The following is a 43,701-nucleotide window of genomic DNA, read 5'->3' as shown; positions in this document are numbered from 1 at the left end:
CATTAAACCTTGGTTCCCGGAAAAAATTATACCTACACAAGTTTTTCAGTTAAAGTAGTGCTTTAGTTCATAAATATTGCATTTTTAAGCTTGTTTATTGCAATTCTTTGAAAGAATTCATTGTTTATCTCCTCACATGTAGGTATAATTATTTATACCTACATGTGAGGAGGAAGGTGCCTATGAGTTCTATTATAAGACAAAAGGTCGGTGACAAGATTTACCTTTACGAGTCGGTTTCTTTTCGGAATGCCGATGGCAAACCAAGAAATAAACGCATCCCTATTGGTAAGATCGATCCCGTAACCGGAAATCCGATTTATAAGCCTGAGTATCTAGCCGATATGGCTAAAAAAGGAACTCCTATTGAGATACCTACAACGACCATGATGTTTTCCATTGATGATATCCAGCATTCATCCATAAAAGATTATGGAGCCTTTTATCTGTTCCAGAGCATTGCGAAAAGCACCGGACTGCTCAGGGTGTTAGAAGATGCGTTGCCAAATTACTGGCAGGAGATCTTCAACCTTGCGTGTTACCTGATATCCTCTGGAGATCCGTTTCTTTATTGCGAGGATTGGCTTAACAGTACAGAGTGCCTTCCTGTAGGCAGCATGTCTTCACAGCGAATTAGCGAATTGCTGATTGCTATAACCCCGGATACCAGGGAGAACTTTTACCAGACATGGTGCACGTACCGCAGTGAACAGGAATACCTTGCCCTTGACATCACGTCCATCTCCTCCTACTCTAACCTGATTGAAGACGTTGAATGGGGATACAACCGGGACAAGGAAGCTCTTCCTCAGATCAACCTCTGCATGCTTATGGGTGAGAAGTCAGGGCTTCCCATCTATCAGACCGCATACAGTGGCAGTCTTAAGGATGTCAGCACACTGAAAACCACGTTGGCTAAAATGGATGCCCTATCGAAAGGGAAACCCACGCTGATTGTCATGGACAAGGGGTTCTTTAGTACCAAAAATGTAAACGCCATGTTGAACGATACGGCAAAACTACGCTTCATCATCTCCGTTCCTTTTACATCCAGCTTTGCAAAAAAGCAAGTGGAAGGTGAGCGCAAAGATATCGACAGCCTTCAAAACACCATTGTTTCAGGGGGCGACTCCATGCGCGGGGTCACCAAACTCAGGTCCTGGAACAAGGATCACAAGATTCACACGCATGTTTACTATAATGCCATAAAGGCCATGAAACTCCGCGAGAACCTCTTTGCGCATGTAACCCTTCTAAAAGAACGGGCAGAGGCTAATCCTGCAGCCACCCTGAATGAAGAGGAATACTGCAAATACCTCCTCATCCGCAGCTCGGAGAAATCCCCTTCCGGTTACACCATCAGCATTAAAGAGAATGTAATCAATAAGGAATTGGAAACAGCAGGCTGGTTGGTCATCATAACGAATGATGTGGCTGATGCCAAAGAATCAATCAGAATTTACCGGGAAAAGGATGTTGTTGAAAAGGGCTTCCTCCGTTTAAAAAACAGTCTAGACCTTGGGAGATTAAGAGTGCATAGAGAAGACATCATGCAGAACAAGCTATTTGTCGGTTTCATCTCATTAATACTTGCAGCACATATCCATAAGGTCATGCTGGAAAAAGAACTATACAAAAGGATGACTATGAAGAAGTTGCTGATTTCTCTGTCGAAACTTCGCTTACAAATAATAAATGGGACTCGAATTCTATTTCCACTAACCAAAGATCAAAAGGCGATCTATAAGGCGTTTAATGTGGATGAGTCTGTGTAGGTATAATTTTTCAAGGGATTTTAGGATGAAAGTTATGAAACTGGACATGGACTTACTAAGACTAGACATGCATGGTATGAATCAAGGCATGAATATTATGCGCTCAAGTCAAGATGAGATGAATATTATGCTTAAAGAGTCAGAAGAAAGTCGTCAACGTATCAAGTCTATGGATGAGAAGAGCTCCGTTTCTGCAATTGAGCGGGATAATCTGAAGCTGGAGTCGGCTAAAATAGTTGGAGCCCTACTGCGAGGCGCTCATGAAATATTAAACGGAATAGCCAAAGAAGAGGCTCGTAATTCCTAAAATTATTAGTGCTAAGGATAATGATCAAATCTTCGAAAGTCCCATAAACTGTGCACAGGCACGGCTATGGGACTTTTTATTTGGGCAAAGTTTGCCGAATTATGATATAATAAGGTGTTGTACAGCTTTTGCTAAGGAGAAGAGAAATAATCATGAACATCTTAACTGCAGAGAATCTGACGAAAAGTTATGGTGAAAAAGTACTTTTTGCTGATATTTCCTTTGGAATTGATGATGGAGAAAAAATTGGTATCATCGGAGTTAATGGAACGGGTAAGTCTACCTTGCTAAAAATTTTAGCGGGTGTAGAATGGCCGGATCAAGGCAAAGTTACAACGGGGAATAAAGTGCGTTTAGAATATCTACCCCAAAATCCTGATTTTGAAGATTCGGCGACGGTCTTGCAACAGGTTTTTAGGGGGAATTCCCCTGTTATGAAATTGTTGAGAGAGTATGAAATAGCTTTAGAAAAGCTGAATGATAAACCGGACCAGCAGAGCCTTCAACAAGTGTTGATTGCACTGGGTCAACAGATGGATGAACTGGACGCCTGGCAACTGGAAAATGAGGCTAAAACCATCCTTAATAAACTGGGAATTTCGAAATTCGACACTTTAATTGGGACTCTTTCAGGTGGGCAGAAAAAACGAGTGGCTTTAGCGAGTGCGCTGATTAATCCTACGGATATCCTGATTCTGGATGAGCCAACGAACCACATTGACAATGATACGGTGGATTGGCTGGAACAGTATTTGAATAAACGCAAGGGTGCGTTGGTGATGATTACCCACGATCGGTATTTTCTCGATCGCGTTATTGGCAGGGTCTTAGAATTAGACCAAGGTAAACTTTACCCTTACCCCGGTAATTATAGCCGTTTCCTAGAATTAAAAGCTGAGCGGGAAGAGCAGGTTGAGGCGACTGAGAGAAAACGCCTTAATCTCTTTCGCAATGAACTAGCCTGGATGCGGAGGGGAGCTAAGGCTCGTACGACGAAGCAAAAAGCGAGGATCGAGCGGTTTGAAAAGATACAGGCTGATAAGCCGACGGAGTATACTGATCGGATCGAAATGCTAGCAGGGGCGTCCCGCTTAGGGAAGAAAATTCTAGAGTGTCAAGAGGTTGAAAAAGGGTTTCCAGACCGCGGGGTTGTGATCAAGGATTTCAGCTACATCCTTTTGAGAGATGATCGAATTGGGATTATTGGACCCAATGGGAGTGGAAAATCAACCTTGTTAAACTTGATCGCTGGTCGCTTAAAGCCAGATTCAGGGAGCCTTGAATTAGGTGCTACGGTTAAGATGGGATATTTTACGCAAGAAAACACGTTATTAAATCCAGACAGTCGTGTGATTGATGAGGTCAAAGCGATCGCTGAAGTGATTCCCACGGCAGATGGTGGCTTTTTAACGGCCTCACAAATGTTAGAGCGTTTCTTATTTCCCCCAGCTGTACAGTGGACTCAGATTGGCAAGCTTTCTGGTGGGGAAAAACGAAGGCTTTATCTTTTGCGGATCTTGATGGGGGCTCCGAATGTCTTGTTATTGGATGAACCAACCAATGATTTGGACATTCAAACATTGACGATTTTAGAATCATATTTGGATGATTTTCCCGGGGCGGTGATCGCTGTCTCTCATGATCGATATTTTCTGGATCGGGTTACGGATAAGATTTTTGCCTTCGAAGGTGCGGGAAGCATTCGGTCGTATGTAGGAAATTATTCGGACTATCGTGAGCAGGTGTATGCTGCTGAGCAAGAGGCTTTGCAGAACGAACAACAAGCAGCCTTCTTAGCGACTTTGGCTAAAAAGTCTCCTCGTCAAAACGTTGGACCGGAAACACAAGAGTCTGAGCGAAGAAAAGAACGTGCGCTGAAGATGACCTATAAAGAACAGCAAGATTTCGCCCAAATTGACGATCAGATTGCGCAAGTGGAAGAGGAACTTCAAAAAAATAGTCAACAGATGAATGAGATGGGCAGTGATTTTGGAAAACTAACTGAGTTAGTAACCATTCAACAATCACTAGAACAAAAATTAGATAGTTTGCTGGAACGTTGGACGTATTTGAATGAGCTGGCAGAAAAGATAGCCCAAAACTCGAGGCGCGATGTACGAGGTTCGAAGTTCGAAAGCACGTAAGATGGAGCGCGAGGTTCGATGCACGAACGCAGATGGACGAGGCACGGGCTCGATTCACGGAGGACCGAGCGAGATTCACGAAGCACTAAGCAACAAATATGAAATACGATATACAAAGTAAGATATACGATGCATGATGCATGATGCATGAAGTACGGTGCGGTATGCTCAGCACGGATCACTGAGGACGACGGTACAGAGATACGACGAATGATACATGAAGTTACGAAATGCGTTGCGCTGCGTGCGGTGCACGAAAATAGGATTTCGAGTACGATTATATTGGAGGAGGTTCATATGGATAATAAAACGTTAGAGCAGATGAAAAAATTAGTGGCGGAGAAAAACCTGAAGAGTTCTCAACAAGGCGGTCCACATAAAGCTACTCAAAAAATCGGGGAAAAGAGAAAAGGTATTAAGCGTCGCAAAGTCGGCGGTATGTTTGATAAATAAATAGTTTTATTTTACTATAAGGCCATGAGGAATTAAGAGAAAATAAGGGGAGAAGTTAAGTCGTGAGCGTATTAAATGTAGAAAATGTTAGCCATGGATTTGGTGGTCGTAAAATTTTTGAAGATGTTAGCTTTCGCTTGTTAAAAGGGGAGCACGTTGGCTTGATTGGGGCGAATGGAGAAGGGAAATCGACCTTCTTAGATATCATTACGGGTAAGCTGATGCCTGACAAAGGAAAGGTTGAGTGGTCAAATCGCGTGACGGTTGGCTATTTAGACCAGCACACGGTATTGACTAAGGGAAAAACGATCCGAGACGTGCTTAAAGAAGCATTTCAAGGGATGTTCGATCTGGAAGCAGAAATCCTAGAGATGTATGATCGAATGGGTAACGTCTCAGAAACCGAAATGAACAAACTCTTGGAAGATGTCGGAGAGATTCAAAGTATTTTAGACCACAATGGTTTTTATATGATTGATACTAAGATTGAAGAAATCGCCAATGGCTTGGGACTTGGAGAAATAGGTCTGGACAAAGATGTTACGGATTTAAGCGGAGGTCAACGGACGAAGGTTTTGCTTACAAAATTGTTGCTCCAAAATCCTAGCATTTTAATTTTGGACGAGCCGACCAACTTTTTGGATGTGGAGCATATTGAGTGGTTAAAGCGTTATCTCAACCAGTATGAAAATGCCTTTATCCTTGTTTCTCACGATGTTCCTTTTATAAATGCAGTTATCAATGTGATTTATCACGTTGATAATTCGGAATTAACCCGTTACACTGGAAACTATGAACAATTTATGGCGCTCTTTGAAACTCGCAAGGTTCAGGAGATTAAGGCCTATGACAAGCAACAAAAAGAAGTGGATCGCCTCGAAGATTTTATTGCGCGCAATAAAGCGCGGATTTCAACGACCGGTCGCGCTAAGAGTCGGCAAAAGCAGTTGGAAAAAATGGAACTGATCGAAAAGCCGAGAGAGAAGATCCAACCGAAATTTAAATTTAGGGAAGCAAGATCTCCCGGAAAAATGATTTTTGAGGCGAAAAACATTGTCCTCGGGTATGATGAACCGTTAACACGACCCTTAGATTTAACCTTAGAACGAGGGCAAAAGGTGGCAATCCGTGGAGTTAACGGGTTAGGTAAATCGACATTGCTTAAGACTTTACTGGGGTATATTCCAGCGGTTTCTGGTGAAGTTGAACTGGGTGATTATCTTTACCCTGGATATTTCGAACAAGAATCGAGTCGTAGAAATGGGAAGACGGCCCTCGACGAAGTGTGGGGAGAGTATCCGGGAATGACTAATTCCGAAGTGCGGGGCGCTTTAGCAAGGTGTGGTTTGACAAGTGAACACATCTCTACCAAAATGATGGTGTTGAGCGGTGGAGAAAATGCTAAAGTCCGGCTCTGTAAGTTGATGCTGAAGGATGTCAACTGGCTGGTTCTCGACGAGCCGACCAATCATTTAGATGTGGATACTAAAGCAGAACTGAAGAGAGCCATCACGGAGTATAGAGGGACTGTGCTGGTTGTTTCTCACGAACCGGAATTCTACGAAGATTGGGTGACGGATGTGTGGAATCTGGAGGAGTGGACGACTAAAATCGTGTAAGGAGAATCACGGTTATGACGGACTTGAAACGGGTGGCTGCACTGGAAAAACCCCGACTGGGGATTATGGGCGGAACGTTTGATCCGATTCATTACGGGCATTTGGTCGCTGCGGAAATGGCACGCGCCGAGTTTAAGCTAAGCAAAGTGTTATTTATTCCGACTGGGATACCACCTCATAAAAATCGAAGGGATATTTCGGCCGGAGAGTTGCGTCTTGAGATGGTCGAATGTGCAATTAATGATAATTCGGATTTCGCTAGTTCTGCCCTTGAAATCGAAAGGGAAGGTCCGTCTTATACGGTCGAGACGTTACGTATGTTGCGCAAAACTTGGCCAGATTATGAATTGTATTTTATCACGGGAACGGATGCCCTAAGGGAGATCTTTTCCTGGCGAGAAGCTGAGGAAATCTTCACGCTGATCCAATTTATTGGTGCGGCGCGACCCGGATTTGATGCGAGTGATTTTCTGCTTAAAGTGCAAGAAGAACATCCTGAAATTCTGGGTAAAATCCATTATCTGGAAGTCCCTGCTTTGGCGATTTCTTCTACGGATATTCGGAGGAGGGTTAAGCGAGGAGAACCGATCCGCTACCTTTTGCCTGAGGGGGTTCGTCAACTGATCCAACAGCGAGGGCTTTATACTGAAGAATAAAATGTTTCGCATACTCTGTTTAGATTTGACCATACTAAAAACGATCAAGTAAATCAATTCAAGCAAGAGGTGACAGTTATCATGACAACAACACTTTATGTCGGAAATCTTCCGTGGAATACTACTGCAGAAGAACTCGGAGAATTCTTTAGCGAGTATGGAGAGGTAGAAAGTAGTCGGATTATTACCGATCGCGAAACCGGTCGTTCCCGTGGATTTGGTTTTATCGAAGTGGGAGAGCCGGATGCAGCGCGTATGGCGGAAGAGCTCAATGGCAAAGATTTTGGTGGCAGGCCACTAACGGTGAATGAAGCAAAACCAAAACAAATGTAATACTATCGTTCCAATTAGGAGACCTCCGACTAAGGGGTCTCCTTTCTTGTAGGTCAGCGCCTTCAACGGAATTTCAAGCTGGGGTATTCTACTGCATTGAATAAATGCATATGTAATCCGACCTTTGCACAGTTATTGATTAATTGATATAATATTTAGAAATAATATTAGAGGAAGAGATAAAGGGGAGCGGGAGATACTTGATTTTAGATGTTGAAAAATTATTAGATTTGGCGACTCGTGTTCTTTCAGCGGAACGCTTTGAGCATACATTGAGTGTTGCGGTTTGGGCGGAGGAATTAGCCCGGCACCATGGGTTGGATCCTGTTAAGGCCCGTTGTGCGGGGTTAGCCCATGATTTAGCCAAAGAAATCCCTTTGAAAAACCAAATAAGGTTTGCTCGCAGGTGGAAGTTGCTTAATTATCCTGAAGATGAACAATATCCATATGTTTTACATGGTCCTGTTGCAGCTTATTGGCTGGAGCATTATTATGGGTTAAAGGATGTTGAAGTCATTGCGGCAGTTGCCAATCATACGTTAGGGAGACCAGGGATGTGCCAATTAGAGATGCTTATTTATAGCGCAGACCTGACGGAAGCTAGCCGCGATTTTCCAAAAGTGGACAATTTGCGCCAATCCTTGTATGATGATTTAGGAAAGGGTACGTTAGCCTGTGTTGAACACACTTTGATATACTTAAGGGAAAGCAAACGCCCTATTCATCCCTTAACTCAATTAACCTATGATGATTTACAAAGGAGGCAAACTACTATTGGAACTGGATCTTAAAATGCTTGAAAAAGTGGTTAGTATCGTTGAAGATAAAAAGGGTGGAGATATCTCTCTTTTGAATCTCCAGAAAATCTCAATGGTTACGGATTATTGCATGATTGTGACGGGGAATACAACGACTCAGGTGAAAGCAATCACGAATCATCTCGAACAGAAGTTGCCAGAGCTGGGCATTCCGGTTATTCATCTCGAAGGATTGCCGACTGCCAAATGGGTTTTGATGGATTGTGGCGGTGATCTGGTGATTCATGTGATGACCCCAGATCAACGTGAATTTTATCAACTTGAACGCCTCTGGAAAGATGCGGAAGCCATCTCTTATGAAACTAGTCAGAATGTATAACTTTTCTGGATAATCAAACACGTCATTGCTACGATAGGGAGTAGTATTGGAGAACCCTCATCAAGAGAGGCGACGGGAGGTGCAAGTCGCTGTAGGGAACTTCAAGAACTCGCCCTGGAGCTGTGTTCAGGTTACAATGAACACCGGTGCGAGCCGTTAAGATCGCTTAAGCACTTATGAAATTGGGTGGTACCACGGGAGCAAGCCTCTCGTCCCTTTTGGGACGAGAGATTTTTGTATTTTCATCTTATGTTATAATCTGTTACTTATTTCTAAGGGGGCCGGATTTATGCAAGAGAAGTATTCGTTTTCGGAGATCGAATCTAAATGGCAGAAACACTGGTTAGAGGACAAAGCCTATCAAACAGAGGAGAACTCCTCAAAGCCCAAGTACTATGCCTTGGCTATGTTTCCTTATCCTTCGGGAGATTTACACATGGGGCATGTGCGCAATTATTCAATCTCTGACGTGATTGCTCGTTATAAGCGGATGAACGGATATAATGTCCTTCACCCCATCGGATGGGATGCTTTTGGTTTGCCCGCGGAAAATGCTGCGATTAAGCATCAAACTCCTCCGGCAGATTGGACCTGGAAAAATATCTCCAACATGAGGCGTCAGCTTCAAGAGATGGGGATTTCCTATGATTGGGATCGGGAAATGGCGACTTGTCACCCGGGGTATTATAAGTGGACTCAGTGGATATTTATAGAGTTTTACAAACATGGCTTGGTATACAAGAAGAAGGCGGCGGTGAATTGGTGTCCTTCATGTGCCACAGTACTTGCTAATGAACAAGTGGTGGATGGTGGGTGTGAACGGTGTGATACCTTGGTCACGAAGAAGAACTTGGAACAGTGGTTTTTTAAGATTACGGATTATGCGGATATTTTACTTGAGGATCTGGACAAGTTACCGGGCTGGCCTGAAAAGGTAAAAACCATGCAACGCAACTGGATCGGCCGTTCTGAGGGGGTGGAAGTCCAATTTCCTTTGGAGGAACGTCCGGAGAAGATTTCGGTGTACACTACTCGGGTTGATACCCTTTATGGGGTGAGCTATGTTGTCTTGGCTCCTGAGCATCCCCTTGTTTTGGAGTTAGTAGGTGGGACAGTTTATGAGGCAGATGTGCTGGCTTTTATCGAGAAAATGAACGGTCTCAATGAAATAGCACGTACTTCTACGGATGCAGAAAAAGAAGGGCTGTTTATCGGGGCGTATTGTCTCAATCCGCTGAGCGGTAAGAAAGTGCCGATCTGGATAGCGAACTATGTTCTGCTTGAATACGGTACTGGGGCAGTTATGGGTGTTCCAGCCCATGATGAACGGGATTTTGAATTTGCGACAAAGTATGATCTGGAAATTAAAACAGTTATTATTCCGACTGAGAGTCTGGCAGAAGCAAAAGATCTGCCTCTTGAAGCTGCTTACACAGGGGACGGTGTCATGGTTAACTCCGACTCCTTCGATGGTCTGAGCAGTGATGAGGGTTGGGATCGAATTGCTGATGAAGCGGAGCGCTTGGGTCTGGGTCAACGGAAGGTTAATTTCCGCTTGCGAGATTGGCTCATTTCTCGTCAACGCTATTGGGGTGCACCGATTCCGATGGTTTATTGTAAAACTTGTGGAACAGTGCCAGTTCCGGAAGATCAGTTGCCTGTGTTGCTCCCGTCGATTTCTGTCTTTAAAGCTGGAGAGAATCCACTAGCTTCCTCTAACGCATTTATTGAAACAAACTGTCCGCAGTGTGGAGGGCCTGCTCGGCGTGAGACGGACACGATGGATACCTTTGCTTGTTCGTCTTGGTATTTTCTGCGCTATACTGATCCCCGCAATACTGAGGCTGCTTTTGATAAAACGGCGGTGGATCAGTGGATGAATGTCGATCAGTACGTTGGGGGCGTGGAACATGCGATTCTACACCTTTTGTACGCGCGCTTCTTTACCAAGGCTTTGAAGGATTTTGGCTACTTGAACGCGGATGAACCCTTCCAGAACTTGCTGACGCAAGGGATGGTTTGTATGGATGGATCTAAAATGTCAAAATCCAAGGGAAATATCGTGAGCCCTGAGGCGATCATCGGCAAATATGGGGCGGATACGGCCCGCTTGTTTATTCTGTTTGCTGCTCCTCCTGAGAGAGATCTAGAGTGGAGTGATCAAGGGGTTGAAGGGTGTTATCGTTTCTTCAACCGCATCTGGCGCTTAGTAGCCCAATATGAGCCTCTGATTAAGAAAAGCCAGGGGGAGGGTTCCTCTAAACAAGCGGGCGAATGGGCAAATCTGGACGAAGTTGGCAAAAAGATGCGTCGTCACACCCACTTGGCTACCCAGAGGGTAACGATTGATCTTGGAACACGCTTTAATTTTAACACGGCGATCAGTACCATTATGGAATGGGTAAACGCTTTGTACCTTTATAAAGAACAACCAACGGCAGATGCTGAGGTCGGTCGAGAGGCAGTTGAGAGAATTTTGATACTCCTGGCTCCTTTTGCACCCCATATTACGGAAGAGCTTTGGCAGGAAATTGGACATTCTGAGAGTATTCATAAACAACCTTGGCCAGACGTTGATGAGGCCGCTCTTGTACAAGATGAAGTGACGGTTATTCTGCAGGTCAATGGTAAGGTCCGTGACCGAGTCCAAGTGCCTACTGAAATATCAACAGCTGAATTGGAAAAAATTGTGCTGGCTCTGCCGAGTGTGAGTGAATGGACTCGAGGAAAGACGATTGTTAAGATTGTTACGGTTCCGGGTAAGTTAGTTAATATTGTGGTCAAGTAGGGGGACTTGTATGACACAGCGCTCGGTGCTTACGACGCAGAGCAAACTAACCGTTTAAGCTCCCAGCTATGGGGAGCGGGGTTCATCCTTCGGCGATAGTATATATGAAAGAACCCGCCTACGGCGATAATCTCCACTGGAGACTATCGTACCAAATTCGCCATCCTTGGCTCAGTTGGTGGCAGTGCACATCCCTGTGCACTGCCCCGTGTATGGGGTCGGTCGCTTAAACGGAAGTTTGCTTTTCTGCTTACGTAAAGACGTCGCGCTCGTGTCACACTGCGTCCCTGGCTTGGGTCGGGGAACGTGAGACGGGAGACAGAGGAACTGTGGATTTTGGGGGGAGACGGCACATTTCATGTGCACCGTCTTGTTTTGGGGTATAGTGGGACAAGGAGAGAAGGGCCAGTTGTTAACTTCGAACGAAAGTCAACAACTGGCTCTTCTTTCACTAGTTAAATAGTTAGGTTACCACCTGAATTGCAGGGTGGTTTTTTTGCTTACTTTTTTTATAAGTATTCTCTGATCGTTGTTAATTCGAAATGTTCGATACTTATAAGGAGAATAAAAAAATGGAATTAAGTTGGATTTGGCAAGCAATTCTTATATTTTATGTTGGAACATTTATCTTAAGGGTAGGTGGAAGAAAATCCATATCACAAATGACGATAGCTCAAACTATTGTCATAATTGGGTTAGGATCATTGTTGATCCAACCTGTATCTGGAAAGGGTCTGTTTACCACTTTTGGCGTGGCTTTTTTATTAACAATATTAATGATAATTACTGAATATCTACAAATTAAGGTAGATATTTTGGAAACTTTTTTTTCAGGTAAAGCAGTAGTAGTTATCGAAAATGGTAAACCGGATATAAACAATCTAAAAAAATTAGGTTATCGATTGATAAACTGGAAACTCGGTTGAGACAGGTTGGAATATCTTCTATAGAAGATGTTCAATATGGAACAATTGAAGTAAGTGGTCAGCTGGGGTATAGTTTAAAAGATAATAAAAAGCCTTTAACAAAGGAAGATTTTTATGGTTTTAATGGCTGAAATATCACAAATTAAACAGACCATTGGATGTAACCAGAAAACTCAAGTAAATCAAAATCAGCAAGGCAATAATATTTTTGAGGAATTTAAAAGTAAAAAATTTGAGGGTAATAAAAATGAACCTTAAGAATACCGATTCACAGGAACTGTTAAAAGGGACTCAGAGAATGGTAAAAGGATCGGTGCAGACGGTTGCCTAAGATTAATAAGCAAATTTCTTGCCATGTTCGTTTAGAGCATGGCGTTTTTATTTTTAGAGAAGGGTTTTAGCAGGTCGAGAATGGTTAGTTCATTCTGGAATATAGTTTAAGAGAGTGGGGTTAGTAAGGTCGTCATACAGAAGATAATTAAAAAGATGTGGAATATTATGTTAAAAGGCGACATTAAAGGGGTGTTATATTTTTGCAAAAAGTATATGTGCTCGATTCTAGCGTATTACTGCATGACCCTAATGCAATATTTCTATTCCAAGATAATGAGGTAATCATTCCTTATGTGGTTTTGGAGGAGATTGAAAGTAAGAAACGTCTTTTAGAGAATGTTGGGCGGGCTGCACGAGAGGCCATTCGTAATCTTGATCGCATACGGGATAAGGGTAAGCTTTCCCAAGGGGTTTTCTTGCCCAACGGAGGAACGATTCGGATTGAGTTAAATCACTACTCCCATGAAATTTTGCCTGTAAATTCGAATCTAGCGTTGGCAGATAATCGAATTTTAGCGGTTTCCTTAAGCCTGACGCGTGAAGAACAACGCCCCGTTATCCTAGTTACTAAAGATATTGCCATGCGAGTCAAAGCAGATGCTTTAGGAATCGTAACGGATGATTATTTCAATGATAAAGTAGTTTTGCCTCCGATTATGGAGGAAGTTGTTTTGCTGGAGATCAATGATAGCGAGGTTGCGGCACTTTATCAAAATAAGTATATACCCTTGCAATCACCTCTTGCTCCGAACCGTTGTGTGAAAGCTGTTTTAAGTGATGACAGCGTCTTACCACTCGTTTCTTCTCCGAATGGGGAAAGATTAGTTTATCGTATGGGAAAAAGTCTTGCCCCTTGGGATATAAGACCCAGGAATTTGGAACAATCTTGGACTTTGGAAATGCTCAACGATCCAGAAATCAAGTTAGTCAATTTAATGGGGCCGGCAGGGACGGGGAAGACGTTACTTGCTTTGGCGAGTGGCCTGGAACAAACGGTTCATTCCGAAGTTTACGTTAGAATGCTTTGTGCTCGGCCGATCGTTCCTTTTGGTAAGGATATTGGATTTCTGCCTGGGGAGAAGGACCAGAAGATTCGACCCTATATGCAACCAATTTATGATAACCTTGAGTTTTTGCTTCGGTCGCGGCGGGAGAAAGAGCGAGAGAGAGGTAGCGAAGCAGTGGTTGACAGTGCAATTGACCTCTTGATTAAGAAGAGGCAGCTGGAAATTGAAGTGTTGACCTATATTCGTGGCCGGAGTATTCCTCATCAATTTATCATTATTGATGAAGCTCAGAATCTTTCAGCACATGAAGTAAAGACCATTATTACCCGTGCAGGTGAAGGGACAAAAATTGTGCTTTGCGGGGACCCAGATCAAATTGATCATCCTTATCTGGATAAAGAGAGTAATGGATTAGCTCATCTCGCCTCAAGGTTAAATGGGCAATCCTTCTATGGTCAAGTTCGCCTAGTTAGAGGGGAACGAAGTGAGTTGGCTTCGCGGGCGGCGGAACTTCTATAGGGGGACTTGCGTGACACAGCGCTCGGTGCTTACGACGCAGAGCAAACTAACCGTTTAAGCTCCCTGCTATGGGGAGCGGGGTTCATCCTTCGGCGATAGTATTATATGAAAGAACCCGCCTACGGCGATAATCTCCACTGGAGACTATCGTGCCAAAATCGCCATCCTTGGCTCAGTTGGCGGCAGTGCATATCCGCTGGCCAAGGATGGCCGAGTGTCCCTGTAGCCATGGACGGCGAGAAGGGACCTTGTGCACTGCCCCGTGTCTGGGGTCGGTCGCTTAAACGGAAGTTTGCTAATCTGCGTACGTAAAGACGTCGCGCTCGTGTCACACTGCGTCCCGGGCTTGGGTCGGGGAACGAAGAACGAAGGAACGAACGAAGAACGAAGGAACGAACGAAGAACGAAGGAACAGAAGGTTTGGGTGACGGCACATTTCATGTGCACCGTCTGGCATAAGTAGAGCAAGATGAATGCGAGTCAGTGCAAGTCAGGGACGGTTCTTGACTTGTATTTGAAGTGGAAATAATACTTTGGGAGCCAGCACACATTAAATTTTATATCGTCTTGCGTATGCGGATGGGACGAGGAAAGAGACACGGGGGGGAAACGCAAGAACCGTTCCCATTTTCCCTCGGGGGTAGGAGAAGAGCCGGGAACGGATCTTTTTGTTTACTCTTTTGTTCGACAGGATTAACTTGTCTTCGCGGCAGGAAAAAGAAGGAATAAAGCGAAATCAAAATGAATGACGCTACTGAAGGAACGGGGGAATGGGAATGGAAATGGCAATTGAAACATTATAAATATTTATAAAACTCTGTTGATATTTAAGATGTTATTGTGTATGATTATCAACAAGAGGTGTTTTGAAGTGAATTATTATTCAATTGGTGAATTTGCTAAACTCATAGGCAAAACAGAGCAAACATTAAGAAACTGGGATAAAAATAGCACTCTTAAACCTCACCATATTGCTCCCAGTGGCTACCGTTATTATTCTCAGGAGCAACTTAATCATTTCTTAGGCATTAAAAACACCTTGCAGATGAACAGGAAAGTTATCGGTTATTGTAGGGTTTCCTCCCACAAGCAGAAAGATGATCTCAATAGGCAAGAAGACAATGTAAAGACTTACATGCTTGCCAAGGGGTATCAGTTTGAGATAGTTACTGATATTGGGAGTGGGATTAACTACAATAAAAAAGGACTAAATCAACTCATTGATTTAATAACCAATTCAGAGGTTGAGAGAATAGTCGTTCTGTATAAAGATAGGTTGCTAAGGTTGGGGTTTGAACTGATTGAAAACCTATGCAATAAATACGGAACGACTATTGAAATCATTGATTCGACCGATAAAACGGAAGAACAGGAATTGGTAGAGGATTTAGTCCAAATTATTACCGTTAGTTGTAGATTGCAAGGTAAACGTGCTAATAAAGCTAAGAAAATGATAAAGGAGTTACTTGAAGATGATACTCGGAAAGAAAGTTAGATTGAAACCTACAGAGGAACAGGAGCAACAGTTATGGAAGTCTGCTGGAACTGCACGGTGGGCATATAATTGGGCATTAGACAGGCAGGAGAAGAATTATGCTAGTGGTGGAAACTTCATTTCAGACAATGACCTGAGAAAAGAACTAACACAGCTAAAGCAAACAGAAGAGTTCTCTTGGCTTAATGAGGTTTCCAATAACATCCCAAAGCAGGCCATTAAGGATGCCTGTGAAGCCTACAAGAAGTTCTTTAAGCATTTAGCTGAAAAGCCGACATTCAAGAGCAGAAGGAAGTCTAAGCCCTCATTCTACAACGACAACTTAAAGTTGAAAGTTAAAGAAAGTATTGTTCTAATTGAGAAAATCGGATGGATCAAGACTTCGGAACAATTGCCATTAGATCAAAAGTATACAAATCCTCGTATATCATTTGACGGAAAGTATTGGTATGTGGCAGTTGGAATCGAGCAAGAGCAAGTAACTGAACAGTTGACGAGTGAAGTGATAGGCATTGATGTCGGGGTCAAAGAACTTGCAGTCTGTTCTAACGGCATGGAATTTAAAAACATTAATAAATCCCAAAGGGTCAAAAAGCTGGAGAAACGGCTTCGGAGGTTGCAACGTAAAGTTTCTCGTAAATATGAAATGAATAAGGAGGGAAGCCGTTTCGTCAAAACCTGCAACATTATAGAAGTCGCAAAGCAAATCCGGGTGCAACATCGAAAACTTAAGGGGATTAGAAGCAATCATACCCATCAAGCCACTAATGCAATCGTGAAAACCAAACCTTGCAAAGTGGTTATGGAAACCCTGAATATCAAGGGCATGATGAAAAATCGACATCTATCTAAAGCTATAGCCCAACAAAAACTGTACGACTTTAAGCTAAAGCTCCAGTATAAATGTGAGAAGCACAGCATTGAATTCGTTGAGGTAGACAAATGGTTCCCTTCGAGTAAGTTGTGTTCCAGTTGTGGAGCTATTAAGAAAGACTTGAAGTTGTCAGACAGAGTGTATAGATGTGAGTGTGGCTTAGTATTAGATAGAGATCTTAATGCTTCTATAAACCTTTCGAGATATCCTCAATTAGTAGTTTAGTCACTAAAACGACACTACTAATGTGTACGATTCGTTGCATCGGAATTTACGTCTGTGGAGTGTTATATCAAACGAAAGTAGCCTTCGGGCAAAATCGGACACGATGAATCAGGAAGCAAACAGAGCTTTTTATATACTTTTATAAAGTTTTGGCAACGGAACTGTCATGGAGCGTAAGCTTCGCTATGCATGGTGGGTTGTGCTCGTTGTCCTTGTTATTTTGGCGATATGGAAGTTGTTTTTGCCGAATAATTCCGGTGCTGATCTTCATAAAACGGTTTCGAGTCGAGAGATTATTGTCTATGTTGCGGGAGCAGTGGAAAAACCAGGGCTTGTCCATTTACCGGCGGACGCTCGTTTAGATGACGCTCTTAAACAAGTTCGTCTCTTGCCGGAGGCTAATTTAGAAAGCATGAATCCTGCTGAAAAGCTTAAGGATGGACAAAAGGTGTCTGTTCCGTATAAGAGTCTTCCTGCTCCTCAGGGGTCTGCGGAGGGTGGAACCGTGAATTCGGGAAGTAATACTTCTGTGCCTGCACCTGCAACTGCACAGATCAATAGTTCAACTCCGGTAGCTAGTCAAGCTTCGGCAGGGATTACAGCATCGACTGACGGAAAAATAAATATCAATACTGCTGGAGCGGCTGAACTGGACAAGCTGACTGGTATTGGGCCGGCGTTTGCGGAACGGATTATTCAATATCGGACGGAGCATGGACCGTTTGCCCGGGCGGAAGATTTGAAGAATGTCTCGGGGATTGGGGTCAAAACCTATGAGAAAATGGCTTCGCAAGTGACGGTTGGGCCATGAAAGACCCTTGGATTGGTCGAACGGTTGCCATCTTAGTGGGAGGGATTTGCGGATCTTATATCCCAGAACAGAGTCGATTTTTAGTTTTTGGGATTCTGGTACTTCTTGGGGTACGCCTTGTGTTGTGGCGGCCCCGTGATTTTTTTGGTCGAGTGTTTCGTCCGGAGATCCTTTTGCTCGGAGCTAGTCTCTTGCTCGGTTTTGGGTACGGGGCCTTAGCAGAGCGTACTCTGCCTGAACCTCTCATTTTGGACCGGGTGGAGATTGTAGGGTTGATTAAGGATTGGAATGTAAACCAGGACATGGCTGTTGGGATACTGTGCGTTGAGGAAGGAGAATTAAGAGGTCAGGCTTATCGGTTGACGGTTTATCCTAATAATGCGGGGGATATTCCGGGAGAGTGGAAGCGGATTCAGCCCGGGGATTACGTGAGTTTCCACGCGCATTTAGAACGCCCGAAGCCGCTGGGAACACCAGGTGGGTTTGACCGGCGTCTTTACTATGGGGTTCGGGGGTTACGTGGAAGCATAAGTGCTCAAGGGGATGTGGTGCTTCTTGCTGTGGGCGAGCCGAGCTTAACTTGGAAGATTCGCCAGCAGGTTCGAAATCGTCTTCAGGCCTTCGATCCAGAGGAAACGGGAGTATTAGAAGGGATTCTTTTCGGAGATTCTAGTCGGATTCCCGATGCAGTTCAAGAGCGCTACAAAGTGACTGGTGTGCTCCACGTTTTTGCTGCTTCAGGTGCCAATGTGGCTTTTGTGCTGGGGTTTTCCTGGATGCTGCTAAGTTTTTTGCCGAAGGGATTTCGAATTAGCGGAACGATCATGGTACTTTTACTTTATGCTGCGCTCTGTGGAGGGAATGCTCCGATTGTTAGAGCGACAATTATGGGAATTGCATTTCTGCTGGGGCTTTTAGGGCGGGGAAAAGTGGCCACGCTGCGTTGGCTGTTTTTTGCTGCGGTGGGTCTTTTTATCCATAATCCTTTGATCCTTCAAGATATTGGTTTTCAGCTTTCTTTTGGGGCAACCTGGGGTATTATCGTATTAACTCCGCGGATTCTTAAGGCGGAATTTTTCGAAAAGGTTCCTAAACTACTTAGTTTTGCAATTGCCGGGACTCTTGCAGCTCAGGTGGCGACGCTGCCGCTTATGATTGCTGCCTTTCATCGGCTATCGTTGATCGGTTTTTTAGCGAATGTCTTTATCCTTTTCGTTTTAGGCAGTGTGCTGGAAGTGGGCCTTATTGGGGTTATTCTCTCTTTTTATGGTAAGTTATCTGTTCCATTCTTTCAAGTGAGTTTATGGCTTTTAGACGGGGCGAATAGAATCTTAAAGGTGTTGGCAGACTTACCATATGCAGATGTTTGGGTTCTAAACCCGGGGGTACTCTTTTGGCTAATTTGGTATGGTAGACTTGGAACCCTCTTGTGGGGGAGACAAAAGACGCTCTTTTTGCTGAAGGTAAGGTTACTTTTTCTCAGAAGATTGTTTAAAACAATTGCTTCTAAGATTCTAGAACGATGTCCTTTGGAAATTCGTCAAGCAGTGCGACGGAGGCCAGCGCAACGGGCTATTCACCCTGTGTTTAAAGATAGGGTAATCGTCCGAAGTGGTGCAGTGCTACTCATCGTTCTTTTTCTGTGGAGTCCTTGGAATTCACAAAACGATCTGGAAGTCGTGATGATCGATGTGGGACAAGGGGATGCTATCTTAATTCGGACGCCTAAGAAACAAGCCATCTTGATCGATGCTGGACCACGTAATGATCGATTTGATGCGGGAGAACGTATCGTCCTTCCGTATTTATTGATGAAAAGAATCGGGCATTTGGATGCTATGTTAATTACCCATGAACATCAGGATCACATCGGGGGAGTTCGAGCAGTGCTAGCCAATATTCCGACCGATTGGGTAGGGGTTCCTAATGTAGGGGAACGATTGGAAAATGAGGAATGGCAAGAGGGGCTTCCCGTTGAGTTAACCTCTCAGGCTTCGGAACTACGACTGCTACAAGCGGGAGATCGGATTGATCTTGATTCGGGGGCTTGGCTGGATGTATTGGGCCCTCATCAGGTACTTGAAGGGACGCATTCGGATTCAAATAATAGTTCGTTAGTACTTAAACTCAATTACTTAGGACAAAGTATCATGCTAACGGCGGATATGGAACAAGAAGAAATGGAGAACATATTCGAGACAGGCGTGAACTTAGAGACGGATATTTTTAAGGTTCCGCATCATGGGAGTCGATTTTCACTGTACAGAGCTTGGCTGGATAGTATTCATCCCCAAGCTGTATGGATCTCGGTGGGGAAAAATTCGTTTGGTCACCCCTCACGGGAAGTTTTAGAGTATTGGGGGGAACGACACATCCCAGTGTATAGAACGGATGACCATGGAACCCTTCGGCTTTTGTTAGGAAACTACGGAATAGAAATTATTCCTGGTCGCTAATTTGAACGCTCAGATTTAATACATAGAATATTTCCCTTAATTGCCTCTTTGATGTATAAAAAGGAAATACTGGGTAACAATAACAAGGAACATCTCTTTTCTCCTCCTCTTTCTTTTGATCCTCCACAACTTGTGGAGGACTTTTTTTACTAATTCGCCCATAGGAAGTGACCTAAGGGATTCTATGGTTGGGAAAATATCTGGACTTCAGCCATCTATAGTTATAGAACAAAGAAACTTAGGACTTAACCGAGATCAACAGTTGCCTCTGTAACAAGGACAGGGGATTATTTGCGGCTACTATTTGCAACTATTGGTAAACGGTTATACCCAAATTGTAGTATACCTGTTCCAGAAAACAATGTTTGTGAGGGTTGTGGAACTATTTTTTTTGAACGAACGCCTGCGCAATTTAATTACAATCATCCCGAGTATATGTGTCCGGTGTGTAAGGGGCTAGGGGAAGAGTTACAGATTGATGTCGACTTGATTATTGAATTGACTTCAAAAGGTGCAACAGTAATTGTCATTCAACACAATCCATTACTCATAAAACAGGCAGATTATATCATCGAGATGGGACCTGAGGGCGGAGATCTTGGTGGATATTTGTTAAGAGAAGGATGGTTGGATAAAGAGAGAGTTATATTCTAAAACGACTGTCCCCATTACACGCATTACACGCATTACACGCACACGCTGGCTTTTCTCGATGGTCTCTTATAAAATGGGGGGAGGGGGGATCAGATTTGCGTGAAATTGAACGAATTAAGGAAAGTGTAGCAAAGGGAAAGATTGCGCCCGTTTATTTGTGGCATGGGGAAGATCGATTTTTGATTCAGGAGGGGTTGAAGGTTCTTAAGTCGTTCTATTTCTTGACGGATCCTTCTGGAAGCGGGATTGAAGTAGTTAATGCGACTGAGATAACTCCGGAGGAGATTGTTGAACGAGCCAATACGATGTCCTTCTTTGCAAATCGCCTGGTCGTTGTAGAAGAGGTGTCATATTTTAAAGATGGACAGACTGCCGATTTGGAGCCGTTTTTGAAATATTTTGCCAGCCCTAACCTTTCGACGTGTCTTTTATTTATTGCAGAGAGTGTACATAGAGGGAGAAAATTTTATAAGGCGTTAGAACGAGCTGGAGAAATCTTGGAGTTTTGCCCTCCGAAACGAATGCCGGAATGGCTTGCTTGGGTTCAATCAGAATTAAAAGTTCGGGGAAAATCGATGGATGCTCGGGTGGCCTCCTTTTTTATAGAATGGGCGGGACATCAAACGGGTGTTTTAAGCCAGGAATTAGATAAACTTGTGGTTTACATTGGGGATCGTCAAACGATTACGGTGGAGGATATTAAAGGGATTACGACTCGTACTCTTGAAGCATCCATCTTTGATCTTTTGGATGCGGTAGCCATTCGGTCTTCTGCAAAGGCCTTAGAAACTTTAGATGAAGTGTTACGTAAAGAACATCCTTTGAAGGTCTTAACGATCATGGTTCGGCAAGTTCGGCTTCTTCTGGGTTGTAATGCCCTGCGCGAGCGTGGTGGGAATGTGGCTGAAGCCCCTTCGGTGTTAGGGATTTCACCGTTTGAAGCACAAAAGGTTTGGCAGCAATCCGCTAAGTTATCCACCCTAAAATTAGTTAAGGCTTTGAAGGAATGTTTAAATACTGATTTGGCTATGAAATCAGGAGGGGGAGATCCAGGGCAATTGTTGGAAATGATGATTGTTAGGTTTTGCGGAGATTAGGGGGAGGAAGTGGGAGGAAGTGTCTTAGCCCGCTCGCACATCCTACGCCGGTTAGTCATCCTTTTGGGATCACGGCTTCGGCGATACTCTCCACTGGAGACTATCGTGATCCATTTGCTATTCGCTTGTCACTCAGGCTAAACCGCAAAACTTCTGGGCTTTCTGCATGTGAACAGTTGCGGTTCTTAACGCCTGATCGACTGCGCTCATTGACGCAATTCCACTAATCGTGCTCGCTAAGCTAAGACACTTCCTCTAGGCTTGGGTCGAACGGGAGAGGGACGGGGTGTGTGTGGCGCTGTTTGCGTTCTTGAGCAAATGCGCTTGGTGCAAGTTCGGGGACGGTTCTTGACTTGCATTTTGCAAATGCAAAAATGCGCTTGGGGAGATCTCAACATCTAAAAAAGCTATAAAAAAAGAAAGCGATCGATCGCTTTCTTTTTTTATAGCTTTTATGTTTAGCTAACTTGGGCAAAGTGCTTGCTAAATCTTTTGTTAAGACGAGATTTCTTGCGAGCAGCAAGATTTTTATGAATCAAACCCTTGGAGGAGGCTTTATCCAAAGCACGAGTTGCCTTTTTCAAAGCAAGTGCTGCAGTCTCGGAATCTGTGCTGATTGATTCTTCGAAACGACGAAGGGTTGTTCGTAAAGAAGATTTCGCTGCAGCATTCTTAATCGTGCGAACTTTTGCCAACTCAACTCTTTTGATCGCGGATTTAATGTTTGGCACTAATAGTCACCCCCTTTGGTTATTTATTCCTTGTATTGTTACACAAACTACATTTTAACATCTAGGCGCAGATTTATCAAGGAATAATAGGAAATAAATGATATTAATAAATTGCCTGATATTGTATAAACTAAACCTTGTATCTATTAAAACACTTTCTCAATAAAGCTAAATAAATGATTGGAGGGTCAAAAATGTTAGGAGCGATCGTGAGGTTTATTGTTTCGGCAGTGGTTCTGTTATTAGTAAGTTGGATTGTTCCCGGACTTCGTGTGAATGGGTTCATGGGAGCGTTGGTCGCTGCAGCGGTGATAGCGATAGTCGGTTACGGAATTGAAAAAGTGTTTGGAGACAAAATTACTCGCTGGGGACGGGGCTCGATTGGGTTTCTTACTGCTGCAGTGGTAATTTACTTTAGTCAGTTTCTTATTCCTGGGTACATGACAGTCTCGATTATCGGTGCTTTATTAGCTTCTCTCGTCATTGGGATCGTGGATAGCTTTGTTCCAACGACCCTTCGTTAGGGTGCTTTAGCATTTTCCTTTCCCATTCTTTTTCAATGAAAATGCAATTGTTATGTTCTACAGTGGACTTGTCCCTCATACTTCTTCAATAAGAGGAAGGGGGACAAGTCCTTTGTTACGGGAAGATTTTTATCATCGGCAAAAAAAACAATTTAATATTTGGACGATTAAAGCTTGGATGCGTGGGTTTCTATTGGGGCTTGCGAGTTTCTTGGTTATTTTAGGTTTAGTTTATGCTCTGCGCAGCGGGAGTTCTCTTCAATTTGTTCATTTTCTGACTCAACAATCATTTCCTTTTGAAGCAATTTTATTGGAAGGAGCTCCAGGTTATTCTCAACCAGAACGCGCTCGTGTAGACTTGGCTAGGCATCAGGGAGTAGCGGTTAGTCTGTTCTTATTAACCGGTGTCAATATCTCGGATCCGCGAACCTTTTTTTTGGGCTATTTTTCCCATCCGCCACAAGGTCCAGTATGGTTGGGGTGGGCATACAACCCTAATGACCCGGAGTTTGAAGGACCCATTCTTGAGCCAATTGCTACTCAAGTACCCACAGGGAATGAGGATACTGATCCCCAAGATACTTTGATTCCTGGGGCAAAAGAAGTGAAAGTGGGAATTTATAATACACATAATAGTGAGAGCTATGCAGGGGATGGGGGTCTGGAACGACTGCAGGGGGAAAACGGAGATGTAGTGACAGTGGGTGAAACTTTGAAGAAAGCGCTTGAACGGAATGGAGTCGGAGCCGTCCATTCGACACAAATACATGATGCAGTCGATTTTATGAAAGCGTATAGCAAATCGGTGGTTACAGCAACCCAAATGACGAAAGATTATCCTTCGCTGGAGTTTTTAATAGACATTCATCGGGATGGGCTTCCTCGTGGGTTCTCTAAGTCAACGGTTATTGTAAAGGGGCAAAAGACCAGCCGGGTTATGGTGGTCATTGGCAAAATGAATCCGCACTGGCAGAAGAATGAAGCGTTAGCCAAAGAACTCATGGCTTTGGGAGAAAAGAAGTATCCTGGACTCTTTGCTCCCAATATTAGTTATGCTACGGATGCACGGTATAACCAGCATCTTTCTGACGGAGGGTTGTTATTGGAGTTTGGGAGTCAGTTAAATACGTTGGAGGAGGCAAATGGAGCGGCTGAGGCTGTGGCAGAGATTTTGGCTGAGTGGTTAAGGGAGGAAGTTTCTTAGCCCATTCGCACATCCTACGCCTGTAGGTCTTCCTTCTGGGATCACGGCTTCGGCGATACTCTCCACAGGAGACTATCGTGTTCCATCGCTATTCCCTTGTCGCTAAGGCTAAAACTCAAAACCTCTGGGCTTTCTGCATGTGCGTCGCTCCTTGCCATCCTTGGCACCGCGACATCAGTCCATCCATGGACAAGTCCCGTTGAGTTTCTTCACGCCTTATCGCCTGCGCTCATTGACGCGATTCCTCTCACATGCTCATTAAGCTAAGAAACTTCCTCTGGCCTGTGAGGTCGCCGGGTGGGGGACGACGAGAGCTCTTTGAAGACTGTTTGCGTCTTTGACGCAAAGGCACGGTATGCAAGTGCAGGGACGGTTCTTGTCTTGCATTTTGGCAGAGTGGTTAAGGGAGGAAGTCTTAGCCCTAATTCATTTAGGTTTCTCTTTTTTAGCATGGCGAAAAATGCTATAATTCGGGTGGTAGATAAGGCGATGGGGAGAAGAGGTTTACTCGATATGTCATCAACCAACCGAACGCTTGTTAAAGCAGCAGGATTTTTAATGGCTGCTCAATTGATTTCTAGGATTTTAGGTTTTTTAAGAGAAACCTTGATGGCGGGTTTTTATGGACAGAGCGGAGTAACGGATGCTTATAATACGGCGTTTGTTCTTCCTGATTTGTTATATTGGTTGTTAGTGGGCGGAGTTTTGAGTGCCGCCTTTATTCCTGTCTTTTCTGAATATATTGCCAAAGGTAATGAGGATGAGGGTTGGCGGGTTGCCAGCTCTGTTGTGAATTTGATCTTGCTTACCCTTGGGGTGTTTGTTTTAGTGGGGCTTTTTTTTACCCCCCACTTTATTCGTCTGGTGGTTCCAGGATTTGAGCCTGAAAACATGGTTCTAGCCACCCACTTGACTCGAATTCTCTTGCTGCAGCCTTTATTTATGGCCTTAAGCGGATTGACGATGGGGATTTTAAATTCTTATAAGATTTTTTGGCCCTCTGCAGTGGGAACCGTGCTTTACAATGCGAGTGTTATCTTTTTTGGGACGATTCTGGCAAATCCGGCAAAGCCTGACAGCATTTCTGGCTTTGCCTTTGGGGTTGTTTTTGGGGCGATCGCTAATTTTGCTGTTCAAATTCCGGCTTTGCGGAAAGTGGGAATCCGTTATTATCCGATCATTGACTGGCGGCATCCGGGTGTCCGCCTAATCGGGGCCTTGGCTGTACCTATTATTCTCAGTTATTCTCTGAACCAAATTCAGGTGGTGGTCAATAATAACTTTGGGTCGATGATGTTTCCGGGCAGTATTACGGCAGTCTGGTATTCCTATCGTCTTTTCCAGTTGCCGGTAGGGATCTTTGCTTTAGCTATTGCGGTCGCGACTTTTCCGACGCTGACGGAACAAGCGGCTTTAAAAAAGTGGGATGATTTTCGGCAGACATTATCAAATGGCATTCGTATGGTAATTTTTATAACCCTTCCGATTTCGGTGGGCATGATCGTTTTGCGTTTTCCCTTGATTCGGGTTTTGTTTGAGCATGGTCAGTTTACAGCGAATGATACTTTAATGATGGCGATTCCTTTATTTTATTTTTCGATTGGAATAACTTCACAAGCGGTGATTCAGATTCTGCCGCGGGCTTTTTATGCTCTTCAGGATACTTGGACACCCGTAATCTTAGGAATTATTGCAATGGCTGTTAATATTTTAGCCATGTATTTATTGATTGGTCCGCTGGCTCATGGGGGCTTAGCCTTTGCCACAACGATTGCTGCGTTTGTGAATATGCTTCTCTTGTTTTACCTTCTGCGCAAGAAGATAGGTCAAATGGATGGTTGGGCTATGTTCGGGACTAGTCTGAAATCCTTAGTAGCTTCGCTTCTGATGGCGGTTGTGATCTGGGTATGGATGCAGTGGCTAACTTCGGTGATTGGTATTGGTACGATAGCATCTCTAACGGTATTAGTAACTGGATCGGCCATCGGGGCCATTGTCTTTGCAGTGCTGGCGAAGTTTTTGAGGATGCAAGAGTTTGAGCAGGCGATGGGTTTGGTACGACGAAAACTGGGAGCATGATAATCAGTAAACTAGCCAAGAACTGATGTATGACTTATGTATAATGTATTAATCAGTATTATAACAGATGGGCCTTCTATTTGCGTTGACAAAGGGCAATTTATCAGGTACTATGTTGAATATCACCTAGTGATTAAACATTCGGCAATGGAGCCGCTAAGATGTCTGAGAGACAATCTGGCGGCTTTTTCTATTGACTAAACGGAGAGGGAGGCATGCTTTGAAAGTTCCTTTAACAGAAAAAGTGAGACCTTCCTTAGAGCGGTCAGCAATACTTCTTGCGTTGACAGAGACGAGAGAGGAAGAGGAAAAGCTTAAGAAATCCTTTGTTGAATCGTTTAACCTTCGTTGTGGTGTGACGGAAATTGGTGGAACGGTAGCGAATCTTCAACATACCGGAAAGCTCACGAATTCAGTAATGGCAACCGCGTTTAACACAGGTGTTATTCCAAAAGAAGACCGGAAGATTCATGCACTGATCCATGCAACATTAGAAGCTAGTAACAGTATTTTTATTCATACCAACAGCAATGCCAGTTTTGCTTTAAAAGTTGGTTTAGTGACGGATTCTGAATGGCTGGCGGTAGCAATTTATGGTCGTTCTTCCCTTCATCCCCTCTTAGAGCACGCTCGTGTAGGATTGGGAGTTATGCATCTTTGATTAGAGTAAGCTTAATAGTGGCAAATGATTGTGGGATTTAGTACAAAGTGTTTAGAGTAAGAGAGTACTAAAGTGTCAAAGTGATATAGAAAACTTTTAGAAGCGTACAATTTCATAACCGGGCACCAAATCGATTAGTGATTTGGAGCGGAAAAGTGTGTTTTAGAGAGCCCTTAATTATTAAAATTAAGGGCTCTCTTTGTCTTTTTCTTTATCTTAATTAAGGGAGGTGATGCGGTGGCATTTTGTTCTATCAGCGGAAGGTATAACTTTCTGGAAGGTCCCTTCTCGCCATCACGGTGCCTTGCCAATCCACACTGCAGGAGTATGCGTAATGGGTTGCAGTGTGGCGATAAGCTCGTCCGCTTATCGTCTTGGCGGCGCACTAACCTCGAACGTCCTGTTCGAGTCTTGGCTACAGGGACACTCGGCCAATCCACACTGCAGGAGTATGCTTAATGAGTTGCAGTGTGGCGATAAGCTCGTCCGCTTATCGTCATGGCCAGCGCTACTAACCTCGAATGTCCTGTTGAGTCATGGCTACAGGAACACTCGGCCATATGGCCATCGTAAATTAACCCAAATTTAAGGAGGATGAACTTTATGAAAATGATTAGAGCAATTGTAAGGCCCGATAAAACGGAGATTGTTGCAGAAGCCTTAGCACAGGCTGGGATGCCATCTCTAACAAAAATGCACGTCTTTGGTCGTGGTAGGACAAAGGGTATTCGAATCGGTGACGTAGTTTATGATGAGTTTCCTAAAACCCTTCTTCTCCTGGTCATTGAAGATGAAAAGCTGGATCAAGCTATCTCTGTAATTCTCGAAAGTGCTAAAACAGGAACCATGGGCGATGGCAAGGTCTTTGTGACCGAAGTCGATGAAGCGTATACCGTGAGTAAAGGGACAAAGGGGTTGTAGAAATGAAGGAAATAATGACGGTGATTCGACGCCATCAAGTACCAGTTACTAAAAAAGCGTTTGAAGACGCTGGGTTTCCTGCTCTGACGATCCAAAGTGTGGAGGGTCGTGGGAAACAAGGTGGAATCGGTGGATGGGCTGCTGAGGTTGATCCGGAATTGAATTCTATGTTGAGTAAAGAACTGGCGGATGATACCAATTTTAACTGGATTCCAAAAAGGATGTTAACAATTGTTGTGCAGGATGATCAAGTCGAAGAAGTAGTCGATGTGATTATTAAAGCGAATCAGACAGGGCACATAGGTGACGGTAAAATCTTTGTCCTTCCCTTAAAAGAAGTTGTTCGCGTTCGCACGGGAGAAACCGGAAAAGAAGCTGTTATTTAGAGAGTAAAACAAAGGAGATGGATTAAAATGAGACAAATTGCAATATACGGCAAAGGTGGTATCGGAAAATCTACCACAACTCAAAACACGGTTGTCGCCCTAGCAGAAATGGGGAGGAAAGTTACGATTGTGGGCTGTGACCCTAAAGCAGATTCCACGCGCTTGATCCTGAATAGTAAAGCTCAAACAACCGTAATGGACTTAGCCCGTGAAAGAGGGACTGTCGAAGATTTAGAATTGGAAGATGTTTTGGTGGAAGGGTATTTGGGCGTTCGCTGTGCTGAATCCGGGGGCCCGGAACCAGGGGTTGGATGTGCTGGTAGAGGGGTAATCACAGCAATTAACTTTCTGGAAGAAAACGGGGCGTATACAGCGGATACGGATTATGTGTTCTACGATGTTTTAGGGGACGTAGTTTGCGGCGGATTTGCCATGCCGATCCGCGAGAATAAAGCCAAGGAAATCTACATTGTTGCCTCGGGAGAAATGATGGCCATGTATGCAGCCAATAACATTTCGAGAGGAATCTTAAAATACGCGACAACTGGGACCGTACGTCTGGGTGGTTTGATTTGTAACAGTCGTCAAACAGACAAAGAACTTGAATTAATGGAAGCCTTGGCTAAAAAAATTAATACTCAGCTGATTCACTTCATCCCCCGGGATAACGAGGTACAACGCGCTGAATTACGTAAACAGACCGTTATCCAATATAACCCCACTCACTCTCAGGCTGATGAGTATAGAGCCTTGGCCAAAAAAATCGAGGACAATAAAATGATGACCATCCCGACTCCGATCGCCATGGAGGAGTTAGAAGAATTACTGATGGAATATGGAATCATGGAAATGTAATTTTAATCTAGGCAGAAATAAGGGGGGACAGAATTATGAGCATAAAGGAGACAATTGATTTTAGGAAAAAAGTCGTGGAAGACGTTCTGGAAGTATATCCTGAAAAGGCCAAAAAGAATCGCAGACAACATATTGCGGTCAAAGATAGTGAGTGTAGCAGTTGCGCAGTCAAATCCAATGCGAAGACAGTTCCTGGTATCATGACCGCACGGGGGTGTGCATACGCAGGGGCTAAAGGGGTTGTTTGGGGTCCGGTCAAGGATGTCGTGCATATTTCCCATGGACCCGTCGGGTGTGGTTATTACTCTTGGGGTAACCGCCGGAACTTGGCAGATGGCGAAATCGGAGTTGATAACTTTGTACCCTTTCTCTTCACCTCAGACTTCCAGGAAAGCGATATTATCTACGGCGGGGACAAAAAGCTGGAGAAAATAATCAGTGAGGTTGTTGGGCTTTTCCCGAATGCCAAAGGGGTTTCTGTTCTTTCAGAATGTCCTGTCGGATTGATTGGAGACGACATTGAAAGTGTTGCTCGCCGCACGAGCTTGGAACACGGTCTGCCGGTCATCCCGGTTCGTTGTGAAGGGTTTAGGGGAATAAGCCAGTCCCTGGGCCATCACATTGCCAATGATGCTATTCGTGATCATCTTTTAGGAAAAGGTCCAGCTAGAGAAATTGGACCGTACGATATTGGAATTATCGGTGATTATAATATTGGCGGAGATGCTTGGGCCAGCAAAAAGATTCTGGAAGAAATGGGTTTAAAAGTTGTCAATATTTGGACGGGCGACTCCACGATGGAAATGCTTCAGAATGGACATCTTGTCAAGCTTAATTTAATCCACTGTTTCAGAAGTATGAATTATATTGCTAAACACATGGAAGACACTTATGGAACCCCTTGGATGGAATTCAATTTCTTCGGACCGACTAAAATTAAGGAATCAATTCTTAAAATTGCGGCTCAGTTTGATGAAAGTATTATGGAAAAAGCATTAAAAGTGATTGAGAAATATGAACCACAGATGCAAAAAGTGATCGAGACCTACCGCCCACGCCTGGATGGAAAAACTGTCATGCTTTATGTAGGTGGCCTGCGTCCAAGACACATTGTAGGAGCTTATGAAGATTTGGGCATGGAGGTTATCGGAACGGGTTATGAATTTGCTCATAAAGAGGATTACGAGAAAACCCTTCCGGCTTTAAAAGAGGGAACGTTGATTTATGACGATGTGACAGCTCTTGAGCTTGAAGAGTTCGTTATGAAGCTAAAGCCTGATTTAGTTGGATCGGGGATCAAAGAAAAGTATGTCTTTGAGAAAATGGGTCTCCCCTTCCGTCAAATGCATTCCTGGGACTATTCAGGTCCTTACCATGGCTACGAAGGATTCCCTATTTTTGCTCGGGATATGGATATGGCCATTAACAGCCCTACCTGGAAATCTATCAAAGCCCCTTGGATATAGGAAACTTACCCCAGATGGACTACCTCAAGTTTAGCTGAACTTATCCAGGGGCTTAGTGCCACTTATCTTCACTTTAAATTAGTGGCACTTAGCCATCGGACAAAATAAATTGGGCAGAAAGGATGTCACACATGGAAACTAAAACTAAGGCAACAACTGCTTGGCTAAATACTGTAGAATACCGAGAAAAGAATTTTGCCCGTGAAAAGTTAGTCATCAATCCGGCCAAAGCATGCCAACCCCTTGGCGCCTTGCTTTGTGCCTTAGGGGTTGAAGGATGCTTACCATTTACTCATGGTTCGCAAGGGTGCACTGCCTATTTTCGCAGCACTTTATCCCGCCATTACAGGGAACCTATAGCAGCAGTCTCGGATTCTATGACTGAGGATTCTGCGGTATTTGGCGGACAGTCAAACTTAATTGAAGGTTTGAAGAATGCTTACGCGGTTTATAACCCAAAAGTGATCGCGATATTCACGAGCTGTATGGCTGAAGTCATTGGGGATGATATCAATGCTTATTTAGGTAATGCCAGAGAACAAGGGGCAATACCTCAAGATTTTCCGGTTGCACAGGCTAACACTCCGAGCTTTAAGGGGTCTCATATTACAGGGTACGACACTATGCTCAAAGGCCTCATAGATTGCTTAGCAACGCCTAGACAAGAGGACAAAATCAACGACAGACTCTACGTTGTCCCTGGTTTTGACACTTATCCCGCCAATCTTCGTCAATATAAGCGACTTCTTAAAGTGATGGATGCGCCTTATACGCTTTTACCCGACTATAGTGATGTAGTGGATGCTCCTAATTTAGGCACCTACCAATTATATCAAAAAGCAACATCCATTTCAGAAATGAACGATGCTTTAAACGCTGCAAGTTATTTATTCCTACAGACTTACTCAACTCCGACAACCAGTAAATATCTAGCCAGTAAGGCAGTTCCCATCGAAACGCTTTCTATGCCTATCGGGATCTCGGGCACGGACAAATTCATAGAATCCGTTGCCAAGTTCACCGGAAAGGATGTTCCAGAGGAAATAACCATTGAACGGGGACGTGCTATCGATGCCATGACGGATTCCCATCAGTATATTCATGGTAAGAAATTTGCCCTGTTTGGTGACCCAGATATCCTAATGGGAGTCGTCTCGTTTCTACTCGAAATGGGAGGAGAACCAGTCCATATAGTTTGCACAAATTCCACCCCATTATTTAAAAAAGCCATGGAAAGTTTACTATCGTCAAGCCCTTACGGACAAAGAGCCACACTCTATGCCGGCAAAGACCTCTGGCATCTCCGTTCCCTTCTGGTTACAGAACCGGTAGATATGTTAATCGGGGACTCCCATGGTAAGTGGGCTGTACGTGACGCTAATATTCCACTTGTCAGAATAGGTTTCCCCATCACGGATCGGGTGAATCTCCATCGTTATCCAATCATTGGGTATTCCGGAGTCATTAATATAATTACCATGATCGTCAATACGTTTCTGGAGGATGTCGACAGGAACTCCCCAGAGGCATACTTTGAAATGATGCGTTAACGAACGGAGGGGTGCTTCATGTTCACCAATCTTACAAAATTAGATCTTAAAGATAAACAATGCATGTCCGATGCCGGCTCGCCAAAATTATGCATGAAGGCCCTGCCCGGTGAAGGCGCAGAACGAAGTTGCGCTTATGACGGCGCAAGAGTTGTACTCATGCCCATTACGGATGTCGCTCACCTTGTTCATGGTCCGATTGCCTGTGCTGGCAACTCTTGGGATAACCGAGGAGCTCGCTCCTCCGGTTCCCAACTGTACCGACGGGGACTGACCACAGACATCATGGAAAATGATGTAATCTACGGCGGAGAGACTAAGCTCAAAGAGTCGATCTTGGAAATCGCGGTGAGACATGAACCAAAAGCAATCTTTGTCTACGCAACCTGTGTTTCCTCGTTAATAGGAGATGACGTCGACAAGATTTGCCAAGAAGCCCAAGCTGAACTGACTATTCCGGTGATTGCCGTTAATTGCCCAGGCTTTTTAGGGGACAAAAATATTGGAAATCGTATTGCGGGAGAAGTTTTATTTGATCGGGTTATCGGCACAGGGGAGAATTCTGACGAGAAAATACCCCTTTCCATTAACCTAATCGGAGAGTATAACATCGCTGGAGATCTTTGGGGAGTGTTACCGGATTTGAAAAACTTAGGGATCACACTTCATACGGCCATTACCGGGGATGCCAACTTCGATGACTTACGTTCAGCTCACAGAGCCAGCCTTAATGTGCTGATTTGTTCTAAAAGTCTAACTAATCTAGTCAGGAAAATGGAAATTCGCTATGGTATACCTTTTATGGAAGGGTCGTTTTATGGGATTCATGACACTTCTGAAACGCTGATTAAGATTGCAAAAGCGCTAGGTGATCCTGATTTGGTGGAGAGAACTTTAGTCTATGTTCGTAAGAAGGAAGACGAAACACGTAAGACCATTGCGGGGTACAAAAAGTTACTGGAGAATAAGCAAGCCATCTTGTTTACGGGCGGGGTTAAAACCTGGTCGATGGTGTCTACCTTGGCTGAATTAGGGATCAACATCTTAGCTGGAGGAACTCAAAACTCCACACCTGAAGATTTCCAGCGCATGAAAGAATTAATGGATCCCTCAGCTCAGATTATCGAAGATACAAGCTCAGCAGGCTTTTTAAAGATTATTGCGGAGAAGAAACCGGATCTGATCGTTGCCGGAGGAAAAACAAAATATCTGGCGCATAAAACAAGAACCCCTTTTCTGGATATCAACCACGGTCGAAAACTACCTTATGCTGGTTATGAGGGGATGGTTACCTTCGCAGAGACCTTAACGCGTACGGTACTGAGTCCTGTTTGGGGGCTTTTAAGACAGGAATTTCCCCCGAAGGAGGATGAACAAGATGACTAATACTAGTTCCACTAATACGACTAATGTGGATAAGACGAGACATTATCAGGGGAATCCCCAGAAAAACAGTCCTGCCCTCGGGGCGACTCTGGCCTACCTCGGCGTCAATGGACTATTAGCCTTACTCCATGGTTCTCAGGGGTGTTCTTCGTTCATCCGGTTACAGCTTTCAAGGCACTACAAGGAACCGATTCCCCTAAACTCGACAGCCTTATTAGAAGACTCGGTGATTTTTGGCGGCTGGGAACATCTTAAGAAAGGAATTGCTGTGGCAGCTGATAAATATAAACCTCAAATTATCGGAGTGATGAGTACTGGGTTAACCGAAACCTTTGGAGACGACATGGTTAGTGCACTATCTAGCCTGCGCTCAGAAAGACCGGATTTACTCGATCTGCCTGTTGTACTGGCCAGTACGCCGGACTATATCGGTTCTATGCAAGAAGGCTATCAGCGGACGGTAGAGGCGCTGATTACGACGTTGGCTGGACATTCAGCTAAGACGAAGGAGCAATCCGCCTCTAGCTCAGGCTTTAACCTTAACGAGGATCCAGCGCTGTCTATCGCGTTGCTGCCTGGTTGTCATCTAACCCCGGGCGATGTCGATGAGCTAAAAGAGATCGTGATGGAATTCGGATTTAGGCCTATTACCATTCCTGATCTATCAATTTCTTTGGATGGGCATGCAGAACTGGAAGCGGCTCCGGTGGTTCAGGGTGGAACGTTGCTTGAAGATTTTCAACGTTTAGCAATGTCTAAGGCCTGTTTGTCGTTTGGGCTGAGTATGGAGAAAGCGGGAGAAACAGTAAGAAAATCTTACGAAATTCCTCATTATAACTTTCCTTCCATAACTGGCCTCACCGCAACAGATACCTTTGTTTTAACGTTAGCTAAGATATCGGGTAAGCCGATACCAGCGAAGCTGCTCCGGCAAAGAAGCAGATTGCTGGATACACTAGCCGACTTTAATGATCAACTTGGCGGTCTTAAGATAGCTATAGCCTTGGAGATGGATCTACTGTATAGTCTAGCCTCTTGCTTAGTGGAGGTGGGTGCTGAGCTTTCTGTAGCCTTGTCGGCATCCCAAGCGAACATCCACACACTATCCCTACCAATTCCGATCGAAGTGGGTGACCTGGAAACCCTTGAGGATCGAGCGGCCCAGAGTACGTTAATTATTGCCAATTCGAACGGTCGTCAAGCTGCAGGGCTGCTTAAACTACCTCATTTAAGAGCGGGGTTGCCAGTTTTTGACCGGGTTGGTTATCCACAAAAACGCTGGATTGGCTATGAAGGCACTCAACAATTTCTCTTTGACACCTTAAATTCAGTGGGTTAGGGAGAAGACGAGGTCGACAAGGTTGAAAGGTCCAGATAACGAGTCTAAATAAATGAAAGAGATAGCAAAGAAAGTCTTAGAATAAAGGAGATATCAAAGGATAGGTCTTAGTTTAAGGGAGGGTACAGGTATGCTTATAGCCTTTGCCAGTAGTGATGGTAAAACAATTGACTCGCATTTTGCTTCCGCCCCTTCGTTTGAGATGTATAAATTTACAAAGGAACCTCCAGGGGTTATCCATACATCTCTATCCTCTGAAGACTTGGCGGAATCCGATGATAAAGTTGATGTACTCATTAAAATGCTCAAAGAATGTGCCATTGTCTATTGCACACAGATTGGCGGTCCCGCGGCAGCGCGTTTAGTTCAAAGTGGTATTCATCCTTTGAAAGTGCTCGAAGGGACATTGATTGTCGATGAACTTGATAGACTCAATAAATTGCTGCTTTCTAAAAAATTGCCTCCTTGGTTAAAAAAGAAAGTGGGAGACATGGGGGATATCGAAGCTCAGAAGGAGGATTTAGAGTGAGTGAAGTACTAATTTACAAAACCTTTGGTGGATTACCTTGGACTCCACAGTATGTGGAAGAGATCGATAACTCCCTGTGCCTGGGATGTGGGCGGTGTGTGAAATTATGCGTGCAGAAATGCTTAGGCCTAGAGAGTTTCGAGGATGATGAAGGGACAGAACGGCACATCGCCAAAATTGCTAATAAAGACCAATGCATTGGCTGCCAGGCCTGCGGCAGTATCTGTGTACGTCACTGCTATACGTTCAAGGAAAAGTCAGCATAATTATTGCGAGGCAGGTCGTTCGAGGCACGAGGTTCGAGTGTATGTGCGCTTCCGGGTCTTGAAAGGTTCGTAAAAGGTCGACTAGTCTCTTTGGGCTAAATTAGCGGCATAAATGTATACTCACAGCGAAGAGAGTATGAAACTCTCGCTTACTAAGTAGGAGCCTTGGAAGTGGATAGGAAAATAAAATTGAACGACTGGAGGGATTAAGATGCATAAAGAATGTACGCGAGGAAATATAAATAGCCCACACCTAAATCATGGACATCCTTGTTTCTCAACAAAGGGGCATGGCAAAACCGGGCGGATCCACTTGGCCGTAGCTCCGGGATGTAATATATCTTGTAATTATTGTGTGCGCAAATTTGATTGTGCAAATGAATCCCGTCCAGGTGTAACCAGTAGGGTACAAACCTCAGAAGAGGCGCTTCAAACAGTCAGGAAGGCAAAAGCATCCGATATCGGATCAAAACTTACTGTTGTAGGAATTGCGGGTCCTGGAGAACCTTTAGCGAATAATGCAACGTTCGAAACCCTAAGAGGGGTAAAGAGAGATTTTCCAGAGATGATCCTTTGTATAAGCACTAATGGGCTTCTCTTGCCAGAAAAGCTCGATGAATTGGCGAAGATTGGCGTGTCCCATATTACGGTAACAATTAATACCTTAGATGAGAAAATTGGTGCCAAAATTTACAGTTATGTTCGCTGGGAAGGCAAAACTCTGATTGGACCTGATGCTGCAAAGATTTTAATTAATAATCAACTAGCGGGACTTGAATTGGCTTCTAAGGCAGGAATGACTGTGAAAGTTAATACCGTGCTTATTCCTGGTGTCAACGACCAGCTTTTATACAGCTTGGGTGTGGAAATCAAGAAAAGAGGTGCACACCTTCACAACATCATGCCCATAATCCCGCAAGGAAAACTTGCGCACATTAAAGCTCCGACTAAAGAACTTTTAGCAAGTATCCGTTGCAGTCTGGGTTCACTTCTTCCCCAGATGACTCACTGTCAACAATGCCGTGCAGATGCTATTGGGGTGCTCTAAAGATGGGAAAAGGAGTTATTTAGATGGAACAAAGGGTTTTATTATGCGATACAACACTAAGAGATGGTGAGCAAGCACCTGGCGTTGCGTTCGGTCTGCCGGAAAAGGAAAAGATCGCTAGGGCACTGGCGGATGCTGGAATTGATGAATTGGAAGTGGGAGTACCTGCGATGGGGAAAGCAGAGACTCGCATAATTTCCAAATTAGTTGCTCTACATTTGCCAGTTCGTCTGATCACTTGGAATCGTGCTGTGCTGTCAGATCTCCAAGCAAGTTATCGAACGAGGGTCGAGGGAGTCGGTATTTCAATTCCTACTTCGGATCAGCAAATTAAGCATAAAATAAAGAAGAATCGCGCTTGGGTTCTTGAGCAAATGGGCCATTGTGTTCATAATGCTAAAAAGGAGGTTGGCTATCTTGTACTCGGACTTGAAGATGCCAGTAGAGCAGATCCTGCCTTTCTCGCAGAGATTCTTGCGGAGGCTCAGAAGCTAGGGGTTGATCGGGTACGCTTTGCGGATACTCTGGGAATTCTTGACCCGTTGAAAGTTTTCTTTACTCGACAAGACTTGGTGAAGATATCTGGGGTTCCCTTAGAATTTCATGCCCATAATGATTTTGGGATGGCGACGGCCAATTCTCTCGCGGCAGTTCAAGCCGGATTTCAGGCCTTAAGTGTGACGGTGGGAGGATTGGGCGAAAGGACTGGCAATGCCCCGCTTGAAGAAGTGGCGGTTGCTCTGAAATATTGTCTCAATCAGAGTGTGCGTTTTGACTTGAAACGTTTAAATTCAATTTGCTCAATGGTTAGCTTGGCAACGGATCGATTAATTCCTCGGGCAAAACCCGTGATCGGGGAGGACGTTTTCACTCACACTTCCTCCATTCACATTGATGGAATTCAGAAGGATTTTGCTAACTACCAAACTTTTCCGCCTGAAAGTGTAGGACGCCAGCATTCAACGTCCTTTGGTAAATACTCTGGCATCAAAACTATCTTGAGGCTTTTAAAATCCAAAGGAATTGACTTTGACCAAGAAACTATGGATAAATTATTTATCACCATCTTGCACCAAACTCAACGGCGCAAGAAGCCTATGAACGAAGACGATATCATGAGAATTGTTGGCGATGCATGCTGAATAAAAATAGATATGACAAAACCTTCTTTAGGCAGATTTGCTTGAAAGAAGGTTTTTGTCATTTTTGTGTAGAATTGGACGATTGGATTAGGTTTACCGAAAAGGGGCTTAAGATGATGTATCTAGATTGGTTTCAATTGGTCTTGATCCGACGGTTCTGACTATACTCCTTGGCATCGTGCTTCTCAAAGAGAGATGGAATTTGAAACGAAAAAGCATTGGGGTTATACTTTCTTTAGTTGGAGTTGCTTTTCTTAAGCTATCAAGTTAAATCTAAAGCTTTAGGAGAAAATTGGAACTCCGAACTTAAAGAAGTGGGGTCTTAATTGATAAACGAAGATTGTAGTTCTGTTATAAAGGGAACTACTATCCCATGTTGGATGTGTTAAAGTGTGTTGAAGTTACACGCGCAAATTAGAGAGGGGTTAGAAATAAAATGGGAAAACTCGTTGAATGCGTTCCGAATTTTAGTGAGGGGCGTCGTCCTGAGGTTATTGAGGCTATTGTGGCCGAAGTCAAAAAGGTCAAAGGGGTAAAACTGCTTGATGTCAAGCCTGATGCTAGCCATAACCGAACGGTCGTAACCTTTGTGGGGGATCCCCAAAGTGTTAAACTTGCCGCCTTTAATGCTTGTGCTAAGGCGTGCGAGTTGATTGATATGGAGCAACAGCAAGGAGGGCATCCACGGGTTGGAGCGACGGATGTTATTCCGTTTATTCCCGTTAAAGAGGTTAGCATGGAAGAATGTGTTCAGTTGGCCAACGAACTCGGTTCCGAGATTGCTAGTAAACTCGGAATCCCTGTCTATTTATACGAGGAAGCGGCTAAAGTGCCGAGCAGAAAGAGGCTTCCTGACGTAAGAAAGGGAGAGTACGAAGGGCTAAAGGAGGAAATAAATAAACCTGAGCGTCATCCTGATTACGGTCAGCCTAAAATGCATCCCACTGCCGGTGCCACCGTAGTCGGGGCACGCCAATTCTTGGTGGCTTACAATATTAATCTTGGCACGAAGGATCTCAGTATTGCTAAGAAAATTGCTGATTCCATCCGTGAGGTCAAAGGGGGATTTAAATATGTCCGAGCGATGGGAGTTATGCTGGAGGATCGAGATGTCGCTCAAGTATCGATAAACATGGTTAATTACGCAGGGACCCCGTTATTTCGGGTTTTTGAGACTGTGAAATCCGAGGCAGCTCGGTATGGCGTAAGTATTATTGGTAGTGAATTAGTGGGTGTAGCTCCTTTGCAGGCGCTCCTTGATGTAGCTGAATTCTATTTGCGGTTAGAAAACTTTGATCGCAAACAGGTTTTTGAAGAGAATTTGGTTGAAGACTAGACTTCGATGAATCTGAAGCAAACGGTCGGAGGCATGCTAAGCGTTAGGTTAGCCAGGTTTATTTAATTAGCGAACATCGAACAACGATCAGGGGGTAGAATTAATGTTAGTTAGCAAAACAGTGAGTGGATTTGTGGAAGAGTTAGCGAGTAACTCACCAGCTCCCGGTGGAGGGAGTGCAGCGGCTCTTGCTGGATCATTAGGGGCAGCACTGAGCATAATGGTTTGTAATTTTACTGAAGGTAAGCCTAAGTTTGCTAGTGTACAAGATGAGATTGCCCAGATTAAGCAAAAAGGGCTGGCCTTAAAGAATGATTTAATGGGATATATTGATGGAGATACGGATGCCTTCGTTGAGGTTATGAAGGCTTATAAATTACCTAAGGAAACGGATGCCGAAAAAGCTCTAAGGTCAGAGAAAATACAAGAGGCAACGAAACAGGCAACCCTTTTGCCCCTTAAAGTAGCAGAATCTTGCGTTGAAGTCTTGAAACTTTCGCTAAGGGTCTTAACGATCGGTAATCCGAACACCGCCTGCGATGCGGCTGTTTCCGGGGTCACAGCTTATGCAGGTTTTCAAGGAGCAATTTTCAACGTTAAGATTAATCTAAGTTCAATTAACGATGAGACATTTCTTCAAGATGTCCGAGATAAGATCACAGTGTTACAAGAAGATGCGGATAAGAATAATCAACTAATTTTAGCTCGAGCCAAAGAGGTCATTGGCTAAGGGCGGGATGATAATATTTTAGAACTTTTCATAGGAAAGCTGAGTTCAAATATAAGAGCCTTCAATTTGAAGGCTCTTATATTTGAATGGTACGAATTATTGTCAGCAAGTTAACCCTACATAATTGTGCACGAAGTGTCGGATGGATACCTTCAATTTCTGATATTCTATTGAAGACGGGAGGTCAATCAATAAATGGATTTGCTTGAAAAAATGAATGGAGACGAGCACAAAGATGTAACTTCACCAACGTTTAGGAGCGAAATATGGATACCAATTTTGAAAAGGAAATTATAATTATTATGTATTTTTGGTACTGTTCTAAACTTGGATAAACATGTTAAGTTTTGAATTGATATTCATTAATTCTGAGACACCCACTTCTTGTAAGTGGGTGTTCCTTATTAGATGGAGCGGCTCGGGGAAAGCAATCCTCTGCGCAAAGGTATGCTAGTTCTTGCGAAATTCCCCCTTTAGCTGTTATACTAAGTATTTAGAATATCTAAATATGCTTAATACAAAACTTGATTATAGAAATGAGGGCAGGACCTTGGCACAGGCATCACAACGTATTCGTAATTTTTCTATTATTGCACATATCGATCATGGTAAATCTACTTTAGCTGACCGGCTGATAGAATATACCGGGGCCTTGAGTAAACGAGAAATGGAAGCGCAAGTCCTTGATTCCATGGATTTAGAGCGTGAGCGCGGGATTACTATTAAGCTACAGGCTGTACGCTTAAACTATCAGGCTAAAGATGGACAACTCTATGAACTGAATCTGATTGATACACCAGGGCACGTCGATTTTACCTACGAGGTGTCTCGCAGTTTGGCGGCCTGTGAGGGAGCGCTGCTGGTTGTTGATGCGGTCCAAGGGATTGAGGCCCAGACCTTAGCCAATGTTTATTTAGCGTTAGAAAATGATCTTGAGCTCATTTCAATTATTAATAAAATTGATCTTCCTAGTGCTGAGCCTGAGCGTGTTAAAGAAGAGATTGAAGAGGTAATCGGATTAGATGCCAGTGATGCTATTCTTGCTTCAGCCAAGACGGGAATTGGGATTGAGGAAATTCTTGAACGTATTGTGGAAAAAGTTCCACCTCCCAAAGGGGATGATCAAGCTCCTCTCAAAGCTTTGATTTTTGATTCGAAATTCGACGCCTATAAAGGGGCTATATCCTATGTTCGGATTGTTGAGGGGCGAGTGGGCAAAGGTACAACCATGAAAATGATGGCGACTGGGAAAACCTTTGAGGTGACAGAAGTGGGCGTGTTTGCTCCGGCGATGCAGATTGTCGATGAGCTTAGAGCGGGTCAAGTGGGATTCATTGCTGCGAGTATCAAAAACGTTAAGGATACTCAAGTCGGGGACACGATAACGGATGCGGAAAACTCAGCACTTGAACCGCTACCTGGCTATAGAAAGGCTACTCCCATGGTGTTTTGTGGACTTTATCCAGTTGATGCGAGCGATTATAATAAGCTGCGTGACTCTTTGGAGAAGCTTCATCTTAACGATGCAAGTTTGGTCTTTGAACCAGAAACGTCCGTAGCTTTGGGGTTTGGTTATCGGTGCGGATTTTTAGGGTTGCTTCATATGGAGATTGTCCAGGAACGCTTGGAACGAGAATATGATCTGAATATGATTACCACGGCACCCAGTGTAATCTATAAGGTTAACACAACCAAAGGGGACGTTCTGAGCATTGACAATCCTTCCAATCTCCCACCTGTTGACCGAATAGTGAGTATTGAAGAACCCGTGGTGAAGGCCACGATCTTAGTACCAGCGGAGTATGTCGGCGTGATTATGGAGCTCAATCAAGAAAAGCGTGGAACGTATTCTAACATGGACTATGTCTCCAAGAGTCGGGTGAAACTAATCTATGAACTCCCGCTCAGCGAAATTGTTTTTGATTACTTTGATCAATTAAAATCAAGGACTAAAGGGTATGCCTCTCTGGATTATGAACTATCTGGGTATAAAGAGACAGATTTAGTTAAGATTGATGTCCTTCTGAACGGGGAATTGGTGGATGCGCTTTCTTTCATTGTTCATAAGGCGAAGGCGTATAATCGGGGCAGAAAGCTAGTCGAAAAACTTCGTGGAATTATTCCTAGGCATATGTTTGAAATCCCAATCCAGTCTGTAATTGGAAACAAAGTTATAGCCCGCGAAACTGTAAGCGCTATGCGGAAAGACGTTTTGTCCAAGTGCTATGGGGGGGATATCTCCCGAAAACGAAAGCTTCTCGAGAAGCAAAAAGCCGGTAAAAAGCGAATGAAGCAGGTAGGTAGTGTCGAAATACCTCAGAATGCATTTATGGCTGTCTTGCAGATTGAGGATTAGGAGAGTGCACCTATGCCTTCGCTATACGTTCATGTTCCGTTTTGTGTCCAAAAATGCGATTACTGTGCCTTTTATTCTCAGGCGCTGGTGGATAACCCCAAGGAGCTTATTTCCGTGTATTTAGAGGGCTTAGAAGTTGAAAGCTCTGCGCGACAAAAAGATGCCCCTCAGGGGGTATCTTCTCTTTTTATCGGAGGTGGGACTCCAACTGCGCTTAAGGATAACGAGCTAGAACAATTGTTGGGGATGATTCATCAGTTTTTCAGCATAAACTCAGGGGCTGAAAAAACGGTTGAAGGAAATCCTGGAACTCTATCAGACGAAAAGCTGGTAATATTACGGCGTTATGGGATTAATCGTTTTTCACTCGGTGTACAGTCTTTTGACGATTCATTGTTACGAGCGGTAGGTCGGGTTCATACTGCAGAACAAGCCCGTAAAGCCCTCCGACGCTTGAGAATGGCAGGGTTTAAAAACGTTAATTTGGATTTGATGTTCGGACTTCCCGGGCAGGATATGGCAGCTTGGGACGCCTCCTTAGAAGAGGCTTTGTCTTATTCTCCTGAGCACTTATCCCTCTACGGGTTAATGCTAGAGGAAGGCACGCCACTCTATGGGCGATATATGGGGACTAGAGAGGTTAAAAGAGGAGACAAAGAAGAACTTTATAGACTTCCGGATGATGACCTACAAGCTGAAATGTACGAATGGGCAGTACCAAGGTTAAAACAGGCGGGATATAGGCAGTACGAAACGTCTAATTTTGCGCTCCCGGGTTTTGAATGTCAGCATAATCTAGGCTATTGGCGGGGAGGGGACTATTTAGGCTTAGGTCCTGGAGGGGTGTCTTGCTTGGATAGGGTGCGCTGGAAAAACATTGAAGATGTATGTTCCTATGCAAAGCTGCTTCTCAAAGGGGAAAGTCCGTTGGATGAGGCGGGGCAGGAAGTCTTGTCTTTGCGCGAGTGTATGGCAGAACGTATGATTTTGGGGTTAAGGCTTGCAGAAGGAGTAGATCTTTCCTCGTTTCGAAATGATTTTGGAGCGGATCTCAGGGATATTTACAGGGACGTTTTGGCACGCTATGATAAGGAGATTTTTGTATTTCAGGGTGAATATTTATGCTTAAATCCGAAATATGCTTTTGTAGCGAATAGTATTTTGCAGGAGTTTGTTTAGGGGGACTTGTATCACACAGCGCTCGGTGCTTACGACGCAGAGCAAACTAACCGTTCAAGCTCCTACTATGGGGAGCGGGGTACATCCTTCGGCGATATGATATATGAAAGAACCCGCCTACGGCGATAATCTATCCTACGCCGCGAAGTGTTCCTTTTGGGATCAGCGGCTTCGGCGATACTCTCCACTGGAGACTATCGTACTGGAGACTATCGTACTGGAGACTATCGTGCCAGACTCGCCATCCTGCAAGAGGCCTAATTCGTGCGAAGACAGTGTCTTCGGGCTCAGTTGGCGGCAGTGCACATCCTTGTGCACTGCCCCGTGTCTGGGGTCGGTCGCTTGAACGGAAGTTTGCTATTCTGCTTACGTAAAGACGTCGCGCTCGTGTGATACTGCGTCCC

At 44.1% G+C, this 43,701-nt stretch carries 41 protein-coding genes and 1 other annotated feature; of the genes, 40 read left to right on the top strand and 1 reads right to left on the bottom strand.

The window, feature by feature from the left end; all coding sequences use genetic code 11:
* Positions 1-182: 182 nt before the first annotated feature.
* The 20 genes from JL57_RS34160 to holA all read left to right on the top strand — a co-directional run bounded on the left by JL57_RS34160 (position 183) and on the right by holA (position 21,609).
* The gene (locus JL57_RS34160) at positions 183-1,775 is read left to right on the top strand and encodes an IS1634 family transposase (protein ID WP_291299963.1); all 1,593 of its coding nucleotides are present in this window, start codon (positions 183-185) and stop codon (positions 1,773-1,775) included.
* A gap of 34 nt (positions 1,776-1,809) precedes the next feature.
* Positions 1,810-2,082 (top strand): hypothetical protein, encoded by a 273-nt coding sequence (locus JL57_RS10930; RefSeq protein WP_034142078.1) that lies wholly within the window; start codon positions 1,810-1,812, stop codon positions 2,080-2,082.
* Between the two features lie 152 nt (positions 2,083-2,234).
* The gene (locus JL57_RS10925; RefSeq protein ID WP_034142077.1) at positions 2,235-4,226 is read left to right on the top strand and encodes an ABC-F family ATP-binding cassette domain-containing protein; all 1,992 of its coding nucleotides are present in this window, start codon (positions 2,235-2,237) and stop codon (positions 4,224-4,226) included.
* A 297-nt stretch (positions 4,227-4,523) separates the two neighbouring features.
* Positions 4,524-4,679 carry a hypothetical protein gene (locus JL57_RS34155; RefSeq protein ID WP_291299962.1) on the top strand — a complete coding sequence of 52 codons (156 nt, stop codon included), beginning with the start codon at positions 4,524-4,526 and terminating at the stop codon, positions 4,677-4,679.
* Positions 4,680-4,741: 62 nt separating this feature from the next.
* Complete coding sequence (locus JL57_RS10920; RefSeq protein WP_034142076.1) at positions 4,742-6,298, top strand: ABC-F family ATP-binding cassette domain-containing protein; 1,557 nt, start codon at positions 4,742-4,744, stop codon at positions 6,296-6,298.
* Between the two features lie 14 nt (positions 6,299-6,312).
* On the top strand, positions 6,313-6,954 hold the full coding sequence (gene nadD / locus JL57_RS10915) for a nicotinate-nucleotide adenylyltransferase (protein WP_034142075.1): 642 nt from the start codon (positions 6,313-6,315) through the stop codon (positions 6,952-6,954).
* Between the two features lie 81 nt (positions 6,955-7,035).
* Positions 7,036-7,287 carry an RNA-binding protein gene (locus JL57_RS10910; RefSeq protein WP_034142074.1) on the top strand — a complete coding sequence of 84 codons (252 nt, stop codon included), beginning with the start codon at positions 7,036-7,038 and terminating at the stop codon, positions 7,285-7,287.
* A gap of 200 nt (positions 7,288-7,487) precedes the next feature.
* The gene (gene yqeK, locus JL57_RS10905) at positions 7,488-8,078 is read left to right on the top strand and encodes a bis(5'-nucleosyl)-tetraphosphatase (symmetrical) YqeK (RefSeq protein ID WP_034142073.1); all 591 of its coding nucleotides are present in this window, start codon (positions 7,488-7,490) and stop codon (positions 8,076-8,078) included.
* Complete coding sequence (rsfS, locus tag JL57_RS10900; protein WP_291299961.1) at positions 8,062-8,424, top strand: ribosome silencing factor; 363 nt, start codon at positions 8,062-8,064, stop codon at positions 8,422-8,424. The genes yqeK and rsfS overlap by 17 nt, the downstream gene beginning before the upstream one ends.
* A 21-nt stretch (positions 8,425-8,445) precedes the next feature.
* Positions 8,446-8,644, top strand: a binding site (T-box leader).
* Between the two features lie 69 nt (positions 8,645-8,713).
* Positions 8,714-11,212, top strand: coding sequence for a leucine--tRNA ligase (gene leuS / locus JL57_RS10895; protein ID WP_034142072.1), 2,499 nt, complete (start codon positions 8,714-8,716; stop codon positions 11,210-11,212).
* A 572-nt stretch (positions 11,213-11,784) separates the two neighbouring features.
* Entirely contained in the window at positions 11,785-12,138 is a 354-nt protein-coding gene (locus tag JL57_RS34150) for a hypothetical protein (protein WP_291299960.1), read from the top strand.
* Entirely contained in the window at positions 12,135-12,269 is a 135-nt protein-coding gene (locus JL57_RS34145; protein WP_291299959.1) for a YetF domain-containing protein, read from the top strand. The genes JL57_RS34150 and JL57_RS34145 overlap by 4 nt, the downstream gene beginning before the upstream one ends.
* Positions 12,253-12,396 carry a hypothetical protein gene (locus JL57_RS34140; RefSeq protein ID WP_291299958.1) on the top strand — a complete coding sequence of 48 codons (144 nt, stop codon included), beginning with the start codon at positions 12,253-12,255 and terminating at the stop codon, positions 12,394-12,396. The genes JL57_RS34145 and JL57_RS34140 overlap by 17 nt, the downstream gene beginning before the upstream one ends.
* A gap of 275 nt (positions 12,397-12,671) precedes the next feature.
* A complete protein-coding gene (locus JL57_RS10885; RefSeq protein WP_034142071.1) occupies positions 12,672-13,997 on the top strand; it encodes a PhoH family protein in 1,326 nt (441 codons plus the stop codon).
* 871 nt (positions 13,998-14,868) lie between these two features.
* Complete coding sequence (locus JL57_RS10880; RefSeq protein ID WP_034142070.1) at positions 14,869-15,492, top strand: IS607 family transposase; 624 nt, start codon at positions 14,869-14,871, stop codon at positions 15,490-15,492.
* Complete coding sequence (locus JL57_RS10875) at positions 15,470-16,591, top strand: RNA-guided endonuclease TnpB family protein (RefSeq protein WP_034142069.1); 1,122 nt, start codon at positions 15,470-15,472, stop codon at positions 16,589-16,591. Before JL57_RS10880 ends, JL57_RS10875 begins: the two co-directional genes overlap by 23 nt.
* Before the next feature lie 166 nt (positions 16,592-16,757).
* Positions 16,758-17,402, top strand: coding sequence for a helix-hairpin-helix domain-containing protein (locus tag JL57_RS10870; RefSeq protein ID WP_034142068.1), 645 nt, complete (start codon positions 16,758-16,760; stop codon positions 17,400-17,402).
* Positions 17,399-19,858 (top strand): ComEC/Rec2 family competence protein, encoded by a 2,460-nt coding sequence (locus tag JL57_RS10865; RefSeq protein ID WP_034142067.1) that lies wholly within the window; start codon positions 17,399-17,401, stop codon positions 19,856-19,858. The genes JL57_RS10870 and JL57_RS10865 overlap by 4 nt, the downstream gene beginning before the upstream one ends.
* 291 nt (positions 19,859-20,149) lie before the next feature.
* Positions 20,150-20,512 (top strand): hypothetical protein, encoded by a 363-nt coding sequence (locus JL57_RS10860; RefSeq protein ID WP_034142066.1) that lies wholly within the window; start codon positions 20,150-20,152, stop codon positions 20,510-20,512.
* Positions 20,513-20,607: 95 nt separating this feature from the next.
* Positions 20,608-21,609: a DNA polymerase III subunit delta gene (gene holA / locus JL57_RS10855; protein WP_034142065.1), complete on the top strand. Its 1,002-nt coding sequence runs from the start codon at positions 20,608-20,610 to the stop codon at positions 21,607-21,609.
* A gap of 458 nt (positions 21,610-22,067) precedes the next feature.
* Here holA and rpsT read toward each other — a convergent pair whose 3' ends face one another.
* Positions 22,068-22,340 carry a 30S ribosomal protein S20 gene (gene rpsT / locus JL57_RS10850; RefSeq protein WP_034142064.1) on the bottom strand — a complete coding sequence of 91 codons (273 nt, stop codon included), beginning with the start codon at positions 22,338-22,340 and terminating at the stop codon, positions 22,068-22,070.
* Positions 22,341-22,534: 194 nt separating this feature from the next.
* Here rpsT and JL57_RS10845 point away from each other — a divergent pair, with 194 nt between their 5' ends.
* From JL57_RS10845 to hemW, 20 genes are all read left to right on the top strand, one after another.
* Positions 22,535-22,864 (top strand): phage holin family protein, encoded by a 330-nt coding sequence (locus JL57_RS10845; protein WP_034142063.1) that lies wholly within the window; start codon positions 22,535-22,537, stop codon positions 22,862-22,864.
* A 112-nt stretch (positions 22,865-22,976) separates the two neighbouring features.
* A complete protein-coding gene (locus JL57_RS10840) occupies positions 22,977-24,068 on the top strand; it encodes a stage II sporulation protein P (RefSeq protein WP_034142062.1) in 1,092 nt (363 codons plus the stop codon).
* Between the two features lie 513 nt (positions 24,069-24,581).
* Positions 24,582-26,147, top strand: coding sequence for a murein biosynthesis integral membrane protein MurJ (murJ, locus tag JL57_RS10835; RefSeq protein WP_034142080.1), 1,566 nt, complete (start codon positions 24,582-24,584; stop codon positions 26,145-26,147).
* A gap of 220 nt (positions 26,148-26,367) precedes the next feature.
* On the top strand, positions 26,368-26,808 hold the full coding sequence (locus JL57_RS10830; RefSeq protein WP_034142061.1) for a HutP family protein: 441 nt from the start codon (positions 26,368-26,370) through the stop codon (positions 26,806-26,808).
* 327 nt (positions 26,809-27,135) lie between these two features.
* On the top strand, positions 27,136-27,267 hold the full coding sequence (locus JL57_RS34135) for a hypothetical protein (protein WP_291299957.1): 132 nt from the start codon (positions 27,136-27,138) through the stop codon (positions 27,265-27,267).
* 144 nt (positions 27,268-27,411) lie between these two features.
* Complete coding sequence (locus tag JL57_RS10825; RefSeq protein ID WP_034142060.1) at positions 27,412-27,729, top strand: P-II family nitrogen regulator; 318 nt, start codon at positions 27,412-27,414, stop codon at positions 27,727-27,729.
* Positions 27,730-27,731: 2 nt separating this feature from the next.
* Positions 27,732-28,115, top strand: a complete 384-nt coding sequence (locus JL57_RS10820) for a P-II family nitrogen regulator (protein WP_034142059.1) — start codon at positions 27,732-27,734, stop codon at positions 28,113-28,115.
* Between the two features lie 27 nt (positions 28,116-28,142).
* Positions 28,143-28,970, top strand: a complete 828-nt coding sequence (gene nifH / locus JL57_RS10815; protein WP_034142058.1) for a nitrogenase iron protein — start codon at positions 28,143-28,145, stop codon at positions 28,968-28,970.
* A gap of 35 nt (positions 28,971-29,005) precedes the next feature.
* Complete coding sequence (nifD, locus tag JL57_RS10810) at positions 29,006-30,436, top strand: nitrogenase molybdenum-iron protein alpha chain (protein ID WP_291299956.1); 1,431 nt, start codon at positions 29,006-29,008, stop codon at positions 30,434-30,436.
* 122 nt (positions 30,437-30,558) lie between these two features.
* Positions 30,559-31,986: a nitrogenase molybdenum-iron protein subunit beta gene (gene nifK, locus JL57_RS10805; RefSeq protein ID WP_034142056.1), complete on the top strand. Its 1,428-nt coding sequence runs from the start codon at positions 30,559-30,561 to the stop codon at positions 31,984-31,986.
* A gap of 18 nt (positions 31,987-32,004) precedes the next feature.
* Entirely contained in the window at positions 32,005-33,372 is a 1,368-nt protein-coding gene (gene nifE / locus JL57_RS10800) for a nitrogenase iron-molybdenum cofactor biosynthesis protein NifE (RefSeq protein WP_034142055.1), read from the top strand.
* 25 nt (positions 33,373-33,397) lie between these two features.
* Positions 33,398-34,711 carry a nitrogenase iron-molybdenum cofactor biosynthesis protein NifN gene (nifN, locus tag JL57_RS10795; RefSeq protein ID WP_034142079.1) on the top strand — a complete coding sequence of 438 codons (1,314 nt, stop codon included), beginning with the start codon at positions 33,398-33,400 and terminating at the stop codon, positions 34,709-34,711.
* Positions 34,712-34,841: 130 nt separating this feature from the next.
* Complete coding sequence (locus JL57_RS10790; RefSeq protein ID WP_034142054.1) at positions 34,842-35,240, top strand: NifB/NifX family molybdenum-iron cluster-binding protein; 399 nt, start codon at positions 34,842-34,844, stop codon at positions 35,238-35,240.
* On the top strand, positions 35,237-35,506 hold the full coding sequence (gene fdxB / locus JL57_RS10785) for a ferredoxin III, nif-specific (protein ID WP_034142053.1): 270 nt from the start codon (positions 35,237-35,239) through the stop codon (positions 35,504-35,506). The genes JL57_RS10790 and fdxB overlap by 4 nt, the downstream gene beginning before the upstream one ends.
* Positions 35,507-35,717: 211 nt before the next feature.
* Positions 35,718-36,554 (top strand): radical SAM protein, encoded by an 837-nt coding sequence (locus tag JL57_RS10780; protein ID WP_034142052.1) that lies wholly within the window; start codon positions 35,718-35,720, stop codon positions 36,552-36,554.
* Positions 36,555-36,577: 23 nt separating this feature from the next.
* Complete coding sequence (locus JL57_RS10775; protein WP_034142051.1) at positions 36,578-37,696, top strand: citramalate synthase; 1,119 nt, start codon at positions 36,578-36,580, stop codon at positions 37,694-37,696.
* Positions 37,697-38,132: 436 nt separating this feature from the next.
* Positions 38,133-39,032: a glutamate formimidoyltransferase gene (ftcD, locus tag JL57_RS10770; RefSeq protein WP_034142050.1), complete on the top strand. Its 900-nt coding sequence runs from the start codon at positions 38,133-38,135 to the stop codon at positions 39,030-39,032.
* 103 nt (positions 39,033-39,135) lie between these two features.
* Positions 39,136-39,762, top strand: a complete 627-nt coding sequence (locus tag JL57_RS10765; protein ID WP_034142049.1) for a cyclodeaminase/cyclohydrolase family protein — start codon at positions 39,136-39,138, stop codon at positions 39,760-39,762.
* 550 nt (positions 39,763-40,312) lie between these two features.
* Entirely contained in the window at positions 40,313-42,118 is a 1,806-nt protein-coding gene (lepA, locus tag JL57_RS10760) for a translation elongation factor 4 (protein ID WP_034142048.1), read from the top strand.
* A 12-nt stretch (positions 42,119-42,130) separates the two neighbouring features.
* On the top strand, positions 42,131-43,297 hold the full coding sequence (gene hemW / locus JL57_RS10755) for a radical SAM family heme chaperone HemW (protein ID WP_034142047.1): 1,167 nt from the start codon (positions 42,131-42,133) through the stop codon (positions 43,295-43,297).
* The last annotated feature ends 404 nt before the right edge of the window (positions 43,298-43,701 follow it).

The sequence above is a fragment of the Desulfosporosinus sp. BICA1-9 genome (assembly GCF_000802135.1).
The sequence above is the reverse complement of the archived record's forward strand: the minus strand, read 5'-3'. Positions and strand labels throughout refer to the sequence as shown.

What these genes read in the sequence shown, in the direction of transcription:
- JL57_RS34135 (WP_291299957.1), top strand. Translation starts at nt 27,136, where the DNA reads ATGCGTAATGGGTTGCAGTGTGGCGATAAGCTCGTCCGCTTATCGTCT.
- JL57_RS34140 (WP_291299958.1), top strand. Translation starts at nt 12,253, where the DNA reads ATGGTTTTAATGGCTGAAATATCACAAATTAAACAGACCATTGGATGT.
- JL57_RS10775 (WP_034142051.1), top strand. Translation starts at nt 36,578, where the DNA reads ATGGAACAAAGGGTTTTATTATGCGATACAACACTAAGAGATGGTGAG.
- JL57_RS10790 (WP_034142054.1), top strand. Translation starts at nt 34,842, where the DNA reads ATGCTTATAGCCTTTGCCAGTAGTGATGGTAAAACAATTGACTCGCAT.
- nifE (WP_034142055.1), top strand. Translation starts at nt 32,005, where the DNA reads ATGTTCACCAATCTTACAAAATTAGATCTTAAAGATAAACAATGCATG.
- murJ (WP_034142080.1), top strand. Translation starts at nt 24,582, where the DNA reads ATGTCATCAACCAACCGAACGCTTGTTAAAGCAGCAGGATTTTTAATG.
- ftcD (WP_034142050.1), top strand. Translation starts at nt 38,133, where the DNA reads ATGGGAAAACTCGTTGAATGCGTTCCGAATTTTAGTGAGGGGCGTCGT.
- JL57_RS10865 (WP_034142067.1), top strand. Translation starts at nt 17,399, where the DNA reads ATGAAAGACCCTTGGATTGGTCGAACGGTTGCCATCTTAGTGGGAGGG.
- leuS (WP_034142072.1), top strand. Translation starts at nt 8,714, where the DNA reads ATGCAAGAGAAGTATTCGTTTTCGGAGATCGAATCTAAATGGCAGAAA.
- hemW (WP_034142047.1), top strand. Translation starts at nt 42,131, where the DNA reads ATGCCTTCGCTATACGTTCATGTTCCGTTTTGTGTCCAAAAATGCGAT.
- JL57_RS10765 (WP_034142049.1), top strand. Translation starts at nt 39,136, where the DNA reads ATGTTAGTTAGCAAAACAGTGAGTGGATTTGTGGAAGAGTTAGCGAGT.
- JL57_RS34150 (WP_291299960.1), top strand. Translation starts at nt 11,785, where the DNA reads ATGGAATTAAGTTGGATTTGGCAAGCAATTCTTATATTTTATGTTGGA.
- JL57_RS10875 (WP_034142069.1), top strand. Translation starts at nt 15,470, where the DNA reads ATGATACTCGGAAAGAAAGTTAGATTGAAACCTACAGAGGAACAGGAG.
- JL57_RS10870 (WP_034142068.1), top strand. Translation starts at nt 16,758, where the DNA reads ATGGAGCGTAAGCTTCGCTATGCATGGTGGGTTGTGCTCGTTGTCCTT.
- JL57_RS34160 (WP_291299963.1), top strand. Translation starts at nt 183, where the DNA reads ATGAGTTCTATTATAAGACAAAAGGTCGGTGACAAGATTTACCTTTAC.
- JL57_RS10925 (WP_034142077.1), top strand. Translation starts at nt 2,235, where the DNA reads ATGAACATCTTAACTGCAGAGAATCTGACGAAAAGTTATGGTGAAAAA.
- nadD (WP_034142075.1), top strand. Translation starts at nt 6,313, where the DNA reads ATGACGGACTTGAAACGGGTGGCTGCACTGGAAAAACCCCGACTGGGG.
- nifD (WP_291299956.1), top strand. Translation starts at nt 29,006, where the DNA reads ATGAGCATAAAGGAGACAATTGATTTTAGGAAAAAAGTCGTGGAAGAC.
- nifH (WP_034142058.1), top strand. Translation starts at nt 28,143, where the DNA reads ATGAGACAAATTGCAATATACGGCAAAGGTGGTATCGGAAAATCTACC.
- nifK (WP_034142056.1), top strand. Translation starts at nt 30,559, where the DNA reads ATGTCACACATGGAAACTAAAACTAAGGCAACAACTGCTTGGCTAAAT.
- JL57_RS10845 (WP_034142063.1), top strand. Translation starts at nt 22,535, where the DNA reads ATGTTAGGAGCGATCGTGAGGTTTATTGTTTCGGCAGTGGTTCTGTTA.
- JL57_RS10930 (WP_034142078.1), top strand. Translation starts at nt 1,810, where the DNA reads ATGAAACTGGACATGGACTTACTAAGACTAGACATGCATGGTATGAAT.
- JL57_RS10825 (WP_034142060.1), top strand. Translation starts at nt 27,412, where the DNA reads ATGAAAATGATTAGAGCAATTGTAAGGCCCGATAAAACGGAGATTGTT.
- JL57_RS34155 (WP_291299962.1), top strand. Translation starts at nt 4,524, where the DNA reads ATGGATAATAAAACGTTAGAGCAGATGAAAAAATTAGTGGCGGAGAAA.
- JL57_RS10910 (WP_034142074.1), top strand. Translation starts at nt 7,036, where the DNA reads ATGACAACAACACTTTATGTCGGAAATCTTCCGTGGAATACTACTGCA.
- JL57_RS10820 (WP_034142059.1), top strand. Translation starts at nt 27,732, where the DNA reads ATGAAGGAAATAATGACGGTGATTCGACGCCATCAAGTACCAGTTACT.
- JL57_RS10780 (WP_034142052.1), top strand. Translation starts at nt 35,718, where the DNA reads ATGCATAAAGAATGTACGCGAGGAAATATAAATAGCCCACACCTAAAT.